At 65.8% G+C, this 51,201-nt stretch carries 51 protein-coding genes; 31 read left to right on the forward strand and 20 right to left on the reverse strand.

What is annotated here, in order from left to right; genetic code table 11:
• On the forward strand, window positions 1–139 hold a 139-nt coding region (locus tag OVY29_RS22090; RefSeq protein ID WP_313912317.1), incomplete at its 5' end, for a TorF family putative porin.
• 164 nt (window positions 140–303) lie between these two features.
• Window positions 304–1,779, forward strand: coding sequence for a cell envelope integrity protein CreD (creD, locus tag OVY29_RS22095; protein ID WP_081933050.1), 1,476 nt, complete (start codon window positions 304–306; stop codon window positions 1,777–1,779).
• Window positions 1,780–1,912: 133 nt separating this feature from the next.
• Here creD and OVY29_RS22100 read toward each other — a convergent pair whose 3' ends face one another.
• The 4 genes from OVY29_RS22100 to OVY29_RS22115 form a co-directional block, all read right to left on the reverse strand.
• Window positions 1,913–3,061: an alpha-hydroxy acid oxidase gene (locus tag OVY29_RS22100; protein WP_037554852.1), complete on the reverse strand. Its 1,149-nt coding sequence runs from the start codon at window positions 3,059–3,061 to the stop codon at window positions 1,913–1,915.
• Between the two features lie 143 nt (window positions 3,062–3,204).
• Window positions 3,205–4,470, reverse strand: coding sequence for an FAD-dependent oxidoreductase (locus tag OVY29_RS22105; RefSeq protein ID WP_037554851.1), 1,266 nt, complete (start codon window positions 4,468–4,470; stop codon window positions 3,205–3,207).
• Entirely contained in the window at window positions 4,460–6,124 is a 1,665-nt protein-coding gene (locus OVY29_RS22110; protein ID WP_037554850.1) for an amidohydrolase, read from the reverse strand. The genes OVY29_RS22105 and OVY29_RS22110 overlap by 11 nt, the downstream gene beginning before the upstream one ends.
• Window positions 6,121–6,999, reverse strand: coding sequence for an NAD(P)-dependent oxidoreductase (locus OVY29_RS22115; RefSeq protein WP_037554849.1), 879 nt, complete (start codon window positions 6,997–6,999; stop codon window positions 6,121–6,123). Before OVY29_RS22115 ends, OVY29_RS22110 begins: the two co-directional genes overlap by 4 nt.
• Window positions 7,000–7,055: 56 nt before the next feature.
• Between OVY29_RS22115 and OVY29_RS22120 the strand changes: the two genes are divergently transcribed.
• Genes OVY29_RS22120 through OVY29_RS22130 form a run of 3 tightly spaced genes read left to right on the forward strand, consistent with a single transcriptional unit; the run spans window position 7,056 to window position 9,171 of the window.
• Entirely contained in the window at window positions 7,056–8,306 is a 1,251-nt protein-coding gene (locus tag OVY29_RS22120; protein WP_037554848.1) for a threonine ammonia-lyase, read from the forward strand.
• Entirely contained in the window at window positions 8,303–8,692 is a 390-nt protein-coding gene (locus tag OVY29_RS22125; RefSeq protein ID WP_037554847.1) for an acyl-CoA thioesterase, read from the forward strand. Before OVY29_RS22120 ends, OVY29_RS22125 begins: the two co-directional genes overlap by 4 nt.
• Window positions 8,689–9,171 carry a GNAT family N-acetyltransferase gene (locus tag OVY29_RS22130; protein WP_037554846.1) on the forward strand — a complete coding sequence of 161 codons (483 nt, stop codon included), beginning with the start codon at window positions 8,689–8,691 and terminating at the stop codon, window positions 9,169–9,171. Before OVY29_RS22125 ends, OVY29_RS22130 begins: the two co-directional genes overlap by 4 nt.
• On the opposite strand, the gene OVY29_RS22135 is transcribed toward OVY29_RS22130, so the two are convergent.
• The 4 genes from OVY29_RS22135 to OVY29_RS22150 form a co-directional block, all read right to left on the reverse strand.
• Window positions 9,172–9,639 carry a MarR family winged helix-turn-helix transcriptional regulator gene (locus OVY29_RS22135; RefSeq protein WP_313912292.1) on the reverse strand — a complete coding sequence of 156 codons (468 nt, stop codon included), beginning with the start codon at window positions 9,637–9,639 and terminating at the stop codon, window positions 9,172–9,174.
• Window positions 9,623–10,942 carry a S41 family peptidase gene (locus OVY29_RS22140; protein WP_313912293.1) on the reverse strand — a complete coding sequence of 440 codons (1,320 nt, stop codon included), beginning with the start codon at window positions 10,940–10,942 and terminating at the stop codon, window positions 9,623–9,625. Before OVY29_RS22140 ends, OVY29_RS22135 begins: the two co-directional genes overlap by 17 nt.
• A gap of 268 nt (window positions 10,943–11,210) precedes the next feature.
• Window positions 11,211–11,906, reverse strand: a complete 696-nt coding sequence (locus OVY29_RS22145; RefSeq protein ID WP_313912294.1) for a class I SAM-dependent methyltransferase — start codon at window positions 11,904–11,906, stop codon at window positions 11,211–11,213.
• A complete protein-coding gene (locus tag OVY29_RS22150; protein WP_313912295.1) occupies window positions 11,899–12,363 on the reverse strand; it encodes an Rrf2 family transcriptional regulator in 465 nt (154 codons plus the stop codon). The genes OVY29_RS22145 and OVY29_RS22150 overlap by 8 nt, the downstream gene beginning before the upstream one ends.
• A gap of 252 nt (window positions 12,364–12,615) precedes the next feature.
• Here OVY29_RS22150 and OVY29_RS22155 point away from each other — a divergent pair, with 252 nt between their 5' ends.
• The gene (locus tag OVY29_RS22155) at window positions 12,616–13,134 is read left to right on the forward strand and encodes a GNAT family N-acetyltransferase (RefSeq protein ID WP_313912296.1); all 519 of its coding nucleotides are present in this window, start codon (window positions 12,616–12,618) and stop codon (window positions 13,132–13,134) included.
• A 142-nt stretch (window positions 13,135–13,276) separates the two neighbouring features.
• Here OVY29_RS22155 and OVY29_RS22160 read toward each other — a convergent pair whose 3' ends face one another.
• From OVY29_RS22160 to OVY29_RS22175, 4 genes are all read right to left on the reverse strand, one after another.
• Window positions 13,277–14,026, reverse strand: coding sequence for an esterase/lipase family protein (locus OVY29_RS22160; protein WP_037554842.1), 750 nt, complete (start codon window positions 14,024–14,026; stop codon window positions 13,277–13,279).
• A 43-nt stretch (window positions 14,027–14,069) separates the two neighbouring features.
• The gene (locus tag OVY29_RS22165) at window positions 14,070–15,260 is read right to left on the reverse strand and encodes a PQQ-dependent sugar dehydrogenase (RefSeq protein WP_313912297.1); all 1,191 of its coding nucleotides are present in this window, start codon (window positions 15,258–15,260) and stop codon (window positions 14,070–14,072) included.
• Between the two features lie 169 nt (window positions 15,261–15,429).
• The gene (locus OVY29_RS22170; protein ID WP_313912298.1) at window positions 15,430–16,065 is read right to left on the reverse strand and encodes a sigma-70 family RNA polymerase sigma factor; all 636 of its coding nucleotides are present in this window, start codon (window positions 16,063–16,065) and stop codon (window positions 15,430–15,432) included.
• Entirely contained in the window at window positions 16,065–16,295 is a 231-nt protein-coding gene (locus OVY29_RS22175; protein ID WP_037554839.1) for a NepR family anti-sigma factor, read from the reverse strand. Before OVY29_RS22175 ends, OVY29_RS22170 begins: the two co-directional genes overlap by 1 nt.
• A 172-nt stretch (window positions 16,296–16,467) precedes the next feature.
• On the opposite strand from OVY29_RS22175, the gene OVY29_RS22180 reads away from it, so the two are divergent.
• Window positions 16,468–16,872 (forward strand): BLUF domain-containing protein, encoded by a 405-nt coding sequence (locus OVY29_RS22180; RefSeq protein WP_052182162.1) that lies wholly within the window; start codon window positions 16,468–16,470, stop codon window positions 16,870–16,872.
• Between the two features lie 141 nt (window positions 16,873–17,013).
• Window positions 17,014–17,568, forward strand: a complete 555-nt coding sequence (locus tag OVY29_RS22185; RefSeq protein WP_313912299.1) for a sigma-70 family RNA polymerase sigma factor — start codon at window positions 17,014–17,016, stop codon at window positions 17,566–17,568.
• Window positions 17,569–17,703: 135 nt separating this feature from the next.
• On the opposite strand, the gene OVY29_RS22190 is transcribed toward OVY29_RS22185, so the two are convergent.
• The gene (locus tag OVY29_RS22190) at window positions 17,704–18,498 is read right to left on the reverse strand and encodes a response regulator (RefSeq protein ID WP_037554837.1); all 795 of its coding nucleotides are present in this window, start codon (window positions 18,496–18,498) and stop codon (window positions 17,704–17,706) included.
• Window positions 18,499–18,708: 210 nt separating this feature from the next.
• Between OVY29_RS22190 and OVY29_RS22195 the strand changes: the two genes are divergently transcribed.
• The 7 genes from OVY29_RS22195 (at window position 18,709) to OVY29_RS22225 (ending at window position 28,144) form a co-directional block, all read left to right on the forward strand.
• Complete coding sequence (locus OVY29_RS22195; protein WP_037554836.1) at window positions 18,709–20,250, forward strand: sensor histidine kinase; 1,542 nt, start codon at window positions 18,709–18,711, stop codon at window positions 20,248–20,250.
• Between the two features lie 53 nt (window positions 20,251–20,303).
• Complete coding sequence (locus OVY29_RS22200; RefSeq protein ID WP_313912300.1) at window positions 20,304–21,554, forward strand: putative DNA modification/repair radical SAM protein; 1,251 nt, start codon at window positions 20,304–20,306, stop codon at window positions 21,552–21,554.
• On the forward strand, window positions 21,551–22,978 hold the full coding sequence (locus OVY29_RS22205; protein ID WP_313912301.1) for a UdgX family uracil-DNA binding protein: 1,428 nt from the start codon (window positions 21,551–21,553) through the stop codon (window positions 22,976–22,978). Before OVY29_RS22200 ends, OVY29_RS22205 begins: the two co-directional genes overlap by 4 nt.
• A complete protein-coding gene (locus OVY29_RS22210) occupies window positions 22,978–23,991 on the forward strand; it encodes a ligase-associated DNA damage response exonuclease (RefSeq protein WP_037554833.1) in 1,014 nt (337 codons plus the stop codon). Before OVY29_RS22205 ends, OVY29_RS22210 begins: the two co-directional genes overlap by 1 nt.
• Complete coding sequence (locus OVY29_RS22215; RefSeq protein ID WP_313912302.1) at window positions 23,988–25,640, forward strand: cisplatin damage response ATP-dependent DNA ligase; 1,653 nt, start codon at window positions 23,988–23,990, stop codon at window positions 25,638–25,640. Before OVY29_RS22210 ends, OVY29_RS22215 begins: the two co-directional genes overlap by 4 nt.
• Before the next feature lie 254 nt (window positions 25,641–25,894).
• Window positions 25,895–26,509 carry a superoxide dismutase gene (locus tag OVY29_RS22220; protein ID WP_313912303.1) on the forward strand — a complete coding sequence of 205 codons (615 nt, stop codon included), beginning with the start codon at window positions 25,895–25,897 and terminating at the stop codon, window positions 26,507–26,509.
• A gap of 255 nt (window positions 26,510–26,764) precedes the next feature.
• Entirely contained in the window at window positions 26,765–28,144 is a 1,380-nt protein-coding gene (locus tag OVY29_RS22225; protein ID WP_313912304.1) for an L-serine ammonia-lyase, read from the forward strand.
• A 365-nt stretch (window positions 28,145–28,509) separates the two neighbouring features.
• On the opposite strand, the gene OVY29_RS22230 is transcribed toward OVY29_RS22225, so the two are convergent.
• Window positions 28,510–28,722 (reverse strand): hypothetical protein, encoded by a 213-nt coding sequence (locus OVY29_RS22230; RefSeq protein ID WP_313912305.1) that lies wholly within the window; start codon window positions 28,720–28,722, stop codon window positions 28,510–28,512.
• 501 nt (window positions 28,723–29,223) lie between these two features.
• On the opposite strand from OVY29_RS22230, the gene OVY29_RS22235 reads away from it, so the two are divergent.
• The 6 genes from OVY29_RS22235 to fghA all read left to right on the forward strand — a co-directional run bounded on the left by OVY29_RS22235 (window position 29,224) and on the right by fghA (window position 33,460).
• The gene (locus tag OVY29_RS22235) at window positions 29,224–30,336 is read left to right on the forward strand and encodes an S-(hydroxymethyl)glutathione dehydrogenase/class III alcohol dehydrogenase (RefSeq protein ID WP_313912306.1); all 1,113 of its coding nucleotides are present in this window, start codon (window positions 29,224–29,226) and stop codon (window positions 30,334–30,336) included.
• A gap of 13 nt (window positions 30,337–30,349) precedes the next feature.
• Window positions 30,350–30,736, forward strand: a complete 387-nt coding sequence (locus tag OVY29_RS22240; protein WP_313912307.1) for a VOC family protein — start codon at window positions 30,350–30,352, stop codon at window positions 30,734–30,736.
• A gap of 1 nt (window position 30,737) precedes the next feature.
• The gene (gene purU / locus OVY29_RS22245) at window positions 30,738–31,610 is read left to right on the forward strand and encodes a formyltetrahydrofolate deformylase (RefSeq protein WP_313912308.1); all 873 of its coding nucleotides are present in this window, start codon (window positions 30,738–30,740) and stop codon (window positions 31,608–31,610) included.
• 102 nt (window positions 31,611–31,712) lie between these two features.
• The gene (locus OVY29_RS22250) at window positions 31,713–32,093 is read left to right on the forward strand and encodes a VOC family protein (RefSeq protein WP_037554825.1); all 381 of its coding nucleotides are present in this window, start codon (window positions 31,713–31,715) and stop codon (window positions 32,091–32,093) included.
• Window positions 32,094–32,111: 18 nt separating this feature from the next.
• On the forward strand, window positions 32,112–32,615 hold the full coding sequence (locus OVY29_RS22255) for a prolyl-tRNA synthetase associated domain-containing protein (protein ID WP_037554824.1): 504 nt from the start codon (window positions 32,112–32,114) through the stop codon (window positions 32,613–32,615).
• Window positions 32,612–33,460 carry an S-formylglutathione hydrolase gene (gene fghA / locus OVY29_RS22260; RefSeq protein WP_037554823.1) on the forward strand — a complete coding sequence of 283 codons (849 nt, stop codon included), beginning with the start codon at window positions 32,612–32,614 and terminating at the stop codon, window positions 33,458–33,460. Before OVY29_RS22255 ends, fghA begins: the two co-directional genes overlap by 4 nt.
• A 171-nt stretch (window positions 33,461–33,631) precedes the next feature.
• On the opposite strand, the gene OVY29_RS22265 is transcribed toward fghA, so the two are convergent.
• The 5 genes from OVY29_RS22265 to OVY29_RS22285 all read right to left on the reverse strand — a co-directional run bounded on the left by OVY29_RS22265 (window position 33,632) and on the right by OVY29_RS22285 (window position 38,601).
• Window positions 33,632–34,618 (reverse strand): quinone oxidoreductase, encoded by a 987-nt coding sequence (locus OVY29_RS22265; protein ID WP_313912309.1) that lies wholly within the window; start codon window positions 34,616–34,618, stop codon window positions 33,632–33,634.
• A 211-nt stretch (window positions 34,619–34,829) separates the two neighbouring features.
• Complete coding sequence (locus OVY29_RS22270) at window positions 34,830–36,620, reverse strand: DEAD/DEAH box helicase (protein WP_313912310.1); 1,791 nt, start codon at window positions 36,618–36,620, stop codon at window positions 34,830–34,832.
• A 148-nt stretch (window positions 36,621–36,768) separates the two neighbouring features.
• Window positions 36,769–37,941 (reverse strand): NAD(P)/FAD-dependent oxidoreductase, encoded by a 1,173-nt coding sequence (locus OVY29_RS22275; protein WP_313912311.1) that lies wholly within the window; start codon window positions 37,939–37,941, stop codon window positions 36,769–36,771.
• Between the two features lie 7 nt (window positions 37,942–37,948).
• A complete protein-coding gene (locus OVY29_RS22280; protein ID WP_037557556.1) occupies window positions 37,949–38,128 on the reverse strand; it encodes a hypothetical protein in 180 nt (59 codons plus the stop codon).
• Window positions 38,125–38,601 (reverse strand): GreA/GreB family elongation factor, encoded by a 477-nt coding sequence (locus OVY29_RS22285; RefSeq protein ID WP_313912312.1) that lies wholly within the window; start codon window positions 38,599–38,601, stop codon window positions 38,125–38,127. The genes OVY29_RS22280 and OVY29_RS22285 overlap by 4 nt, the downstream gene beginning before the upstream one ends.
• A 119-nt stretch (window positions 38,602–38,720) precedes the next feature.
• Between OVY29_RS22285 and OVY29_RS22290 the strand changes: the two genes are divergently transcribed.
• Together OVY29_RS22290 and OVY29_RS22295 are read left to right on the forward strand one after the other, a co-directional pair.
• Window positions 38,721–39,470: a head GIN domain-containing protein gene (locus OVY29_RS22290; protein ID WP_037557554.1), complete on the forward strand. Its 750-nt coding sequence runs from the start codon at window positions 38,721–38,723 to the stop codon at window positions 39,468–39,470.
• A gap of 215 nt (window positions 39,471–39,685) precedes the next feature.
• Window positions 39,686–40,408 (forward strand): head GIN domain-containing protein, encoded by a 723-nt coding sequence (locus OVY29_RS22295; RefSeq protein WP_152567703.1) that lies wholly within the window; start codon window positions 39,686–39,688, stop codon window positions 40,406–40,408.
• Window positions 40,409–40,646: 238 nt separating this feature from the next.
• Here OVY29_RS22295 and OVY29_RS22300 read toward each other — a convergent pair whose 3' ends face one another.
• Window positions 40,647–41,450, reverse strand: a complete 804-nt coding sequence (locus OVY29_RS22300) for an SDR family oxidoreductase (protein WP_313912313.1) — start codon at window positions 41,448–41,450, stop codon at window positions 40,647–40,649.
• Between the two features lie 110 nt (window positions 41,451–41,560).
• On the opposite strand from OVY29_RS22300, the gene OVY29_RS22305 reads away from it, so the two are divergent.
• The 8 genes from OVY29_RS22305 (at window position 41,561) to OVY29_RS22340 (ending at window position 51,193) form a co-directional block, all read left to right on the forward strand.
• On the forward strand, window positions 41,561–42,100 hold the full coding sequence (locus tag OVY29_RS22305; RefSeq protein WP_313912314.1) for a hypothetical protein: 540 nt from the start codon (window positions 41,561–41,563) through the stop codon (window positions 42,098–42,100).
• A gap of 77 nt (window positions 42,101–42,177) precedes the next feature.
• Window positions 42,178–42,444: a hypothetical protein gene (locus OVY29_RS22310; protein WP_037554207.1), complete on the forward strand. Its 267-nt coding sequence runs from the start codon at window positions 42,178–42,180 to the stop codon at window positions 42,442–42,444.
• A gap of 107 nt (window positions 42,445–42,551) precedes the next feature.
• The gene (secA, locus tag OVY29_RS22315) at window positions 42,552–45,287 is read left to right on the forward strand and encodes a preprotein translocase subunit SecA (protein ID WP_037554206.1); all 2,736 of its coding nucleotides are present in this window, start codon (window positions 42,552–42,554) and stop codon (window positions 45,285–45,287) included.
• A 205-nt stretch (window positions 45,288–45,492) separates the two neighbouring features.
• Window positions 45,493–46,932, forward strand: coding sequence for a circularly permuted type 2 ATP-grasp protein (locus OVY29_RS22320; RefSeq protein ID WP_313912315.1), 1,440 nt, complete (start codon window positions 45,493–45,495; stop codon window positions 46,930–46,932).
• Between the two features lie 227 nt (window positions 46,933–47,159).
• Window positions 47,160–48,104, forward strand: coding sequence for an alpha-E domain-containing protein (locus tag OVY29_RS22325; RefSeq protein WP_037554204.1), 945 nt, complete (start codon window positions 47,160–47,162; stop codon window positions 48,102–48,104).
• Window positions 48,105–48,372: 268 nt separating this feature from the next.
• Window positions 48,373–49,176 carry a transglutaminase domain-containing protein gene (locus OVY29_RS22330; RefSeq protein WP_037554203.1) on the forward strand — a complete coding sequence of 268 codons (804 nt, stop codon included), beginning with the start codon at window positions 48,373–48,375 and terminating at the stop codon, window positions 49,174–49,176.
• A gap of 48 nt (window positions 49,177–49,224) precedes the next feature.
• A complete protein-coding gene (locus OVY29_RS22335) occupies window positions 49,225–49,956 on the forward strand; it encodes a peptidase (RefSeq protein ID WP_037554202.1) in 732 nt (243 codons plus the stop codon).
• Between the two features lie 49 nt (window positions 49,957–50,005).
• The gene (locus OVY29_RS22340) at window positions 50,006–51,193 is read left to right on the forward strand and encodes a serine hydrolase domain-containing protein (protein WP_313912316.1); all 1,188 of its coding nucleotides are present in this window, start codon (window positions 50,006–50,008) and stop codon (window positions 51,191–51,193) included.
• The last annotated feature ends 8 nt before the right edge of the window (window positions 51,194–51,201 follow it).

Genomic DNA, 51,201 nt, shown 5'->3' on the forward strand with positions numbered 1-51,201 from the left:
GCTCGGCGCGTCCTTCGCCGCCGGCCCGCTGACCTTCTCGGCGCAATATATCGATACCGATGTTAAAAAGACGGGCGTCAAGGCCGTCGATACGCTTTACGATCCAACCGTGGTCTTTACGCTCGGCGCATCTTTCTGATGCCCTAGCGGGTCGGCGACCACGCGCGAAGGGGACGGCTTCGGGGGAGGCCGTCCCCTTTTTCGTGCGCGAAAGCGCGCGGCGCTTCGCCGCAAGCGGCTTGACGGTGTTCGATGAACCGTGCAAATCCGTCGACGAGTTGAAGAAGACGGAGACGATCGCCCATGCCTCAGACTCCTCAATCCCCCCAGACTGTTTCGGTTCCGCCGGTTCCTCCGGCCCGCGGCGAGCGTAGCCCGGGCGTCAAGCTGGTCATCGCGGTGCTGATCGCGGTCGCGCTGATGGTCCCGCTGCTGATGACCTATGGCCTGCTATGGGATCGCCAGCAGCAGGCCGAAACCGCGCAAGCCTCGATCGGGCAGGGCTGGGGCGGGCAGCAGACGATCGCCGGCCCGGTGATCGTCATTCCCTATCGCGCGGCCGAAACGACGACGGTCAACGAAAATGGCAAGGATGTGACGCGGACGGTCGACACGATCCGCAACCTCTACCTCTCGCCGCAGTCGAACAAGGCCGACGTCGTCATCAAGCCTGAGCGGCGGAAGAAGGCGATTTACGAGACCGTCGTCTATGAAAGCCAGATCGCGGGGAGCGCCGATTTCGTGCTGCCCGCCGATATCGCGCGCTATGGCGTGACGCGTGAGGCGTTGATGCTCGACCGCGCCGAAGTGCGGCTGGGCATCAGCGACGCGCGCGGGCTGGTCGACGGCAACAGTTTGACCGTCGACGGCACCCCGCTCGCGCTCCAGCCGGGAAAAGGGCTGCTCTCGACGGGCAATTCGGGCACTTTCGCTTTCGTCGACTGGAGCGGCGCGGCGCCGATGAAGGTCGATTACCGGATCGGCGTGCGCGGGCTCGGCGATTTCAAACTGATCCCGCGCGGGGTCGACACGCGCTGGACGGTCAAGTCGAGCTGGCCGAACCCGAGCTTCGGCGGCGACTTCCTGCCCGCGAAGCGCGAGGTGACGGCGAGCGGTTTTACCGCGACCTATGCTGTGCCCAATCTCGCGCTCGGACAGGCACAGGTGCTGACCGGCGATCTATCGCCGCCGGTCGCGACGAATTACGGCCCGCGCGAATCCTATAGGGAGCCGGTGCCGGTCGAGGTGACGAGCAACAGCGGCGGCGGAAGCGAGGCATCGGGCGGCACCGCAAAAGCGGTCGCGATCAGCCTGATCGAGCCCGTCGACCTCTACAGCCAGGTCGATCGCAGCATCAAATATGGCTTCCTGTTCATCGGCTTCACCTTCGTCGCCTTCTTGATGTTCGACATCATCGCGGGCGCGCGCGTCGCGCCGGCGGAATATCTGCTGACCGGTATCGCTTTGGTGCTGTTCTTCGTACTGCTGCTGGCGTTCGCCGAGGTGATCGGCTTTACCTTCGCCTATATGGTCGCATCGGCGGCGATCATCGGGCTGCTCGCTTTTTACAGCGCGGCGGTGCTGAAAAGCTGGAAGCGCGCGCGCTTCCTCGCGGCAATGCTGATCGGGCTCTACGCGCTGCTCTATGTCCTCCTGAACCTCGAAGCCTATTCGCTGCTGATCGGTTCGGTGCTGATGTTCTTCGCCCTCGCCGGGGTGATGTATATGACGCGGGGCATCGACTGGAGCGGGATCGGCAAGAAGGAGACGGTGGCATAGCTTCTATCCTCCCTGTCGCGTAGCGATGGGGAGGTGGCAGCCCGCAGGGCTGACGGAGGGGCTGCAACCGTGCGGCCCCTCCACCGCCTTCGGCGGTCCCCCTCCCCACGGCTTCGCCGCAGGGAGGATCATTTTACCGCCACCGCAAATTATGGGGACCGAGATCCGCGAGGGTCCTGGCCCCCATCAATTTCATGCCGCGTTCGATCTCGGCGCGGAGCTGCGCGATCGCGCGCGCGACGCCGTCCTCGCCCGCCGCCGCGAGCGCATAGAGATAGAGGCGGCCGCCCGAGCAGGCCTTGGCGCCGACCGACAGCGCTTTCAGCACATGCGTGCCGCGCGTGATGCCCCCGTCGCAGATCACCTCGACCTTGTCGCCGACCGCGTCGACGATGTCGGCGAGCGCGTCGAAGGGCGCAATGCTGCCGTCGAGCTGTCGCCCGCCGTGGTTCGAGACCATGATCGCACTCGCGCCGATGTCGACCGCGCGCTTGGCATCCTCGACCGCGACGATGCCCTTGAGGCAGAAGGGACCGTCCCACTGTTTGCGGATCGCCTCGGAGCGCTTCCAGTCGACGCTCTGGTCGAGCATCGAGGTGAAATATTCGGCGACCGATTTGGGGACGCTCGATCCTTCGGAGACGTGCGTCGCAAGATTGGGCAGGCTGAACTTTTCGCGGAGGACATAGTTCAGGCCCCAGCCGGGTTTGGCAGCATAGGAGAGCATGTTGCGCGCGGTGAAGCGCGGCGGCGAGGTGAAGCCCGAGCGCAGGCAGCGTTCGCGGTTGCCGCCGACTATGGTATCAACGGTGAGCGCGACGGCGTCGAACTTCGCCTCGCGCGCAGCGTCGAGCATCGCCCGGTTGAGCCCTTCGTCATGATGGACATAGAGCTGGAACAGCTTGGGGGCGCCCGTCAGCGCGCCGGCTTCGGCGAGGCCGATCGTCGCGAGGCTTGAAATGCCCGCGACGGTGCCCGCGTTCGCCGCGGCGCGGAGCACCGCGCGCTCGCCCTGCCAGTGGAAGAGCCGCTGGAGCGCGGTCGGCGACAGGAAGAGCGGCATCGCGATCTCGCGCCCGAACAGCGTCGTCTTCATGTCGACGCTTTCAACGCCGGCGAGCACGCGCGGGATCAGGTCGCAGCCGTCGAACGCTTCGCGATTGCGGCGGCGCGTGACCTCGTCGTCGGCGGCGCCGTCGATATAGTCGAACACCGGCCAAGGCAGGCGCCGCTTCGCGAGCGCGCGGAAATCGTCGATATTGTGGCAGTCGGTCAGGCGCACGCTAAACTTACCTCCCCAAATCGTCATCCCGGCGAAGGGTGTTCAGAGGCACGTGACTATGAAACACGATCTCACCCTCTCGGTTTGCCGCCCCGGCGAGATCCCGACCTTCGCCGGGATGACGAGCAAGAGGGCTGGGCTCATCAGAACACCGTCCGCGCCGCGACCGTGCCCTTGGTCGCAAAGCTGAAGCGCGGTTCGACCGCGAGGTTCGCGTCGAGGATATGCGCGGCGACGCGCTTGCCCACCGCGGGGCCGTTCTTGAAGCCGTGCCCCGATCCGCCGCCGACGAGCCACACGCGTTCCTGCCCCGGGAAGCGGTCGATCAGATAGTCGCCGTTCGAGCTATTCTCATATTGGCAGACCCGCCCGCCGAGCAGCGGGGCGTTGGCGAGCCCGGGGAAGCGCCGCGCGACATAGGCGCGCGCTTCGGCGATGCCGGCGGGGGTGAGCTGGCGTTCGAGCGTGTCGGGGTCGATGACCGGACCGTGCGTGTCGAACGCGATCTTGAACCCCGCGCCTTCGAGGTCGGGGATACCGTAGACGATGCGGCCGTTGTTGAAGTCCGCCCACACCGGAAGTTCCTGCGGGGCAAAACGCGTGTCTCCCTGTGGCGCGCCGAAATGATAGACTTCCTGCCGCGTGGCGACGATCTTGTTCATCAGCTGCTGCGGGAAGAGTTCGGCGATCCACGGACCCGCGCAATAGACGAGATGGTCGGCGGTGCCGCCGTCGGGGAGCGTGTGGCGCTTGATCCGCTTCGAAAAGAGGGGCGCGGGCATGACGACGCGCTCGACCTCGATCTGGGCGTCGGCGATCACCTCCTGCACCCCGCGCGCGGCGATCAGCGCCCCCGCCTCGGTTTCGAGGATGCCGGTTTCGCCCTGATAGAATTGGATCTGGCGATATCTATTCTGAAGCCAGCTGACGTCGCCATGCTCGTGGCCGACGCGGTTCGCCTGCAACCAGGCGAGCGATTGCGCGGTATAGGTCTCGCCCTGCGGTGCGAACCAGAGCACGCCGGTGTTGTGAAAGATCGGCGCGCTCGCGGTGTCGGAAAGCTCCTTCCAATATTTAAGCGAGTCGCGCGCCATCTCCGAATAGAGCGCGTCGGCGCCATAACCCATGCGGATGACGCGGCTCGTCCCGCCCGACGAACTGCGCGCGTTGCCCGCGCCATAGGCGTCGAAGAGGCGCACCGACCTGCCCGCGCGGAGGAGGTGCCACGCGGTCCACGCCCCGAACACGCCCGCGCCGATGATCGCGACGTCGACATGCTGGACCTTGGGCTTTGCCGGTTTGCGCTTTTTCGAGCGGCGTTCCTTGCGCTCGGCCGCCGCCGCGCTCGCCGCGACCGGCAGCGCCGCGAGGCCGGTCAGCAGCGCGCGGCGCGAAGGACTATCGGCCAACGGTCGCGCCCTCCTTCTGCTTGTAATAGCGATAGCCGCCGACCCAGGTTTCGAGTGGTACCATGCGGCGGATCTCGTCGGGGCTGGCGAGCAAAGGGTCGGCGTCGACGATCAGGAAGTCGGCGCGCATCCCGGGCATCAGCGTGCCGATGCGGTCCTCGGCGAAGCCTGCATAAGCCGCGGTGCGCGTGAAGCCGTCGAGTGCGGTCTCGCGGCTGACCGCCTCCTCGGGGCGCCAGCCGCCGAAGGGCTCGCCCTTCGCATCGGTGCGCGAGATGGCGGCGGCGATGCCGGGGAAGGGGTTGGCGCTTTCGACCGGGACGTCGGAGCCGAAGGCGAGGCGGACGCCCGCATTCTGGAGGCTGCGCCACGCATAGGCGCCCTTCAGGCGATCGGGGCCGAGGCGCGCTTCGGCCATCACGCGGTCGCTCGGCTGGTGGATCGGCTGCATCGAGGCGATGACCTTGAGCTCGGCGAAGCGCGCGATGTCGGCGGGGTCGATGACCTGCGCATGTTCGATGCGCCAGCGTCGCTCGCCGGGAAGATCGGCGGTGAGGTCGGCGATCGCGGCGAGCGCCTCGGCATTCGCCGCATCGCCGATCGCGTGGATCGCGACCTGGAACTTGTCCATCGACGCGCGCACCATCTTGTTGCGAAGCTGCGCCGGGGTGAGGAGAGGCAAGCCCTTCTGCCCGGGCGCGTCGGCATAGGGCGCTTTCAGCCACGCGCCGCGCGAGCCCAAGGCACCGTCGAGATAGAGCTTCACCCCGACCATCCGCAGCCGGTCGTCATAGAGCCACGGCGTCGGTTCGGACCCGGCGATGATCGCCATATTGTCGATGTCGCCGCCATAGGAGAGGATACGCACCGCGAGCTGTTTCTTGTCGCCCGCGCGGCGAAACGCCTGCCAGTCCTGAATGGTCGTGCCCATGTCGGCGATCGTCGTGATGCCCTGTTCGAGCAATTTCTGCTGCGCCAGATAGAGCGCGCGGTCGAGGTCGCGCGCGAGCGGTTTGGGCTTGGCGCTGTCGACGAGGCGCATCGCGGCGTCGACGAAGACGCCCGACGGCGTGCCACCCGCCATTTCGATGCGGCCGCCCTCGGGCGACTTGCTCGCGGGGGTGATCTTCGCCGCCGCCATCGCGGCGCTGTTCGCCCAGCCGGCGTGGCCGTCGACGCGTTCGAGCCAGACGGGGCGGTTCGGCACCGCGGCGTCGAGATCGGCGGCGGTCGGGAAGCGGCCAAGGCCCCATTTCTCCTGATTCCAGCCCGACCCGATGATCCACGGCATTTCGGGATTTTCGGCGGCATATTTGCGGATCGCCGCCTGCGCCTCGGCCAGGCTGGTCGTGTCCGAAAGGTCGAGCAGCATCAGCTGGAAACCCAGCCCCATGACATGGCCGTGCGCGTCGATCAGCCCGGGGATGAGGGTCTTGCCCCTGCCGTCCTGCTTGAAATCGGGGCGTTCGGGGCGCTTGTCCTTGCGGTCGAGCAGCTGCTTCACCTTGCCCTCGGTATCGATGACGAGGCCGGTGAAGCGGACGAGCTTGCCGTCCTTGTCGAGCGTAATGCCGTTGACATTGTCGATCAGCGTGTCGGCGTGCGCGGGGGCGGCGAGGGTGAGGGCCAAAGCGGCCAGCAGGAGGCGCTTCATTTCGGCAACCGCGTCACGAGCGAGCTCGTATCCTTTCGGCCGCCGCCGGCCCTTTGTACATCGGCGTAGAATTGGTCGACGAGGCTGGCGACGGGCAGCGTCGCGCCGTTGACGCGCGCTTCGTCGATCGCGAGCCCCAGATCCTTGCGCATCCAGTCGACCGCGAAGCCGAAGTCGAACTCGTCCTTCGCCATCGTGCCCCAGCGGTTGAGCATCTGCCAGCTCGCCGCCGCGCCGCCCGACACCGCCTCGAACACCTTGTCGGTGTCGAGCCGCGATGCCTGCGCGAAGCGCAGCGCTTCGGAAAGGCCCTGGATCACCCCGGCGATCGCGATCTGGTTGACCATCTTCGTCGTCTGCCCCGCGCCGGGGCCGCCGATATGCACCATGCGCGCGGCATAGGCCTGCATCACCGGCGCGGCGGCATCGAACGCGGCCTTGCTGCCGCCGCACATGATCGAGAGCGTACCGTTCTGCGCGCCCGCTTCGCCACCCGAGACGGGAGCGTCGAGGCAGAGCAGGCCGAGCCCGTCGGCCTCGACCGACAGCTGGCGCGCGATGCGCGCCGAAACGGTGGTGTGATCGACGAACAGCGCGCCCTTCTTCATCGCATTGAACGCGCCGTCGCGGCCGAGCGTCACCTGCGCGAGATCGTCGTCGTTGCCGACGCAGGTCAGGACGACATCGGCGTGCTTCGCGGCCTCGGCCGGGGTCGCTGCCGCGGTTCCGCCATGCTGCCCGACCCATGCATCGGCCTTGGCGCGGGTGCGATTATAGACGGTGAGGTTATGGCCCGCCTTGACGAGGTGGCCTGCCATCGGTCCGCCCATGACACCTGTACCGATGAAGCTGATACGCAATTTTCGTTCGCTCATGCGCAGTCCATAGCATTGTTTGCTTCGTGCGCCAGATGGGCTAGGGCGCTTCGCCTATGACCGATCAACTCACCCTGACCCCCGCCGCCGATTTTCCGGCGATCACATTGGACGATGTGCGCGCGGCGGCGGGGCGAATTAACGGTGCGGTCGTGCGGACGCCGACGCTGCATTCGCAGACGCTTTCGGAGCTGGTCGGCGCCGAGGTGTGGCTGAAGTTCGAGAATCTGCAATTCACCGCCGCATACAAGGAGCGCGGCGCATTGAACGCGCTGCTGCTGCTCGACGACGAAGCCAAGGCGCGCGGCGTGATCGCGGCGTCGGCGGGCAATCATGCGCAGGGGCTCGCCTATCATGGCAAGCGGCTCGGCGTGCCGGTCACGATCGTGATGCCGAAGACGACGCCGCAGGTGAAGGTGTCGCAGACCGCGAGCCACGGCGCCGAGATCGTGCTGTTCGGCGAGAAGTTCGACGACGCCTCGGCGCATGCGCGCGTACTCGAGAAAGAGCGCGGACTGACCTTCGTCCATCCGTTCGATCACCCGCATATCGCCGCGGGGCAGGGGACGGTGGCGCTCGAAATGCTCGAGGATGTGCCCGAACTCGACACGATGATCGTGCCGATCGGCGGCGGGGGCCTCCTCACCGGCATGGGCACCGCGGCGCGCGGGATCAAGAACGACATGCGGCTGATCGGCGTGCAGGCCGAGCTTTATCCGTCGATGTATGCCGAACTCAACGGCGTCGACATGGCGTGCGAGGGCGACACGCTCGCCGAAGGCATCGCGGTCAAGGAACCGGGCGTCTATACGCGCAAGATCGTCGCCGAGCTCAACGACGACATCGTGCTCGTCGCCGAGCGCCATCTCGAGCGCGCGGTCAGCCTCCTGCTCCAGATCGAAAAGACCGTCGTCGAGGGCGCGGGCGCCGCGGGGCTCGCAGCGATGCTCGCGCATCCCGAGGAGTTCAAGGGCCGCAAGGTCGGTCTCGTGCTCACCGGTGGCAATATCGACACGCGGCTGCTCGCCAACGTGCTCTTGCGCGACCTCGCGCGGTCGGGCCGCATCGCGCGGCTGCGCATCCGGTTGCAGGACCGGCCGGGCGCGCTGTTCAAGGTGATGAAGCTGTTCGACGAGAAGCAGGTCAACATCATCGAAATCTATCACCAGCGCATCTTCACGACGCTCCCTGCGAAGGGGCTGATCACCGACATCGAGTGCGAGGCGCGCGACCGCGAACATCTCGACAGCCTCGTCGCCTCGCTCCGCGATGCGGGTTATATGGTGACCACCGTCGAACTCGCATGAGGGAGTTCACGCTCGAACTCACGGCAACGCCCGAGAGCATCGACGAGCTCGGCCATGTCAACAATGCCGTCTGGGTCCAGTGGATCCAGCAGGTTGCGACGGGGCATTGGAATGCCGCGGCGCCTGAGGCGCATAAGGACGCCTATATCTGGGTCGTGGTGCGCCACGAGATCGACTATCTGCGCGCGCTCGGCCCCGGCGAGACGGTGACGGCGCGGACCTGGGTCGCCGACAAGCCGCAGGGCGCGAAATTCGACCGCTTCATGGAATTCACGGGGGCCGACGGAAAGGTGCATGTGCGGGCGCGGACGGTGTGGGCGCTGCTCGACAAGGCGAATGGGCGGCCGCTGCGCGTGACCGATGCGATCCTCGCGCCGTTTCAATGATCATCCGGCCCGCCACGCAAGCAGACGCCCCTGCGATCTGGGCGATCCTCGAACCGGTGATCCGCGCCGGCGAGACCTATACGCTGGGTCGCGACATGCGCGAGGCCGACGCGCTCGCCTATTGGTTCGGCACGGACAAGGAGGTGTTTGTCGCCGAGGCCGATGGCGCTATCCTCGGCACCTATTATCTGCGCGCCAATCAGGCGGGGGGCGGCGCGCATGTGTGCAATGCGGGCTATATGACGGGCGCGGCGGCGACGGGGCGCGGGGTGGCGCGGGCGATGTGCCTCGATTCGATCGAACGCGCGAAGGCGCGGGGCTTTCGCGCGATGCAGTTCAATTTCGTCGTGAGCAGCAACGCCCGCGCGGCCCGGCTGTGGCAGTCGCTGGGGTTCGAGGTGGTCGGGCGGCTGCCGGGGGCGTTCGCGCATCCGACCGAGGGTTTCGTCGACGCGCTGGTGATGTTCCGGACGCTGTGACTATTCTCTGAAGCGTTCGCCGAGCGGTTTGGCATCGAGCGCTTTCAGCGCCTTCGATATCGTTCCGTGGACGTCGCCGACCTCTGCGAAGAGCGTGCGATAGACCTTGCTTATCCGCACGCTATAGGCGTCGATGCGAACGAGCTGGTCCCGGCCGGCATCGGTCAGCCGGAATAGCTTGCGCCGCGCGTCGGCGGGGTCGGCGTGCTGGGTGATCAGGCCGAGGCGGAGCAGCGCGGGGCATTTCTGGACAACCAGCTGGTGCGACTGGCCGAGCGCGCGCGCGAGGTCGGCGGCCGAGGCTTCGCCGGCCTTGCTGAGCGCGGTGAGCAGTGAGCAGGACCGCACCGGGACGGTGATGCCCGCCTGGTCGAACAGCGGACGCGTCTGTTCCTCGATCCGGTCGCTCAACGCTTCGCTGAGGCGGCCGAGGAAGGTGATGTCGTCGAGATCAGTCGAGGCGGGCATAGGTTTGGGTCGTTCCGTCGCGGTTGATGCGTTCGAGGGCGGCGACCTTGCCGCCTTTGCGCACGATGCGAAAGCGGAAGTCGCGCACGCCCTCGATCGCGAGCAGGCCGCCGCCGAGCGGTTCAAGGGCCAGGCGGAGGCGCTCGCGCCAAGTGTAGAGCAATTTGCCGCCCACAAGGTCGATCCGCCGTCCTTCGTAGCGGCCGGCGATGGCCTTGAGCGCGGCGGGGGTCGGCTGCGGGCGTTCGGCAAGTTCGGGCGCGAACCAGTCGGCGTCGGCCCGTTTCGCCGGATCGGCCTTGGCTAGATCGGCGAGGGCGATGCGGTGCGCGACGGCGAGCGCGTCGGCGGATGCGACCTGATGATCGGGCGTGACGCCCTGCCCCTCGAAATCGCCGCGGTCGACGGGGTCGCGGATCTGGCCGATCGGGACCTGCACGAAAAAGTCGGTGCCGACGGGCTTGCGGTCGACCGGATGCGCCCCGCCCGCCGTGCGTTCGCCCACCAGCGTCGCGCGGCCGAGTTTCTTGAGCGTGTAGGCGAACCATTCGGCGGCAGAGAAGCTGGTCGAGCCCGTGAGGACATAGACGGGTTTGCCGGTCAAGCGTTTTGCAGGCAGCGCGGGGAGCACCCATTGGCCGCGCTCGACGCGGCGGCCGTCGAGCGTGTAATCATAATCGAACAGCTCCTGATCCTTGTCGCCCGGGAAGAGCTGGCTCGCGAGCAACTGGGCCATCTCCAGATGGCCGCCATTGTTATAGCGCAGGTCGTAAATCACCGCGTCGCCATTCTCGATAAAGCGCATCGCCGCCGCCGCGGCGTCGTAGCCGGGTTCGGGGTCGGCGAAATGCGACAGGTCGACATAGGCGATGTTGCCGTCGAGGTAGCGAAGCCCGGCGAAACCGAAATTCTTTCGAATCTCTTCGCGCCGTTCGGCCTCGCGCAGCGCGGCGGCGCGCACGGGGTCCTGCTTCGCGGCATAGTCCGCGACCCATACGGGATCGACCCCGACCGCGAAATGCAGGTCGCCCGACGCGGCGATCAGATCGTCGGTCAGCTCGCGCGCGAGGGCGGGGCGGTCGCGCGCGGCGTCATAGTCGCCGGCGTCGAGATGGCGGCGCAAGGTTGCGGCGATCGTCCTGGCCTTGTCGGGGTAGACATAGTTCGTCTCCAGCGTCTGGCCGAGTTGCTCGACCACCGCCCGCCGGTCGGCGGCCGAGAGCGGGGCTTCGTCCGTCGCGGCAACGGTCGCCAGCCATGCGGTCGTGGCGGCGAGAAGGAGGGGCCAACGCTTGTCGTTCATCCGAATTCCTGTCTGTCATGCGAATCATACAATATATTGCGCAATATATTGTATATATGGACGGCGCAAGCGGGCCTCGATGATCGAGGCGGCGCGAAGTGCAGGAGCCATTGGTGGAGAACGGGTTTAGGAATAGGCCGTTCGGGGGCGGTGACCGGACCTTTCAGTTCCGTCATCCCGGCGAAGGGTGTTCAGAGTCACGCGCCTCCGGACACCCTTCGCCGGGATGACGATGGAAAGAATGTCGTATTCCGGCCATTACACCCCTTCACGCATATCCCACCCAGCCGCGCCAGGTGAAGGCGGCGTAGAATTGTTCGACCCCGGTGAAGCCCGCGGCATGCAGCACCGCCTCGTCGGCTTCGGGGCTGAGCATCGCGACGTGGGTCGCGACGGCCTCGCGGCCCTTCGCCACCTGATCCGGATCGCCGCCCGAGGCGATGGCAAAGGCGGCGTAGCGGTCGAGCCAGCGGTCGCGTTCGTCGGCGCCCTGCGGGAAGCTGCCGTGCGCGGCGACGAAGGGCGCGCCGGGTTTGAGGCGGGCGCGGATTTCGGCGGCGGTGCGGATGCGTTCTTCGGTATCGAGGAAATGGAGCGTGAGCAGGCAGGTCGCGCCGTCGAAGGGGCCCGCCGGAGCGTCGTCGATATAACCCTCGACGAGCTCGGCGCGGTGTGCGTCTGCGCCCATCACCTTGGCGGCAAGGTCGAGCATCGGCCCCGCGGGATCGACGCCCGTGAAGCGCCAGCCGGGATGCGCCTCGGCCATCGCCTTCATCTCGCTGCCGCCGCCCGCGCCGAGGACGAGGATATGCGCATCGATCGGGACGCGCTCGGCGAGGAGGAGGCCCGTCATGCGGTGGAGGCCGTCGAGACCGGGAACGAAGCGGCGCGGCCCTTCGGTGTAGCGCGCGACCGCCTCGGGGTCATTGAAGCTGTCGAGGAAATGCCGGGCGCCTTCAGCCATGGATATGCTCCTGCGTCGTGGGGGAGAGGGAGCGCGCGGCCATGCGCGCATGGAAATCGGCGGCGAGCTGCGCGAGCGTGACCTCGCCAAAGCGCGCGAGCAGCAGCGCTTCGGCGTCACGGAAGCTGGTGTCGAGCGCCGCGTTGACCGCCTGTTCGACGAGGCAGCCGGGCGCTTCGGTGCGGTTGCCCATCGCCATCAGGCTCGGCCGACCGATCGCGTTATAGACATCGCGCATCGTGATTTCGGCGAGGGGCTTTGCGATCGTCCAGCCGCCGCCATGACCCTTTTCGCTGTGGACGAAACCTGCGTCGCGCAGCCCGCCGAGAGTGCGGCGGATCACCACCGCGTGCGTCTGCATCGCCTTCGCAAGCTGATCCGACGTCATCGGCGTGCCCGTTTCGGCCATATGGAGGAGGACGTGGAGCACGCCCGAGAGTCGGCTGTCGCGTTTCATGTAACTTTAAATAGTGCGTGAAATGCGATCGTCAAGACGCGGGATTGACCGCGGGCGGCGGAGCCGTTAGCCACAGCGCCGATGACCAACGACCGATCCACCCGATTCAAGGCGTATTGGCGCTCCTTTACATAGGAGCGGCATGGCATCACCTGTGACCATCGCCGCCGTGACCGGAAGGCGAATGGTTGTCATCACATCATCAGACCAGAACCCCCGGCCGCGGCGCGCGCTTTTTGAAGAAGACGCGACATGACCGATACTTTGCTTGCCCTGTCGACCGCCCATTGCCGCATCACGCCGCTGCTTGCCGACGATGCCCGCGCGCTCGCCGCGATCACCGACGAGACGGTGACCTCGCGCGTCCATTTCCTGCCCGCGCCCTTCACCGAAACCGATGCCCGCGCGCTGATCGCGGGATCGGGCGGCGGCGACGTGTTCCATGCGGTGCGCGACGAGCACGGCCTCGATCTCAACGGCGTCATCGGCGTCCACCGCCGCGCGCGCGACGAATATGAGATCGGCTACTGGTTCGCGGCGCGCGTGAGGGGCAAGGGGATCGCGACCGAGGCGGTGCGCGCGGTGGTCGAGGCGCTCGCCGCGTCGCTGCCGGGTGCTTCGATCGTCGCCGAATGCCACCCCGACAATGACCGCTCGCGCGCGCTGCTGCGCCGGATCGGTTTCGTGTCGACCGGACGCCCGGGGAAACGTCCGGGGCGGATGCTGATGAGCTGGCGCGCGGCACCGGCTTGGCGCATAGACGTGTGCTGAGCGATCCTCCCTGTCGCGAAGCGAGGGGGAGGTGGCGGCGGCGTAGCCGCTGACGGAGGGTCGATGGCGCCATCGTCGCGGCCCCTCCACCACTCGCTTTCAGCGAGCGGTCCCCCTCCCCATGGCTTCGCCACAGGGAGGATCAGTCTGCCGCTGATACCTCTTCGGTCAGCGCCTTGACGATCGCGGCGACCGAAGTCGGCGCATAGGCGAAACCCATATGGCCGCAGTCGACCTCGACCTGCCGGTCGCTTTCGTGCGGAAGGCCGCGCGCGCTGTTCACCGCGACGACGCCGTCATGCTTCGACCAGAGCGCGAAGGTCGGCATTTCGGGGCGCGGTGCGGGGTGGAAGTCGATTGGCGGATTGTCGACCGGATGGCGCGCGATCAGGTGATAGAGGCGCCACGCCCGGTTGGCGCGGCGGCTGCCCGAAAAGGGCGAACCCAGCGTGACGACGCGCGCGACCTTGTCCGGATGATGCTTCGCATATTCGCGCGCATAGATGCCGCCGAGCGACCATCCCACCAGCGCGGGGGCATAGCCGGTGCGGTCGATGATCCACTGGACGCGGGTGTCGATGCGCTCGATGATGTCGGCGGTCGCGCCGCGGTTGAAGCCGAGGCCCCAGGCGTAGCAGCGGAAACCTGCGCGGCGGAGGTCGGCGCGCAGCGCCTTGGTCGCCCAGTCGCCCGAAAGGAAGCCGGGGAGCACCATCACCGGCGGATGCTCGCTGTCGGGGTTGGGCTCGGGCGGCAGCGGGCGGATGCGGCCGCCGATCGCGCGCGCCAGCGACCCGATCTCGCGCCATAGCAAGGTCAGCGGCGGCGGCGCGTCGGGATCGGGGACGCGCGCGGGCCATTCGGCGCGCCGGGTGAGGAATCCGCGGATCATGGGAGCGATATAGGGATGCTTGCGCCGGGGCGAAAGCCGCGGGCTATTTCTTCGGGACCAGCTTCACCAGCTTGCCGTCCTCGCCGTCGGTGAGCAGCCAGACCGTGCCGTCGTCGCGCACCTCGACCTCGCGTATACGCTGGCCGAAATCCCAGCGGTCGGACTTGTGGAGCTTGTCGCCGTCGATGGCCATGCGGATGAGGCCTTCACCAGAGAGCGCTCCCATCAGCAGGCTGTTCTTCCAGCCCGGGTAAAGATCGCCGCCATAGAAGGCGAGCCCCGCGGGCGAGATCGCCGGGTTCCACCACAATTTCGGCGCCGCGAATTCGGGGCGCGTCACATGGTCGGGAATATCCTTGCCGTCATAATGATCCCCGTTCGAGACGATCGGATAGCCGTAATTGGCCTTCGCCGCGACCAGATTGACCTCGTCGCCGCCCTTCGGCCCCATTTCCTGGTTCCAGAACTTGCCGGTCGCATCGAAGGCGAGGCCAAGGATATTGCGGTGGCCGAGCGACCAGATTTGCGCCGTGACGCCGCCCCCGTCAGGCTTTGAAGCGTCGGCGAAAGGATTGTCGGCGGGAATGCTGCCGTCGGGATTGAGGCGGACGATCTTGCCGAGATTGGCCTTCATATCCTGCGCCGGATCGAACTTCTGACGCTCGCCCGATCCGATGAAGAGATATTTGCCGTCGGGGGAGAAGATGAGGCGGTGCGAATAATGGCCGCGGCCCGTCACCTTGGGATCCTGTTTCCAGATGATCTGCAGTCCTTCGATCCGCGGCGCCGCGCCCTGGACGAGCTTCGCCTTGCCGACGACGGCGCCGGCGGTATTGCCCGTCCCGGCCTCGACCCAGCTCAGATAGATGGTGCCGGTCGCGGCGAAGTCGGGCGCGACGATGACGTCGCCGAAGCCGCCCTGACCGCCGTAAGCGACGGTGGGTACGCCCGCGACATCCTGCGTCGGGCCATTTTCCTGCCACAGCTTCAATTTGCCCGATTTCTCGGTGATCAGCGCAGCGCGGGTGCCGGGGATGAAGGTCATCGCCCAGGGTTCGTTGAAATCGGCGATTTCCTGCACGGTGAACGGCGCGTCGGCGAGTGGCGTCGCGGGATGATCGCCCGACGCGTCGAGCTTGGCGGTGTCGGCTGGCGCCGCTTCGGTCGCGGCGGGCGCCGAGCAGGCGGCGACGGCGAGCGCGATGATCGGGGCACAGAGCGAAAATTTCGGCATGTCAAAGGCTCGCTTGGCTGGGGAAGACAGCTCGTTCTGACGCGGCCGATGCTCGATGTCGAGTACCCTCAATCCGTTTGCCCTGAGCTTGTCGAAGGGTTGTTCCTTTTGACGCCGCAAGAAGGATGGTGCTTCGACAAGCTCAGCACAAACGGCGAGGGACAAGGGGTCAGCGATTCGCCGCCTCGCGTCGCGCGGTGATCGTCTCGACGCTGTCCATAATCGCGTCGACCGCCTCGCTCGACGGCGGCGCGTCGGCGCGCTTTTGCGAGAATTGGCCGCTGTTCATGATTTCCTCAAGCGCGGCGCGCGCGCGCGACACGCGGCTCTTCATCGTTCCGAGCGCGCAGTCGCAGATGCTCGCGGCCTCTTCATAGGACAGACCGCCCGCGCCGACGAGGATCAGCGCCTCGCGCTGGTCCTGCGGCAATTCCATCAGCCCGCGCTGGAGGTCGGCCATTTCGCCGCTGTCTTCCTGGTTCGCGGGGGTCGACATGGTGCGCTCGACCGCGGTCTCGTCATATTCGCCGACGAACTTGTTGCGGCGCATTTGCGACAGGAAGGTGTTGCGCAGGATGACGAAGGTCCACGCCTTGATCGAGGTCCCGCGCTCGAACCGATCGCGCGACGCCCACGCCTTGACCATCGTATCCTGCGTCAGATCGTCGGCGAGGTCCGGGTTGCCCGAAAGGCTGCGGCCATAGGCGCGCAGATGCGGAATGACGCCGGCGAGCAGTGCCTTGAATTCGCTGTCCGACAGGGTGTCGGCCTGCGGCTGCGACGCAGCGGCGGGGGTTCCGGTCATTATTGCTTCGGGCTTTTCTGATCGAGCTGGGACAGAAGGTCGAGCATGTTGTCGGGCAATTGTTCGGAGACGATATTGCCATAAATCATGCGCAACTTGGCGCTCACCGGTTCGGGCGCCTGCCGCCCGGTCAGGGTGCGATGCCACTGGTCGCCGTGCGTTCCGGGGAAGCTCCCCTGCGCGCGGCGCGGCGCGTCGGCGCCGGGCGGGAGAGTGCCCTTTCCGTTCATCCTGTCATTGCCTTGCGTAGCCATGCGAGAGCAACGAGGAAAAGGGCCGCAGGTTCCACGACTTCTGTTTTTTGCGACGAACGCGTTGCCAAGAAACCACACCGGCTCTAAGCGAAGGGATGTGAGGGGTCACGCTTGGCCCGCCCTTGGCCGGTCTTCGGGAGACGACCAGTTGCTTTCCGTTACATATGTGAGTGTCGCCGATCCGTTGATCAGCGACGAGGATATCGTTGCGATTCTCGTTTCGGCGCGTCGCAACAATGCGCGCGACGAGTTGACCGGGGCGCTTGTCTATAACGGCCATAATTTCCTCCAGCTTCTCGAGGGGCCGGACGACCGGGTAGAGGCCTGTCTTGCGGTCATCAGGGACGATCCGCGTCACAGCGGCATGGTCGAAGTGCGGCGCCGCGCCGTCGAGACGCGCGATTTCGGTGAATGGGCGATGCTCTATGACCCGCGTTTCGAATGGCGGGGCGATGGCTTGGCGCGGCTCGCGGCCAACGGTCGGATCGATGCGCAGGACGAGCGGATATTCGCCAATTTCATGGCGCTGGGGCGCCGCCCGCGCGTCGGGTAACCGGGCGGGCGCTTGCAATGCCACCCCAACCCGCTAAGCCGTTCATGATATGACCAGACATCGTCACGCAAAGGTTTTTTTATCAGCGACGTAACGCCTCAACCGCTCGACGATGCCAGCTTCAAGCGTGAATTGGCCGCGATGCTACCGCATCTGCGCGCGTTCGGGCGCAGCTTGTGCGGCAACGCCGACCTCGCCGACGACCTGGTGCAGGAAACGATGCTGAAGGCGTGGAAGGCGCGCGCGCAATATATTCCGGGGCCCGCCAGCATGAAGAGCTGGGCTTTCGTCATCCTGCGCAACTGTTTCCTGTCGCAGATGCGGCGCAAGAAATTCACCGCTGAATATGACGAGATGGCGGCCGAGCGGCTGCTCGTCGCGCCCGACGATCAGGACGACAGCCTGCACCTCGCCGACGTGCAGCGCGCGCTATTGTTGCTGCCCGTCGACCAGCGCGAGGCGCTGGTGCTGATCGGCGCGGGGCAATTATCCTATGAGGAAGGCGCGGCGATCTGCGGTTGCGCGGTCGGCACGATGAAGAGCCGCGTGTCGCGCGGCCGCGCCGCGTTGCAGGCAATCCTCGAAAGCGGCGAAATGCCGCGTCGCAGCGCCGACGAGATACCGTCGAGCGAAGCGTTCCGGTCGATCATGGAGAATGTCGACCATCTGACCGGTGGCGGGCCTTCGCCCGATTGAGACGCTTTTTCGACTGACGTCGGAAACGGCATCGGCCCGCTCCCCCTCCCGGCCTCCCATTTCAGGATACGCTGTTGGGAGGCCGGGAGGGGTGGGAGGCCGGGAGGGGGAGCGGGCCGGTGCCGTCCTTATGCGTTACGCCGCAAGCTGCGGCGTGAAGAGCAGGCTCTGGCTGATCGCGGCGCGCACCGTATTCTCGCGGAACGGCTTCGAGATCAGGAAGGTCGGCTCGACCCGTCCGCCGGTGAGCAGCCTTTCGGGAAAGGCGGTGATGAAGATCGCCGGCACCGGCGCGATCGCGAGAATGTCCTGCACCGCATCGATACCCGACGATCCGTCGGCAAGCTGGATATCGGCGAGGACGAGGCCGGCGTCGGTTTCCTCGAACGCCGCGACCGCGTCCTCATGCGTCGTCGCGATCCCCGCGACGCGGTGGCCGAGGTCGCGGACGATCTGTTCGAGCTCCATCGCGATCAGCGGCTCGTCCTCGATGATCAGCACCGAGGTGGGCGATTCGCGGTCGAGTTCGCCGACCGCGTCGGCGAGCAGCGTCTCGACCGTCGGCTGATCGGTGCCGGTGATCAGCCCGGCCTCCTCGACCGAAAACCCCTCGAGCGCGGTGAGCAGCAATATCTGCCGGCCGAGCGGGGTGAGCTGCACGAGGCGCTGGTGTGCGGCGCGGACCAGCGGATGCTCTTCGTCGTCGCGGCCTTCGCCATCGTCGATATAGGCGCTTTCCCAGATGCGGTGGAAATTGCGGTAGAGGTCGATCCGCGTGCCGTCGCCGCTGTGGAATTCGTGCGGAGCGGCAACGATGACTTCGAGGGTGGTATGGACGAAATTGTCGCCATGCTGCTGGCTGCCCGTCAGCGCGCGCGCGTAGCGGCGCAGATAGGGAAGATGGCCCCGAATTTCCTCACCCAATGTCATCAAAATACCTCCCTCTTGGTGAGCAATCATACGCGTGCCCGCGCGGGTCGGTTCCCTCGACGGATGCCCAAAAAGCGATACGCCGGGCTGCAACTTGTCGCGCGCTAAAGCGTAGATTCAGCCGGGACGCCAGAGAGCCGCGGTGTAAGTGGGCGGAATGCCGCCACTTTCTTGTTGCGCGGCAAGGATGCTTTTGTAGGGACCATATCGATGGCAGAGCGGCGGCCCGGGGAATATAGCGATGGGGCGGCATCGCATGGCGGCGGGGGACGGGAATTGGCGGACGGGGGCAGCGAAGAGGCAAAAAGGGCCGAACGGCTGCGCCTCGAAACGCTTCGCGAATATCGCATCATGGATACGCCGCCCGAAGCGGCGTTCGATCGCGTGACCAAGATGGTCGCCGACCTGTACGGCGTGCCGATCACGCTGGTATCGCTCGTCGACGATTGCCGCCAGTGGTTCAAATCGGCCCACGGGCTCGACGCAACCGAAACGCCACGCGAGATAAGCTTCTGCCAATATGTCGTCGCCGAGGGGCAGCCCGTAGTGGTGACCGACGTGTTGGGCGATCCGCGCTTCCGCGACAATCCGCTCGTCACCGGCGACCTCCATGTCCGCTTCTATGCCGGCGTGCCGCTCCGCGCCTATAATGGCGCGATCCTAGGGACGCTGTGCCTGATCGACCGCGAGGAGCGGGCACCGTTGACCGCCACCGAACTCGAACGGCTGGAGGATTTTGCCGGGATCATCATGGCCGAGGCCGACCTGCGCCGTATCGTCGGCGAACGTGACGAAGCGAAGCGAACGCTCGAGCGCGCGCTCGACTTTTCGGGCATCGCAACCTGGCGCTACGATGCCCGCACCGGCGCGATCCAGTGGAGCGGCGCGGCGGCCGAACTCTGGGGCGCCGACTATGCGACCGCGCTTGGGCATGTCGACGACTTCTTCGACCGCCTCCATCCCGACGATCGCGACGCAGTCCGCGGCGTGCTCGGCGATTCGGTGGCGCATGGCGCGCATTATGCGACCGAATATCGCATCCAGCACCCCGAACGCGGCGTGCGCTGGATCGCGGTCCACGCCGACTGGGATGTCAGGACCGACGACGCGATCCTGACCGGGGTCAGCATCGATATCACCGAACAGAAAAGCCGGCAGGAAAACGCCAATCTGCTGATGCGCGAACTGCACCACCGGATGCGCAACCTGTTCGCGACGGTCGGCGCGATCATCTCGCTCACCCGCCACGCGGCGCGCGATGTCGACGATTATGTCGAGCGGATCAGCAGCCGGCTCGACGCGCTCAACCGCGCGCAGAACGTCCTGCTCGGCGCCAATTTCATGACGGGGTCGATGCACGCGCTGATGCGCGAGGTCGAGGCGGCCTTTCCGCGCATCCGCTGGTCGGGACCCGACCTGCTGCTTCCCGAAAACGCGCTCGTCGCGATGGCGCTTTTTTTCAACGAGCTCGCGACCAATGCCGCGAAGCATGGCGCGCTGACCGGCGCGAATGGTCAGGTCGAGGTGAGCTGGACGCAGGAGGCCGAGGGCAGCGACGATCGCCGGTTCCGCCTGACCTGGGCCGAAAGCGGCGGCGATCGCGCGGTCGTCGCGCCCGACCGCACCAGTTTCGGCACGCTGCTGATGGAGCGCAGCGTCAAGAACAACCTCGGCGGCACGATCGAACGGCACTGGGAACCCGGCGGGCTGGTCGTCGACATCACGCTCCCCGCGCGGTGGCGTGAGGCCTGAGACTTAATCTGGACTATTTGTTCTTACTATGTTCCCATGCTAGCCATGGGGGCATGTCCGCCAAAACGATTCTCGAAAAACTGGCCGTGCTCGCCGATGCGGCGAAATATGACGCGTCGTGCGCCTCGTCGGGGACGGTCAAGCGCGATTCCACCGAGACAAAGGGCATCGGGTCGACCGAGGGCATGGGAATCTGCCACAGCTATGCGCCCGACGGGCGGTGCATCTCGCTGCTCAAGATCCTGCTCACCAATTTCTGCATCTACGACTGCCGCTTCTGCATCAATCGCGCGTCGAGCAATGTCGAGCGCGCGCGCTTCAGCCCGCAGGAGGTCGTGCGGCTGACGCTCGATTTCTACAAGCGTAACTATATCGAGGGGCTGTTCCTCTCCTCGGGCATCATCCGTTCCGAAGATTATACGATGGAGCAGCTGGTCGAGGTTGCGCGCATCCTGCGCGAGGAGCATCGCTTTGCCGGCTATATCCATCTGAAGACGATCGCGGGCGCCGACTCGGGGTTGATCGCGCTCGCGGGGCTTTATGCCGATCGCCTCTCGACCAATGTCGAATTGCCGACCGAAGAAGGGCTGTCGAGTTTCGCGCCCGAGAAGAAGTCATGGGCGATCCGCAAGACGATGGCGGCGGTGCGGGTCGGGGAGGCCGATGCGATCGAGGCGGCGAAAAGCCGGCTGATCGGCAAGGCGAAGCCGCCGCGCTTCGCGCCCGCGGGGCAATCGACGCAGATGATCGTCGGCGCCGACGCCGCGCGCGACGACGATATTTTGAAAACCGCGAGCAATCTTTATTCGGGCTACCAGCTCCGCCGCGTCTATTATTCGGCGTACAGCCCGATCCCCGACGCGAGCCGCGACCTGCCGCCGGTGCGCCCGCCGCTGATGCGCGAGCATCGGTTGTATCAGGCCGACTGGCTGCTGCGCTTCTATGGCTTCGAACGCGCCGAGATCATGGAGGGGGCGACCGGCGGCATGCTCGACCTGAACATAGATCCCAAGCTCGCGTGGGCGCTCCAGCGGCGCGAGGCGTTTCCGGTCGACATCAACCGCGCGCCGCGCGAACTGCTGCTGCGCGTGCCCGGGCTCGGCACGCGCGCGGTCGACCGCATCGTCGCGGCGCGGCGGCTGGGCAAGCTCGGGCTCGGCGATCTCGCCAAGCTCACCGCCTCGGTGAAGAAATTGCTGCCCTTCATCGTCACCCCCGACTGGCGGCCGGGCAAGCTCACCGACAGCGCCGACCTCCGCGCGCGTTTCGCGCCGAGGGCGGAACAATTGGCTTTGGCGCTGTGAGAGAGGTCGTCTTCGCGGCGCCGGGCGATTTCGCCGAATGGCGGAGCGCCGCACGCGGCTTGCTCGCGAACGGCGTAGCGCCCGAGGACGTAAGCTGGTGCGACAGCGCGGCGGGCGCATCGCTGTTCGGCGAGGCGGCCGCTCCGGCGCGCGCCGGCGCGGTGGCGCTGCCGCGCGAACTGCTCGAAATCGCCGAGCGCGTGATCTGCCACCGCGACCCCGAAGTCCCGGCGCGGCTCTACCGCATCATCTGGCGCGCGGCGCGCGACCGCCTGCTTCTGGCGCGGACGACCGACGCGGATGTCGACTGGCTCCGCAAGGCCGACAAGGCGATTCGCCGCGATGTCCACAAAATGCACGCTTTCGTGCGCTTCCGGCGCCTCGGCGAAGAGGCGGGGCGCGAGCGGTTCGCCGCCTGGTTCGAGCCGGCGCACCGTATCGTCCGGCTGACCGCGCCTTTCTTTCAGCGGCGCTTCACCGGGATGGACTGGGTGATCGTCACCCCCGATGCGCGCGCGATCTGGCATGGTGAGACGCTGGTCTACGGCCCCGGCGGCACAAGGGACGAGGTGCCCGCCAGCGATGTCGTCGAGGATCAGTGGCGCACTTACTATGGCGCGATCTTCAACCCCGCACGCGTGAAGGTCGACGCGATGCGCGCCGAGATGCCGAAAAAATACTGGAAGAATTTGCCCGAAGCGCAGGATATCGCGCCGCTGCTCGCGGGCGCCGAGGCGCGGGTGGAACGCATGCGCGAAGCGGCCGTTTCCATGGCGAACCCCCTGACCGACAAATGGCGGACGCGCGTGCCCGACGAACTGGCCCTCGATGATAATGTGACCACGCTGGACGGACTGGCGAAGGCGATCGACCGCTGCACGCGCTGCCCGCTCTATTGCAACGCGACGCAGGGCGTGGCGGGCGAGGGGCCGGAAGCGGCGCGCATCATGCTGGTCGGCGAACAGCCGGGCGACCAGGAGGATTTGCAAGGGCGGCCCTTCGTCGGCCCGGCGGGGCAGGTGCTGGACGAGGCGCTGGAAGAGGCGGGGCTCGACCGCACGCGATTGTTCCTCACCAACGCGGTCAAGCATTTCAAGTTCGAGCCGCGCGGGAAAAGGCGGCTGCACCAGAATCCGACGACCGGCGAAATCGATATCTGCCGCTGGTGGCTCGACAAGGAACGCGCGCTGGTGAAGCCCGACCTGATCGTGACGCTCGGCGCGAGCGCGCTGCGCGGGGTCACCGGCAAGAGCGCGAGCATCAAGTCGATGCGCGGCGCTGCGCACGAACTCGAAGGGGGGACGAAGCTGATCGCGACGATCCATCCCTCCTTCCTGCTCCGGATGCCCGACCGCGCGCGTGCGGCGGAGGAGCGAGAGGCATTCGTCGCCGACCTGATCCGCGCGCGAAAGCTCGCCGCCTGATGGCGAAGGCCAAGACCTGGGTCGAGCCGCACCCGGGCGGCATCTATGTGAAGCCTGCCGATCTGTGGATCGACCCTTCGCGCCCGGTCGAACGCGCCGCGGTGACGCACGGCCATGCCGACCATGCGCGCAGCGGCCATGGCGCGGTGTTCGCGACCCCCGAGACGCTGGCGATCATGGCGCTGCGCTACGGCGTCGATGCCGAGGCGAGCCATAATCAGGCCTTCGTTTACGGCGACGGCTTCGAGCGCGGCGGGGTGCGTTTCAGCTTCCACCCCGCGGGGCATGTGCTCGGCAGCGCGCAGGTCTTGATGGAATATGCGGGCGAGCGGATCGTCGTGACCGGCGACTACAAACGCCGCCCCGACCCGACCTGCGTGCCGTTCGAGGTGGTGCCGTGCGATATCTTCGTCACCGAGGCGACCTTCGGCCTGCCGGTGTTCCGCCACCCGCCCACGTCGGACGAGATCGCCAAGCTGATCGGCGCGGTGCGCGCCGAGCCCGACCGCAGTGTGCTCGTCGGCGCCTACGCGCTCGGCAAGGCGCAGCGCGTGATCGCCGAACTGCGCGGCGCCGGATGGAGCGCGCCGATCTATATCCACGGCGCGCTCGAGAAGATGTGCCAGCTTTATGCGGTGCACGGCGTCGACCTCGGCGAACTGCGGCTGGTTTCGGAAACCGAGAAGGCCGAAATGGCGGGACAGATCGTGCTGGCGCCGCCCTCGGCGCTCAACGATCGCTGGTCGCGGCGGCTGCCCGATCCGGTGACCGCGATGGCATCGGGCTGGATGCGGGTGCGCCAGCGCGCGCGGCAGCGGATGGTCGAACTGCCGCTGGTCATTTCGGACCATGCCGACTGGGACGAGCTGACGACGACGATCGCGGAGGTGAACCCGAAGGAAAGCTGGATCACCCACGGCAGCGAGGACGGCCTGCTGCGCTGGTGCGAGTTGACGCAGCGTAAGGCACGCGCGCTACACCTGGTGGGCCGCGATCTGGAGGAGGAAGCGTGAAGCGCTTCGCAGCCCTGATCGACCGGCTGATCTATACGCGCTCGCGCAATACGAAGCTCGCGCTCATCGTCGATTACCTCCGCCACACCCCCGATCCCGATCGCGGCTGGGCGCTCGCCGCGCTGACCGAGAGCCTCGATTTTCCGGCGGTGAAAGCGGGGACGGTCAGGGCGTTGCTTGCTACGCGGGTCGATGAGGAATTGTTTCGCCTGTCGCGGCATTTCGTCGGCGATACGGCGGAGACGGCGGCGCTGCTGTGGCCTGAGTCTGAAAAGCCCCTCCCCTTCAGGGGAGGGGTTGGGGTGGGGTCTAGCAGCGTAGCGCCGGCTTTCGAAACCCCACCCCCAACCCCTCCCCTGAAGGGAAGGGGCTTAACAGTGTCCGAAGCCGTCGATGCGCTCGCCGCCACGAGCCGCAGCGACGCCCCCGCGGTCGTCGCATCCTTGCTCGACCGGCTCGACGCCGACGGGCGCTACGCCTTGCTCAAGCTCGCGCTCGGCGGGATGCGCGTCGGGGTGTCGGCGCGGCTCGCCAAACAGGCGTTCGCGCAGGCGTTCGACGTGCCCGTCGACGATGTCGAGGAGCTGTGGCACGCGATCCCCCCGCCCTATGCCCCGCTCTTCGCGTGGGGCGAGGGAAGGGCGGAGCGGCCCGACCTGAAAGACGTCGCTTTCTTTCGCCCCTTCATGCTCGCGCATCCCCTGGAAGGGGAAAGCGTCGACCTCGCCGATTATGCGGCCGAGTGGAAATGGGACGGGATCCGCGTCCAGATCGTCCATGGCGGTGGCGAGACGCGCATCTACAGTCGCGGCGGCGAGGAGATCAGCGGCGCCTTCCCCGAACTGGTCGCGGCTTTCGATCAGGACGCGGTGATCGACGGCGAACTGCTCGTGCGCGGCGAGGTGCAGGGGGGTGAGGCGGCGAGCTTCAATGCGCTGCAGCAAAGACTCGGGCGCAAGACGGTGTCGAAGAAGATGCTTGCCGATTATCCGGCTTTCGTGCGGGTATATGACTTGCTCGCGGTCGACGGCAACGACCTGCGCGGCCTGCCATGGACCGAGCGGCGGCGCCAGCTCGAAGCCTTCGTGCCGCGCCTCGTCGACAGCCATTTCGACCTGTCGCAGGTGATCGAAGCGAACGATTTCGACGATCTCGCCGAGCGCCGCGCGGGTGCACGTGATGCCGCGATCGAAGGCGTGATGCTCAAGCGCCGCGATGCGCCCTATGTCGCGGGGCGCCGCGCCGGTCTCTGGTATAAATGGAAGCGCGATCCGCTGATCGCCGACTGCGTGATGATGTATGCGCAGCGCGGCAACGGCCGCCGTGCGAGCTTCTATTCGGACTATACCTTCGGCTGCTGGTCCGACGCGGGCGAACTGCTCCCCGTGGGCAAAGCCTATTCGGGCTTCACCGACGAGGAGCTGAAATGGCTCGACAAGTTCGTGCGCGACAACACGCTGAATCGCTTCGGTCCCGTGCGCGAGGTCGAAAAGTCGCTGGTGCTCGAAGTCGCCTTCGATTCGATCCATGGCAGCAAGCGCCACAAGTCGGGGCTGGCGATGCGCTTCCCGCGCATATCGCGCATCCGCCGTGACAAGCCCGCCGAGGAAGCCGACCGGATCGCGACCTTGCAGGCGATGGTGACTTAAAAGCCCCTCCCCTTCAGGAGTATCAGGTGAAACGTCCGGGGGACGTTTCACCTGATACTGGGTTGGGGTGGGGGCCATCGGCCTTGCGCAAGTCCGATGGCCCCCACCCGCTGCGACTAGGGAACAAGTTCCCAAGTCTCGCTGCCCTCCCCTGAAGGGGAGGGTGTCATAAGGAGAAAATTCCCCGTCACGGGGTTGCAACTCATGGGCAAGATACCGAGTTAGGCCCCCGAACACCAAAAAAGGAGACTGCCATGACGATCGCCCATCCTCCCCTGCCGTACGCCCAGGACGCGCTGGAACCGCATATCTCGGCCGACACGCTGGCGACGCACCATGGCAAGCACCACAAGGCCTATGTCGACAAGACCAACGCCGCGATCGAGGGCACCGACCTTGCGTCGAAGCCGCTCGAAGAAATCGTCCACCACGCCGAAGGATCGGGCAACAAGGGCCTGTTCAACAATGCCGCGCAGGCGTGGAACCACGCTTTCTATTGGGAAAGCCTGAGCCCGACCAAGACCGCGCCCGCCGGCGATCTCGCCGCGGCGATCGACCGCGATTTCGGTTCACTCGACGAGCTCAAGAAGAAGCTCAAGGAAACCGCGGTCAACCATTTCGCGTCGGGCTGGGCCTGGCTCGTTTCGCGCGACGGCACGCTGTCGGTCACCGACACCCACGACGCGGGCACCGAACTCGTCGCGGGCATCAAGCCTTTGCTCGTGATCGACGTGTGGGAGCATGCCTATTACATCGACCGCAAGAATCTGCGCCCGGCCTATGTCGACGCGGTGGTCGACGAACTGCTCAACTGGGATTTCGCGGCGGAGAATTTCGCGCGCGAAGGGACCTGGACCTATCCGGCGTAATTTAATGATCCTCCCTGTGGCGAAGCCATGGGGAGGTGGCACCGCCCTTCGACTGCCTTGCAGGCGCTCAGGATAAACTTCGCCAAAGGCGAAGCGCTGACGGAGGGGCAGCGGCGCAACGTCGCCCGCCCCTCCACCGCCTCCGGCGGTCTCCCTCCACATCGCTTCGCGACAGGGAGGATTTATCGCAGGCCGTAACGAAAATTGGCCCTCCCGGCCCTATCCCGATGATCGCGATGCGCCTATAGCGCCGCCATGACGATCAGCCTGTTCGAACTTTTCAAGATCGGTGTCGGTCCTTCCAGCTCGCATACAGTGGGCCCGATGGTCGCGGCGCGGCGCTTCACCGTCTGGCTCGACGAGGCGGGGCTGCTGACGAAGGCGGCGCATGTCGAGGCCGACCTCTACGGCTCGCTTGCGCTGACGGGCAAGGGCCACGCTGCCGACACGGCAGTCGTCGCGGGGCTTGCTGGCGAAATCCCGGCCTCGACCAGCCTCGCCGCGATCAAGGCGCATTGGGACCGCGCAGAGAGCGAAGGCTTCCTCTACCTGCTCGGGCGCCAGCGCGTGCGCTTCCAGCCCGCGCGCGATCTGCATTTCCAGATGAAGCAGCGCCAGCCGTTCCACAGCAATGCCTTGAGCTTCACCGCGCGCGACGGCGAGGGCGAGATCCTTGCGAAACGCATGTATTTCTCGATCGGCGGAGGCTTTGTCGTCGACGAGGACGAGGCGGGGCGCAACAGCCGCGGCGCCGAGGACGAGATCGAACTGCCCTTCGCCTTCACCTCGGGCGCCGACCTCATGGAAATGGGCGCGGCCTCCGGCAAGAGCTTCGCCGAGATGATGCTCGAAAACGAGCTCGCGCACCGCAGCCTCGACGAGGTTAATTCCGGGCTCGATGCGATCGCCGGAGCAATGGACGCGTCGATCGACGCGGGCTGCTCGAGCACCGGCGTCTTGCCCGGCGGGCTCAAGGTCAAGCGCCGCGCGCCGCAGATCGCCGCCGACATCCGCAGCCGCCACGAACAGAATCTGTCCGACCCGATGGCGATGATGGACTGGATCAACCTGTGGGCGATGGCAGTGAACGAGGAAAATGCCGCGGGCGGCAAGGTCGTCACCGCGCCGACCAACGGCGCCGCGGGGATCATCCCCGCCGTGATCCGATATTACCGGCGCAGCTATCGCGGCGACGCGAAGGGCGTGCGCACCTTCCTGCTCGCCGCGGGCGCGGTCGGCGCATTGTATAAACGCAACGCCAGCATCTCGGGCGCCGAGGTCGGCTGCCAGGGCGAGGTCGGCGTCGCCTGCTCGATGGCGGCGGCGGGGCTGACCGCGGCGCTGGGCGGCACCAACGCGCAGGTCGAGAACGCCGCCGAGATCGGCATGGAACATAATCTCGGCCTCACCTGCGACCCGATCGGCGGATTGGTGCAGATCCCGTGCATCGAGCGCAACGCGATGGGCGCGATCAAGGCGATCGACGCGAGCCGCATCGCGATGATCGGCGACGGCACGCACGTCGTCAGCCTCGACACGGTGATCGCGACGATGCTGCAAACCGGCCGCGACATGCGCGATAAATATAAGGAGACGTCGAAGGGCGGGCTGGCGGTCAGCGTGGTGGAGTGTTGAGGGGTATCTAACTCATCGTCACCCCAGACCTGATCCGAGGTGATGGTCGCGGGCACAATTGCTCAGACGACCACAGTTGGCGATTTTTGCTAGGCTATTGCCGGTCGCCCACAAATGATCGAAAACGGACGATCGGCGTGGCGAGCAATACGCCTAAAGCCGGGTATGACGATATTCGTCTATGATGAAGGGGCAAAAGCTTGTGAAGCATGTTGATTTGAGCACTGAAGCTCGCGAAGGTCTCGAGTCAGCGATGATCGGCAATATCAATCGCGAGGCTAACACAGCTTCGCTAAAAGCACTGGGCGTAAAACCTCCACACTTAATGTAATCGATCAAAGGCAACTAATTTTCATTCGGCCCTATTAGCCGACACTCCGTTGCAAAGCCCCCGGCAATTCCTCGCGCAATTTGTCGATCAGCAACCGCACCTTCGGTAGCAGATGGCGGCGTTGCGGATAGGCGGCCCAGACCGGCTCCTCCTGCGGGCGGAGCGGGTCGAGGAGCGAGACGAGCGCAACTTCGCCTTCATCGTCATCCCGGACTTGATCCGGGATCCACTGCCGCGCCGACGTCATGGACCCCGGGTCAAGTCGAACGAGCCGCGTGTCTCGTTCGAGGGTGACGAAATGGGATGGCGGCAGTAGGGGCTTTCCTACATTATTTTGCAGGCATAGCCTGCCCGCCATGACCACTGCGATCCCGCCCGCCGCTGCCCTGCGCCTCGCTCCCGGCCTGTGCCACCGGGGAAGCGAAACAAGAGGGGTGTGTGGCGTGACCTTTGTGACCTTCCGAACAAAATGACACGCGCGTTCGGACCCCGACTCACCTGGCTCGGTCAAGCTTGGACGTCGCGCGAATCCTCCCTGTCGCGTAGCGATGGGGGAGTCGCAGACGGCGCGCAGCGCCAGCGGGACCGCGCCCGCAGGGCGTGGTGGAGGGGCGACAACGGTCGCGCCAAAGCCCCTCCGTCAGCGCTTCGCGCTGCCACCTCCCCATGGCTGCGCCACAGGGAGGATCGGACTCTTGCATTGCCACCGCATTTGCCTGATTGGAGCCGCCAAGAAGGAGACCGCCCCATGAAGACCCGCGCCGCCGTTGCGTTCGAAGCGAAGAAGCCGCTCGAAATCGTCGAACTCGATCTGGAAGGCCCCAAGGCGGGCGAGGTGCTGGTCGAGATCATGGCGACGGGCATCTGCCACACCGATGCCTATACGCTCGACGGGTTCGACAGCGAGGGCATCTTTCCGAGCGTGCTGGGGCATGAGGGCGCGGGCGTGGTGCGCGAGGTCGGCGCGGGCGTCACCAGCGTGAAGCCCGGCGACCATGTCATCCCGCTCTACACCCCCGAATGCCGCCAGTGCAAAAGCTGCCTGTCGGGCAAGACCAACCTCTGCACCGCGATCCGCGCCACCCAAGGAAAGGGGCTGATGCCCGACGGCACGACGCGCTTCTCGTACAAGGGCCAGCCGATCTTCCACTATATGGGCTGCTCGACCTTCTCGAACTTCACCGTGCTGCCCGAGATCGCAGTCGCGAAGATCCGCGAGGACGCGCCCTTCCAGTCGAGCTGCTACATCGGCTGCGGCGTGACCACCGGGGTCGGCGCGGTGATCAACACCGCGAAGGTGCAGGTCGGCGACAATGTCGTCGTCTTCGGGCTCGGTGGTATCGGGCTCAACGTGATCCAGGGCGCGCGCCTTGCGGGCGCGAACCGGATCATCGGCGTCGACATCAATCCCGCGCGCGAGGAATGGGGCCGCAAGTTCGGCATGACCGAGTTCCTCAATTCGAAGGGCATGAGCCGCGAGGATGTCGTCGCGGCGATCGTCCAGATGACCGACGGCGGCGCCGATTACACCTTCGACGCGACGGGCAATACCGAGGTGATGCGCATTGCCTTGGAAGCCTGTCACCGCGGCTGGGGCACCTCGATCATCATCGGCGTCGCCGAGGCTGGCAAGGAAATCGCGACGCGGCCGTTTCAGTTGGTCACCGGGCGCAACTGGCGCGGCACCGCGTTCGGCGGCGCCAAGGGCCGCACCGACGTGCCCAAGATCGTCGACATGTATATGACCGGCAAGATCGAGATCGACCCGATGATCACCCACGTCATGGGGCTCGAGGAGATCAACAAGGGCTTCGACTTGATGCACGCGGGCGAGAGCATCCGCAGCGTCGTCGTCTACTGAGGGAAAACAGGGCATGTTCAGCCATGTGGCGCTGGGGTCGAACGACATCGCGGCGAGCAAGCGCTTTTACGATGCGGTTCTGGGCGCGTTCGGCGCGACCGAGGGCGTGATCGACGAGCGCGGGCGCCTGATCTACATGCACGCGGGCGGCCGCCTGATCGTGACGCACCCCGTCAATGGTGCGGAGGCGGCATGCGGCAACGGGCATACGCTGGGGTTCCTCGCGCCCTCGACCGATGCGGTCGACGCGTGGTACGCTGCGGGCGTCGCGAACGGCGGGACGACCGCGGAGGACCCGCCGGGCATCCGTCATGCGACCGAGGGGCGTGTCGTTTACCTCGCCTATCTGCGCGATCCCGCCGGCAACAAGCTGTGCGCGACGCACAAGATTTCGGGCTGACATGACCGGGGGAAGCGGGCCCGCCTATGTGCTGACCTTCAGCTGCGTCGACGCGGTCGGGATCGTCGCGGCGGTGACGGGGCTGCTCGCGGAGCGCGACGGTTTCATCCTCGACAGCCAGCAATATGCCGACCTCGATTCGGGGCGCTTTTTCATGCGCGTCGAGTTCCGCGGTGAAGGGCCGCGCTTTCCTGACGGACTGGCGGGCGTGCAGGACGCGTTCGCGCCGATCGTCGCGCGCTTCCAAATGGACGCGCGGATCAGCGACCGCACGGCCAAACCGCGCTTCGTCATCGCGGTGTCGCAGGGCAGCCACTGCCTCAACGACCTCCTCCACCGCTGGTCGACCGGCAACCTCGCGATCGACGTGGTCGGCGTGGTATCGAACCATGAGGCGCAGCGGCGCTTGTCGGAATGGCACGGCGTGCCGTTCCACTATCTGCCGGTCAGCGACGCGAACCGCGCCGAACAGGAGTCGGCGATCCTCGACGTCATGGCGCGCGGCGGAGCCGAATATCTGGTGCTCGCGCGCTATATGCAGGTGCTGTCGCAGGATCTGTCGGCGCAGCTCGCCGGCCGCTGCATCAACATCCACCACAGCTTCCTGCCGGGCTTCAAGGGCGCGAAACCCTATCACCGCGCGCACGAGCGGGGGGTCAAGCTGATCGGCGCGACCGCGCATTTCGTCACGAGCGACCTCGACGAGGGGCCGATCATCGAACAGGCGGTCGAGCGCGTCGATCACCGCGACGGGGTCGAAGAACTGATCCGCATCGGCCGCGATACCGAGGCACAAGTGCTCGCGCGCGCGGTGCGCTGGGTTGCCGAACAGCGGGTGCTGATCGACGGGCGCAAGACGGTGGTGTTCCGCTAGTTCGTCATTTTCGGTGAACAAGGGCCGTTATCGTGGCTGGTCCTGCCCCGGCGGGCAGGGTAGGTATCGAATCGCAACCATAATCAGGAGGAGCGGAAACCCATGTACAGTCACAATATGGTCGGATCGAACGACATCGAGGCGTCGAAGAAATTCTATGACGCGACCTTTCAGGCGATCGGCGGCAAGCCCGCGATCACCGACGACAAGGGACGCCTGATCTATATTCACAACGGCGGGCTGTTCCTCGTCGGCGCCCCCATCGACGGTCAGCCCGCGACCATCGGTAACGGCTGCACGATCGGCTTTGCGATGGACGGCCCCGAGCAGGCCGACGCATGGCACAAGGCGGGCGTCGAAAATGGCGGCACCTCGATCGAAGATCCCCCGGGCATTCGCGAAGGCGGTTTCGGCCAGCTCTATCTCGCTTATCTGCGCGACCCGTCGGGCAACAAGCTCTGCGCGCTCCACCGCGTCGTTTGAGGCGGAAGAGGACGACCGATGCGCGGCGAAGCGGGATTGCTGGCGGACCTTGGCGCGCTCGCCATCCCCTTCGCCGCCTATGAGCATGAAGCGGTGTTCACCGTCGCCGAAAGCGATGCTGTGAACGCCGCCATCCCGGGCGCGCATACCAAGAATCTGTTCCTCAAGGACAATGGCGGCGCCTTCTGGCTCGTCACCGTGCCCGGCGCGGCGCGCGTCGACCTGAAGGCGTTGCCCGCCGCGATCGGCAGCAAGCGGGTGAGCTTCGGCAAGGCCGGGGATATGGAGCGCCTGCTGGGCATTTCGCCCGGATCGGTCACCCCGCTCGCCGCGATCAACGCCGCGCCCGGTAGCATCACCGTCGTGCTGGACGAGGGGCTGGCTGCGGCGGGGACGGTGAACGTCCATCCGCTCCGCAATACCGCGACGCTCGGGCTGCCGGGCGCAACGATCCTCGACCTCTTGCGTCATTGGGGACATCGGCCGCTTGTCGCGTCCATCCCCGTTCAGGACCCCGCATGACCATCGAAACCCTTTCCACCGTTCGCAGCCATGGCGGCACGCAAGGCGTCTACAAGCATGCGAGTACGACCACCGGCACCGACATGACCTTCGCGGTCTTCGTCCCCGACCATGACGGCGGCGCGAAGCTGCCGGTGCTATGGTATCTGTCGGGGCTGACCTGCACCCACGCCAATGTGATGGAGAAGGGCGAATATCGCGCGGCCTGCGCCGAGCATGGCGTGATCTTCATCGCGCCCGATACCAGCCCGCGCGGTGAAGGCGTGCCCGACGATCCCGATGCGGCCTATGATTTCGGACTCGGCGCGGGCTTCTATGTCGACGCGACCGAGGAGCCTTGGGCGAAACATTACCGGATGCGTTCGTACATCGAGGATGAATTGCCGTCGCTGGTGCTGCGCAATTTCGCGAGCGCCGACCTGACGCGGCAGGGCATCACCGGCCATTCGATGGGCGGGCATGGCGCGCTGACCATCGGGCTCCGCAATCAGGATCGCTTCCGTTCAGTCTCGGCCTTTTCGCCGATCGTCGCACCGTCGCAATGCCCTTGGGGCGAAAAAGCGCTCGCCGGTTATCTTGGCGACGACCGCGAGGATTGGCACGCCTATGACGCGTGCGCGCTGCTCGATCAGGGGCTGCGCGTACCCGACCTGCTTGTCGATCAGGGTGAGGCCGACAATTTCCTTGCCGAACAGCTCAGGACCGAGCTGCTAGTGGACGCGTGCGAGCGCAATGGGCAGAAGGCCGAAATCCGGATGCAGCCGGGATATGACCACAGCTATTATTTCATCTCGACCTTCATGGCCGAGCATGTCGCGTGGCACGCGGAGCGATTGAAGGCGTAAAGTTCCCCTCCCTTCAGGGAGGGGATTAGAGCGTGATCGCATTAGACTGAGACAACGGTCTTCCTTGTCTCGTCATCCCGGCGAAGGCCGGGATCTCGCCGGTGCATCAAGACAAGACGATGAGATCCCGGCCTTCGCCGGGATGACGATTTCATTAAGAATGATCGTGCTCTAGCCATGCTCCGGAATCAGCAGCGTCGACCCGGTCGTCCGCCCCGCTTGCAGATCGGCATGCGCCCGCGCCGCATCCTCGAGCGAATAGCGCTGGCCGACGGTAATCTGCACCGCGCCGCTCTCGATCATCTCGAACACCCGGTCGGCGCCCGCAGCGCGTTCGCCGGGCAGGTGGTAATAATCGAACAAGGTGGGGCGCGTCACGAACTGCGACCCATGTTGCGCGAGGACGCCAAGGTTGACGCCGGTCACAGGACCGCCGGCATTGCCATAGCTGACGATCAGCCCGCGGCGTGCAGTGGCCTTGAGCGAGACGTCCCAGGTCGCCATGCCGATGCCGTCGAAGGTGACGGGGACGCCTTGGCCGTCGGTGATTTCGCGGACGTGCGCGGCGACGTCGTCCTGCTTGTAGCGGATGACATGGTCGGCGCCGGCTTCGCGCGCGGCATGCTCCTTGGCTTCGGTGCTGACGGTGCCGATCACGGTCGCGCCGATCGCCTTCAGCCACTGGACGAGGATCAGCCCGACGCCGCCCGCGGCGGCATGGACGAGCACGGTCGCGCCCGCTTCGACGCGCGCGCAGCGTTCGACGAGCATTTCGACCGTGCACGCCTTGAGCAGCGCGGCGGCGGCGGTTTCATCGTCGATGCCGGGCGGTAGCTTGAACAGCGAGGATGCGGGAACAAGCCGCGCCGACGCATAGGCGCTCCGCTGCGGGCCGAAGGTCGCGACGCGGTCGCCGGGCCGGAGGCCGTGGACCTCGGGACCGACGGCGACCACTTCACCCGCAGCTTCGACACCGAGCCCGCCGGGGAGGTCGATCGGGTAGGTGCCGTCGCGGTGATAGGTGTCGAGATAGTTGAGCCCGACCGCGGTTTGCCGGACGAGAACCTGGCCCGGGCCGGGATCGCCGATCGTCACGTCGCGCCAGTCGATGACCTCGGGACCGCCCTGCTTTTCGATAAAGGCCTCGATCGCTTTCATGCCCGCGCTCCTGCTATCCCCGCCCATCTGGTGGGCCGGGCTGGGGAGTGCAAGGGCGGTGCGGCGAAAGCCCCTCCCCTTCAGGGGAGGGGTTTGGGGTGGGGGTTATCGAGGTGGCGCAAGGCCGATGGCCCCCACCCCGTTCGACTAAAGGCCCGGCTACGCCGGACCAAGTCTCACTGCCCCTCCCCTGAAGGGGAGGGGTTTGACTTTACTTCGACGGGCGGCGCGGGCTGCGCTGACCGTAAGGCTTGGGCTTGTAGCGCTCATTCCTGTCGCGCGGACCGGCGTGGGCGCGCGGTGCTGCGTCGCGCGGTCCCCGATGGCCGCCTTTATCGCGGCGCGGCGGATAGGTCGGGCCGTCGGGTGCGGGGGTGATCGACACGCCGCTGTCGTCCTCGCCGTCCTGGTTCGCGGTGCGCACCACGGCTTCGGCGAAGCGGTCGGCTATCGCGCGGGGGATATTGAACATCGTTTCCTTGGGACCGATGCGGATCGCGCCGATCTCGTTCTTGCTCACATGGCCGCGGCGGCAGAGCAAGGGCAGGATCCAGCGCGGATCGGCATTCTGGTGGCGGCCGATGTTGAGGCGGAACCAGACGCTGTCCTCGAAGCCGTCGCGGCGGTCGCCGCCGCTGCCGCGTTCAGGGCGTTCAAAACGCTCGCCGCGTTCGGGGCGCTCGCGGCCGCGCGGGCCGTTGTCGAGCAGATCCTCGGGCGGCGGCATCAGCGCGCGGTGCGCGCGGACGAGCGACGCGGCGATGTCCTCGGGGCTGCGCTCGGCCATCAGCCGCGCGGCGAGTTCCAGATCCTCGGGCTCATGCTCGACGGGTGCGAGCAGCTTTTCGATCAGCCGTTCCTGATCCTTTTGGCGGACGTCGGCGGCGGTCGGCGCGTCCATCCATTCGGCGTTGATCCGCGCGCCGCGCAGCATGCCGTCGACGCGGCGGCGGCGCGGATAGGGGACGATGATGACCGCGGTGCCCTTTTTGCCCGCGCGGCCGGTGCGGCCCGAACGGTGCTGAAGCGTTTCGGCATCGCGCGGAATTTCGACGTGAATGACGAGGCTGAGCGTCGGCAGGTCGATGCCGCGCGCGGCGACATCGGTCGCGACGCAGACTCTGGCCCGGCGGTCGCGCAGTGCCTGCAGCGCGTGGTTGCGCTCGTTCTGGCTATGCTCGCCCGACAGCGCGACGGCGGCGAAGCCGCGCTCGATCAGGCTCGCGTGCAGCCGGCGGACATTGTCGCGCGTCGCGCAGAACAGCATCGCGGTTTCGGCTTCGTGCAGGCGCAGCAGGTTGATCACCGCGCCTTCGATGTCGGCGGGGGCGACGGTCACTGCCTGATAGGCGATGTCGCCATGGCCGCGGTCTTCGCCGACGGTCGAGATGCGCAGCGCATCGCGCTGGTAACGCTTGGCGAGCTGGACGATCGGCTTCGGAAGCGTCGCCGAGAAGAGAAGCGTGCGGCGCGTATCGGGGGTGCCGTCGAGGATTTCCTCGAGATCGTCACGGAACCCCATGTCGAGCATTTCGTCGGCCTCGTCGAGCACCGCGACGCGCAGCGCTTCGAGGTCGAGCGCACCGCGTTCGAGATGGTCGCGCAGGCGCCCGGGGGTGCCGACGACGATATGCACGCCCTGGTTGAGGTTGCGGCGCTCGCGGCTCGCATCCATGCCGCCGACGCAGGTCGCGATGCGCGCGCCGGCCTTGGCATAAAGCCAGCCGAGTTCGCGGCTGACCTGCAGCGCGAGTTCGCGCGTCGGCGCGACGATCAGCGCGAGCGGCGCGGTCGCGAAGGGCAGGCGGCCGTCTTCGAGCAGTTCGTCCGCCATCGCAAGGCCGAAAGCGACGGTCTTGCCCGAGCCGGTCTGCGCCGAAACGAGCAGGTCGCGGCCCTTTGCCGCCTCCTCGCTAACCTGCGCCTGGACGGGAGTAAGCGCTTCATAGCCGCGCGCGGTGAGGGCGTCCGCAAGGACGGGCGAGAGATGTTCGAAAGGCATTTTGTTCTTCTTATCCTGGACGGCAAAGGCGCCGTGGTTTCGTTCTTCGCCGCCCGGGATTCGGCTCGGGTCTATCGCCTGAGTCCGAACAATCGGGTCGTGGATGCTGAAACCGGTTCAGCATGACGAGGAAATATGTGGGTTTTTCCTAAAGGGCCTGACCCGCCGCGTATCCGCTGGCCCAAGCCCATTGAAAATTATAGCCGCCCAGCCACCCGGTGACGTCCACGGCTTCGCCGACCGCATACAGGCCGGGAACGCTTTTGGCCATCATTGTTTGCGACGACAGATTTGCGGTCGAAATTCCCCCGACGGTGACCTCGGCCTTCGCGAAACCCTCGGTGCCGTTGGGGTGGAACGGCCAGCGCTTGAGGCGCGCGCCGGCCTCGGCGAGCTTGCGGTCGGTCAGAGCGCCGAGTTCTCCGGAAAGCGCGAGGCGGTCGGCGAGCGTCTGTGCGAGACGGTCGGGGAGGGGGAGCGTAGAGGCGAGCGTCGCCCGCGGCCGCGCGCGCTTGGCTTCGATGAGCCAGTCGGGGGCAGCATCGGGAAGGAAATCGATCGTCACCGGCTCGCCGTGCCGCCAATAGCTGCTCACTTGAAGGATCGCGGGCCCCGACAGGCCCTTGTGCGTGAAGAGCGCGGCTTCGCGGAAGGCGGCCTTGCCCGCGCGCGCTTCGACCGGGGTCGCGACCCCCGACAGGTCGCGGAACAGCACATCGCCGCCGCCGAGCGTCAGCGGGACGAGCGCGGGGCGCGGCTCGACGACCTTCAGCCCGAACTGGCGCGCGAGGTCATAGGCGAAGCCGCTCGCACCCATTTTCGGGATCGACGGCCCGCCGGTCGCGATAACGAGGTTGGCGGCGGTGAAGGGCTGGTCGCCGAAACTCATGCGAAAACCGCCATCGCCGTGCGTCACCTCGCGCACCGGCTGGCCGCAGCGCACATCGACCCCGCCCTTCGCGCATTCCTCCAGCAGCATCGCGACGACCTGCTTCGCCGAGCCGTCGCAAAAAAGCTGGCCGAGCGTCTTTTCGTGATGCGCGATTCCGTAGGCGTTCACCAGATCGATGAAATCGGCGGCGGTGTAGCGCGCGAGCGCCGACTTGGCGAAATGCGGATTCGCCGAGATATAGCGATCGGGCGCGGTGTGGATGTTGGTGAAATTGCACCGCCCGCCGCCCGAGATCAGGATCTTCTTGCCCACCTGCTCGGCATGATCGAGCAGCAGGACGCGCCGCCCCCTTTGCCCCGCGACCGCGGCGCACATCAGCCCGGCCGCGCCGGCACCCAGCACGATGGCGTCATAATCGGGGGCGGTCATGAACGGCCTAATGCAGCTTCGCGATCGAGAGGCCGTCGGCCTTGGCGCGGACCTTCACCGATTCCTCGCTGCGCGTCAGCGCTTTGGCGATCGCTTTGAGCGCCATGCCCTTTTTCGCGAGCGTGTGGAGCTTGTCGATCTCGGCGGCGGTCCACGGCTGTTTGTGGCGTTCGAACCTGTCTTTCATGCCATCACCTCCGGATCGGCGGCGGCGGCGAGAATCTCGATCGCATCGTCGCGCCCCTGAAATGCGACCATGTCGCCTGCCTCGGCGCCCATCAAGGCGCGGCCGAGCGGCGCGGTGAAGGCGATGCGGCCCGCGGCGGGATCGGCCTCGTCATGGCCGACGATCGTGACCGCGCGTTCGGCGCCGTTCAACGCATAGCGGACGCGGCTGCCGATGCCGACGACATCGTCGCCGGCCGCCGCCTGCACCTCGGCGGTCGCCTGACGCGTATGGAGATAGCGCAGGCGGCGCTGCAATTTCTTGCGTACGTCATCGCCGGTTTCGGCGGCGATCGCGGTTTCGAGACGCGCCACCTCTTCGCCGAGCAGGCGGAGGCCGCGCGGGGTCACGAGGTTGGGGCCGACCGGAATCGGCCATTCGAACTCGGGTTCTTTATGTTCGTCGTCGCTCTCGCGGCGAAAGGCTACACTCATCGTCTCTTTCCTGAAGGATTTGCGCCTCTGGGCCACGAAGGTGGCGACAAGATGGCGGCTCGCACTGGACAGGCCGTGCTCCTGTGTGTTATACAAACAATACACGAAGGAGATTTTCGATGCGTAACTGGACGATGGCGGCGCTGCCGCTGGCTCTCGCGATGACCGTCACGGCGTGCAGCGCCGAGGTGACGAGCGACGGCAAGGACGGGCGGCGCACGGTCGATGCGGGGCCGGTGACGACGCAGAGCTTCGACCTCACGGGCTTCACCGGCGTCAAGGTCGCGGGTCCCGACGATGTCACCATTCGCCGCGGCGACGCCTTTTCGATCAGCGCCAAGGGGCCGAAAGCCATCATCGACGAGCTCGAAATCGAACTCGACGGCGACATGCTGTCGATCGGGCGCAAGAATTCGGATTTCAGCTTCCGCGGCGGTGACAATGATGTCGACATCGCGATCATCATGCCGGCGCTCCGCGAGGTGCGGCTGACCGGGTCTGGCGAGATCGACGCCGATGCGGTCGACGGCGATGCGGTCGAGGCGGTGGTCACCGGTTCGGGCGACCTCAAGGTGGGGACGCTGAACGGCAAGAGCGCGAAGGTCGCCGTGTCGGGTTCGGGCGATATCGAAATCGGCGGCGGAACGATCGGATCGGGCGATTTCGGGGTCACCGGATCGGGCAATATCGCGGCGGGCGGGCTCGCGGCGACGACGCTCGACGTGTCGATCGCCGGATCGGGCGACGTCGACGCCAAAGCGAGCGGCAGCGCCGACATCGCGATCCTCGGATCGGGCGATGCGACGATCGGCGGCGGCGGCAAATGTTCGACGCGCACGATGGGTTCGGGCACCGCGACCTGCAACTAGGGTCAGGACCCATTAATTCCGCGATTTCGACGTCCCTGCGGGATTTGACGGATTTTGCCCATGGCTTCGTCGAAAAGCCTTGAAATATATTCATATTCCTTCGCCTTTTCTCCTCGCCCTGAGCAAAATCGCTTCAAACCTCGAACGTGGAATTAATGGGTCCTGACCCTAGGGCACCTATGGTGCTGCCGGCCCGAAAAGGTTAGGGCAGCAGCATGACCAGCACCCTGTCCTGTATCGCAAGGGGCGCCGCCGTCGCGGTGGCCGCCCTTTCGTTCGCCGGTTCCGCGTCTGCGGCCGAGAAGCGCTTCGGCCTCACCAGTTTCGAGACGATCGAGGTGAATGCCGACGTCGCGGTCGAGGTGGTGACGCGCGCGCCGGTCAGCGCGGTGGCGACGGGGCCGCAGGACGCGCTCGACCGGCTGAGCCTCGAAAGCCGCGACGGCCGGCTGGTGATCAGTCAGCGCCAGTTCGCGGGCGATGAAAAGCGGCGGCGGCCGCATGGGCCGGTGACGGTCCGCGTCAACGCCGCCCATCTGAACAGCGCGACGCTCGCCGGGGCCGGCTCGCTCCGCATCGACCAACTCAAGGGGCAGCGCGCGATGGTCGGCCTACGCGGTCCCGGGCAATTGACCGTCGGCGCGATCGCGGCCGACCGGCTGCAGGTGGCGATGATCGGTAACGGCACGATGACGCTCGGCGGCGCCGCCAAGACCGCGCGGATGACCCTGTCGGGCGCGGGGGCGGTCGATGCCGGCGCGCTGGAGGTCGGCGAGCTGATCAGCGACAGCGAGGGCGCGGGCGATCACATCCTCCACGCGGTCAAGAGCGCCGCGGTCACCGCGCGCGGGATCGGCAAGGTCGTGGTGCTCGGGCGGCCGGTGTGCACGGTGCGCAATGTCGGCAGCGGATCGGTGACCTGCGGGGCGGGGAAATAAGTCATAGCTGAAGAGGGGCAGCGACCGGTAGCTGCCGACGGATGTTGGGAATGCGACCGGTTGCCGCCTTGTAATCCTCCCTGTGGCGAAGCCATGGGGAGGTGGCAGCGCGAAGCGCTGACGGAGGAGCTTTACGCGGCCCCTCCACCACTCGCTACGCGAGCGGTCCCCCTCCCCATCGCTGCGCGACAGGGAGGATTTTGACGTCCGCTCCCCACCCCAAAGCCGCCACCGCGCCTCAATGCCCCGCCGTGCCCAGCCCGTCGATCTTCTTCGACTGGCGCACGATCAATCCCGGGAACCAGCGCGCGATGCGCGACAGCCGCCTGGCCATCTTGCCGACGGGCATATGCACGCGGTCGCCATGCACCGCGTCCCATGCCGCGCGCGCGACATCCTCGACCGGCGAAATCTCGAACCCGCTTGCCGACAGGCGGGTTCGCGCGGGTTCGTTGCTGTCGGCGCTGACCTGATCGAGCAGCGGCGTGTCGATGAAGCCGGGCATCAGCGAGCGCACCTTGATGCCGTGCTTGGCGAATTCGATCTCGAGCGCCTCGGTCAGCCCGCGCACCGCGAATTTGGTCGCCGAATAGACCGCGAGGCCCGCGACGCCATAGAAGCCCGACGCCGATCCGGTGTTGAGGATCGCCGACCCCGGCGTCGCCCTGAGCAGCGGCAGCGCCGCATAGATGCCGTTGACGACCCCGCCGAAATTGATCGCGATCAGGCGGTCGGCTTCGGCCGGATCCATGTCCATATATTGCCCGCCCGACCCGATGCCGGCGTTGTTGAAAAGGACGTCGAGGCGGCCGCCGCTCGCCGTGGCGAATTCGTCGAGCGCGGCCTTCCATTGGTCGCGGTCGCGCACGTCCATGACGTGGCGCGACGACGCGCCTTCGGGAAGCAATGCCGCGGTCTCGTCGATTCCGGCGCGGTTGACGTCGGCGATGCCGACGAACCAGCCTTGCCCCGCGAAATGGCGCGCGACCGCGCGGCCGATGCCCGATCCGCCGCCGGTGATGAAAATCGCCTTCCGTGCCATCCGGCCTCTCCTTACATCGATGTCAATGAGACTTGATGCGAAGTCGGGGCCGCGGTCAAGCGGCAATCGCGGCTTGGCAAGATCGGGCGCCGCTGGCTAAGAGGGCGGGAATGACCCGCGGCCTTCGCTTGATCCTCCTGTCGCTGCTGATGCTGTGCGCGGGCCTCACCACCCCGGCGCGCGCCGAAGTGGTCGTGAGCTTTTACAGCCATGATTTCGGCGATCGCTTTCCGCACGCCTTCATTGTGATGAAGGGAACGCTTGACGCGACGGGCGAGGCGGTCGCCGCCAATTACGGCTTCACCGCGGTTTCGGTCAGCCCCGCGATCCTGTTCGGGTCGGTGAAGGGCAAGGTCGAATCGTCGAAACCCGACTATATCGAAAAGAGCGACCGCCAGTTCGACGTGACGGTCGACGATGCGACCTATGGCCGGATTTTGGCGAAGGTCGCCGAATGGCGCGACCGCGAGCAGCCGAGCTATAGCCTCAACAAGCGCAATTGCGTCCATTTCGTGATGGAGCTGGCCGAGGTCGTGGGCTTGCAGGTCAATCGCAAGAGTAAATTGTTCAAGAAGCCCAAAAGCTTTCTGATCGAAGTCCGCGGCTTGAACCCCGAACTGACCGACCCCGCGGCGGCGGCAGCCCCCTAGACGCGCCGCGGCTTTCACCCTATGTTCAGGGGACGGGGCGCAATATTCCACGCTCCGGACGTATAGAGGGGCGATTCTTGCGGTTGTTTTTGACCCTTTTGGCATTGCTGACCGGCTTGGCGACCGCCGACCGGGCCGCTGCCGCGCCGGCCGTTCCGGCGGCGATGGGGGCGCTGGTCCTGCTTGCCGAAACGACGGGCAAGACCGAAGCGAGCGATACCGAACGCCGCCCGACCACCAACACGGCGCCGCGACGTACGTCGAGCGGCGGCGGCAAGCCGCGCAAGGCGGCGCCGCCGCATCTTCCCGGCCTTCTCACCGGCAGCGACCGCGCGCTCGAATAGGGCGAGCTCGCCTGCGCCTGTTTCAGGGCGCCGCCCATACCGGGCCTCTTTGCACATATGCGCGACCCGATGGTTGCCAACTCAATTGATATTTCAAGGAAAAATAGATGTTTGCTGGCCTTGCCAAGAGCCTGTTCGGCTCGTCCAACGACCGTTACGTCAATTCGATCCGCAAGATCGTCGACAAGATCAATGCTTTCGAGCCCGCAATGCAGGCGCTCGACGATGCGGGGCTGCAGGCGCAGACGCAGGCATTCCGCGACCGGCTGGGCGCCGGCGAGACGCTCGACGACATCCTCCCCGAAGCCTTTGCGACGGTGCGCGAGGCGGCGGTCCGCACGCTTGGCATGCGCCATTTCGATGTGCAGCTGATCGGCGGCGTCGTCCTCCACCGCGGCGAGATCGCCGAAATGGCGACGGGCGAGGGCAAGACGCTGATGGCGACCTTGCCCTGTTACCTGAACGCGCTCGAGGGCAAGGGCGTCCATGTCGTGACCGTCAACGACTATCTCGCGCGCCGCGACGCCGAATGGATGGGCGCCGTTTACGGCTTCCTCGGCCTCACCACCGGGATCATCGTCCCCAACCTCAACGAGACGCAGCGCCGCGACGCTTATAACAGCGACATCACCTATGCGACGAACAACGAGCTCGGCTTCGATTACCTCCGCGACAATATGAAGTTCGACCGCGCGCAGATGGTGCACCGCGAATTCAACTTCGGCATCGTCGACGAGGTCGACTCGATCCTGATCGACGAGGCGCGCACCCCGCTGATCATCTCGGGCCCGACCGACGACAAGTCCGAACTCTATATCCGCGTCAACGAGGTCGTCCTCCAGCTCGGCGAAGAGGATTATGAGAAGGACGAAAAGTCGAAGTCGATCAGCCTGACCGAGGACGGTACCGAGCATGTCGAACGCCTGCTCGAAGCCGCCGGCCTGCTTCAGGGCAACAATCTCTACGACATCGAGAACACGCAGGTCGTCCATCACGTCAACCAGGCGCTGAAGGCGATCCAGATGTTCCGGATCGACACCGACTATATCGTCAAGGACGGCAAGGTCGTGATCATCGACGAGTTCACCGGCCGCATGATGGACGGGCGCCGCTGGTCCGACGGGCTGCACCAGGCGGTCGAGGCGAAGGAAGGCGTGCAGATCGAGCCCGAGAACCAGACGCTCGCGTCGATCACCTTCCAGAATTATTTCCGCATGTATCCGAAGCTTTCGGGCATGACCGGCACCGCGGCGACCGAAGCGGCCGAATTCTTCGACATCTACAAGATGAATGTCGTAAACATTCCAACCAACCGCCCGATCGCGCGCGTGGACGACGAAGACGAGTTTTACAAGAATATCACCGACAAGTTCGGCGCGATCGCCAAGACGATCCGCGAGGCGAACGAGCGCGGCCAGCCGGTGCTCGTCGGCACCGTGTCGATCGAGAAATCGGAGCTGCTCTCTTCCTACCTCGAAAAGGAAGGCGTGCCGCACAGCGTCCTCAACGCGCGCTTCCACGAAAGCGAAGCGCATATCGTAGCGCAGGCGGGCCGCACCGGTGCGGTCACGATCGCGACGAACATGGCGGGCCGCGGCACCGACATCAAACTCGGCGGCAACGAGGAATTCCGCATCGACGACGAGCTCAAGGACCTGCCCGAAGGTCCCGAGCGCGAAGCGGGCATCGCGCGCATCCAGGCCGAAGTCGCGGCCGAGCGCGAAGCCGTGAAGGCCGCGGGCGGGCTGTTCGTGCTCGCGACCGAACGCCACGAAAGCCGCCGCATCGACAACCAGCTGCGCGGCCGCTCGGGACGTCAGGGCGACCCCGGGCTGTCGAAATTCTACCTCTGCCTCGACGACGACCTGCTGCGCATCTTCGGTCCCGACACGCTCTTCTCCAAGATGATGAACAAGAATCTGGAGGATGGCGAGGCGATCGGGTCGAAGTGGCTGTCGAAGGCGATCGAGACCGCGCAGAAGAAGGTCGAGGCGCGCAACTACGATATCCGCAAGCAGGTTGTCGAATATGACAACGTCATGAACGACCAGCGCAAGGTCATCTACGAGCAGCGCGGCGAGATCATCGACAGCGAGACCGTCGACGAGGTGATGACCGCGATGCGCGCCGAGACGGTCAATTCGATCGTCGCCGACGCGTGCCCCCCGGGCAGCTATCCCGAACAATGGGATGTCGAGGCGATGAAGGAGCGAGTCGCGGACATCCTCGACCTCGCCCCGCCGATCGACGACTGGATGCAGGAGGACGCGGTCGACGCCGAAATCTTCGAGGAGCGCATCCAGCAGGCGGCCGACGCGGTCGCGGCCGAGAAGGCGGGCCTCGTCGATGCCGAGACGTGGAAGGGGATCGAAAAGTCGATCCTGCTCCAGACGCTCGACCATCACTGGAAAGAGCATCTTTCGACGCTCGACGCGCTGCGCCAGGTCGTGTTCCTGCGCGCCTATGCGCAGAAGCAGCCGATCAACGAATATAAGCAGGAAGCCTTCGCGCTGTTCGAACGCATGTTGTCGAATATCCGCGAGGATGTGACGCGCACCGTCGCACGCATCGACCTGCGCTTCGAAGAGCCCGAGCCCATGCCGCTCCCCGACCTGCCCGATTTCCTGACGACGCACATCGACCCCTTCACGGGCGAGGATAACAGCGGCGACGTCGATGCGGGTGCGCTCGGCGTGATCGCGAACACGCTGCCGCCGATGCAGGTGCCCAAGCCCGATTTGCCCGAGGGCGAAAATCCCTATGCCGCGCTGGAGATCAGCCGCAACGCGCCGTGCCCTTGCGGTTCGGGCCGCAAGTACAAGCATTGCCACGGGGCGATTTGATCTGCTGTCCGCCGCGCGCTTTCGGGCGCGCGGCAAGCCCTTGATGTTACCGTATCAATCGGCCCCACAAGCCCGCTTGCCAAGGTGCGCGGGCGCGATTAGCATCGCCGACATAAGCTTGACGGCCGCGTAGCCAGACAAGCGACGCAGCAGGCAGGAACGACGGGGCCGCGCACGCCCGAAGCATCGCGGCCGGACCGGTGGCATGTTGCGTGGAAAGGGCTGGCGCATTCATTTTTTCGACGAGATGACCGGACAGGAGGGCGAGGTCCGGGCGCCCTATCGCGAATATTCGGACTGGTTCGGCCGCGAGGATGCGGCGCGCATCCAGCGCAAGGCGAAACAGGCCGAAGCCTTTTTTCGCACCACCGGCATCACCTTCAACGTCTATGGCGAGGATGAGGCCGACGAACGCCTGATCCCCTTCGACGTCGTCCCGCGCATCATCGCGGCGAATGAATGGCGGCGGCTGTCGCGCGGGATCGAGCAGCGCGTGCGCGCGCTCAACGCCTTCCTCCATGACATCTATCACCGGCAGGAGATTTTGCGCGCGGGCCGGGTGCCGGTCGAGTTGATCGCGCGCAACGAGGCGTTTCTGCCGATGATGATGGGCATGGACCCGCCGGGCGGGATCTATACGCATATCAGCGGCATCGACATCGTGCGCACCGGCGCCGACGAATTTTATGTGCTCGAGGACAATGCGCGGACGCCATCGGGCGTGTCCTATATGCTCGAGAACCGCGAGACGATGCTCCAGATGTTCCCCGAACTGTTCGCGAAGATTTCGGTGCGCGAGGTCAGCGATTATCCGCTCAAGCTCCTGAAGTCGCTCGCGGCGTGCGCCCCGCCGGCATGCGGGGGCACGCCGACGGTCGCGGTTCTGACCCCGGGCATCCACAACAGCGCCTATTTCGAGCACAGCTTCCTCGCCGACCAGATGGGCGCCGAACTGGTCGAGGGGCATGATCTGCGCGTCGTCGAGGGCCGCGTCGCGATGCGCACGACGCAGGGCTACACGCCGATCGATGTCCTCTATCGCCGCGTCGACGACGATTTCCTCGATCCGCTCAATTTCCGGTCGGACTCGATGCTCGGCGTGCCGGGCATCTGGGATGTTTACCGCGCGGGAGGGATCACGATCGCCAATGCGCCGGGGACGGGAATCGCCGACGACAAGGCGCTTTATTCGTACATGCCCGACATCATCGAATTTTATACGGGCGAAAAGGCGCTGCTGCCCAATGTGCCGACCTGGCGATGCAGCGAACCCGAGCATCTGAAGGAAGTGCTGGACCGCCTGCCCGAACTGGTCGTGAAGGAGGTGCACGGGTCGGGCGGTTACGGGATGCTCGTCGGCCCCGCGGCGAGCAAGAAGGAGATCGCTGCGTTCCGTGCCAAGCTCGAGGCCAATCCACGTAACTATATAGCGCAGCCGACGCTCTCGCTCTCGACCGTGCCGATCTTTACCAAGGCGGGGCTGGCGCCGCGTCATGTCGACCTGCGTCCCTTCGTGCTGATGTCGCCGCAGGGGATCAGGATCACGCCGGGCGGATTGACGCGCGTCGCGATGAGCAAGGGATCGCTGGTTGTCAATTCGAGCCAGGGCGGTGGGACGAAGGATACGTGGGTGTTGGAGGATTGATGGGGTGGCGGCGATGATGTCTTTTGACTTCAGCCCCTCTCCTTTAGGGGAGGGGCAGCGAGACTTGGCAGCTTGCTGCCAAGTCGCAGCGGGGTGGGGGGTATCGGCCTTACGCCACCTCGCCAGCCCCCACCCCAACCCAGTGTCAAGTCGGTCATGCCCCCGGCATGACCTAAACCGTCCGGGGGACGGTTTACCTGACACTCCTGAAGGGGAGGGGCTTTAGGATGCTGGGAAAAACCGCAGGCTCGCTTTACTGGATGGCACGCTATCTCGAACGCAGCGAGAATAATGCGCGGCTGATCGACGCCGGTTTCCGCATCGCGCTGACACGGTCGAACACCGCCGCGGCCGAATGGCGCTCGGTGCTCGTCACCGCAGGGCAGGATTATTATTTCCGGCAGGCGCATGGCGCGGATTACAGCTCGCAGCGCGTCGTCGATTTCATGCTGCGCGATCCCGCCAACCCGTCGAGCATCATGTCGGTAATCAAGCAGGCGCGCGACAATGCGCGGACCGCGCGCACCTATCTGACGCGCGAGGCGTGGGAGGCGGTCAACACGAGCTGGATGACATTGGGTGCGCTGCTGAGGCGACAGGTGCGCGAGGACGACCTGCCCGACGTGCTCGCGGCGATCCGCCAGCAAAGCGGGCTGGTGCGCGGTGCCTTCGCGGGGACGATGCTGCGCAACGACGGCTATAATTTCGCGCGGGTCGGCACCTTCCTCGAACGCGCCGACAACACCGCGCGCATCCTCGACGTCAAATATTATCTGCTGCTGCCCTCGGTCGCGCATATCGGCAGCTCGATCGACAATGTGCAGTGGGAGACGATCCTGCGATCGGTATCGGCGCACCGCGCCTATCACTGGCTGTACGGAGCCGAGATCAGCGCGCTGAAGATCGCCGAATTTCTGATCCTCTATAAACAGATGCCGCGCAGCCTGTCGTTTTGCTGCGACAAGATGAACGACAATCTCGCGTGGCTTCAGCACGCCTATGGCGAGGAGACCGAGGCGGTGCGGATGGGCGCCTCGATCTGCCGCGACCGGCTGTCGCGACCGATCGCGTCAATATTCGACGGGGGGCTGCACGAGTTCATCACCGATTTCCTACGCGCCAATGCCGCACTCGCGCAGCAGATCGAGCGCGATTACCGGTTCGTGGAGTAAGGGTCCGTAATCAGTTCCAGCGGCGTCGAGGTTTGAAGCAAAATGGCCCAGTGCGAGGAGAGAAGGCGAAGATATATGTCGATATTTCGAGGCTTCTCGACGAAGCAATGGACCATTTTGATCAAATCCCTTCGGGACGTCCAAATGGCTTCCATCTCGGACCGAAAGCCGCTTGGAAAGGCAACCAGCCTTCCCGGCGCGTCTTTCGGCCCGAGCTGTTCGCCATTTGGACGCCTCGACGACGCTGGAACTGAGTACGGACCCTGACATGAGATTGCGCGTCGAACATAGCACCCATTATCAATATGACAGCCCGGTTCGCTATGCGCTGCAACAGGTCAAGCTGACCCCGAAAGAGCGGCCGGGGCAGCAATTGATCCACGGCTGGACGATCGCGATCGAGGGCGGCGGGCACCAGCTTCATTATACCGACCATCATGGCAATGGCGTCGATCTGGTTGCGGTCGACAGCGGTGCGAGCGAACTCGTCATCCGCTGCACGGGCGAAATCGAATTGATCACTTGGGACGGGGTGATCGGCCCGCACCGCGGCGCGATGCCGCTCTGGACCTTTCTCCGCCCGACCCCGCTGACGCGCGCGGGACGTGGGGTGCGCTCGCTGGCCGCCGAACTCGGCCGCGATTTCGCCAACGACATCGAGCGCGCGCACGCGCTGTCGGCGCTGATCCTGGGCAGATTGCCTTACCGGATCGGTGTCACCGATGCCGAGACGAGCGCCGAGCAGGCGCTCGCCGGCGAAGGCGGGGTGTGTCAGGACCATGCGCATATATTCATCGCCGCGATGCGCCATCTCGGGCATCCGGCGCGCTATGTCTCGGGCTATCTGATGATGAACGACCGCACGCATCAGGATGCGACGCACGGCTGGGCCGAGGCGCATTTCGACCATATCGGCTGGATCGGTTTCGACGTGAGCAACGGTCATTCGCCCGACCAGCGTTACATTCGCGTCGCGACGGGGCTCGATTATCGCGATGCCGCCCCGGTTCGCGGCATGCGCTATGGTGCGGCGCAGGAGAATCTGGTTGTCCAAGTGCAGGTCCAGCAATAAGCGGACGGGGATGATTCAGGACTTTCCGGGCGGGGAAAACGGGATACGATGACTTATTGCGTTGGCATGCGTTTGAACAAGGGGCTGGTGTTCATGTCGGACACCCGCACCAACGCGGGCGTCGACGACATCTCGCAGGTCCGCAAGATGCGCAGCTGGACCGTCCCCGGCGAGCGCGTGATCACGCTGATGTCGGCGGGCAACCTCGCGACGACGCAGGCCGTCGTCAGCCTGCTCGACGAGCGCACCAAGGCCCCCGAGGAACGCCACCCGTCGATCTTGGCCGCGCCGTCGATGTTCGCGGTGGCGAATATCGTCGGCGAGACGCTGCGCAGCATCGTGATGCGCCACAATGACGAAGGCCCGGCGGCCGAATCGCTTTTCCGCGCGTCGCTGATCGTCGGCGGGCAGATCAAGGGATCGGACCCGCGGCTGTTCCTCATCTATCCCGAAGGCAATTTCATCGAGGCGGGCGAGGACAATCCTTTCTTCCAGATCGGCGAGACGAAATATGGCCGCCCGATCATTGTGCGCAGCTATGATCCGGCGATGTCGTTCGAGGATGCGGTGAAACTGCTCTGCGTCTCGTTCGATTCGACGATCCGCGCCAATGCGGGGGTCGATTTGCCGATCGACCTCAAGATCCATGAGCGCGACGAGTTCACCACGGTGCGCGAGCGGCGTTTCGAGCGCGACGACGCCTATTTCCAAAGCGTCTCGCACGGCTGGGCCGAGGCGCTGGGAATCGCGCTGGCCGAGCTTCCCGACTTCCATTTCTGATCGGCTTCGGCCACCGTCGCGTCTTTCGGGAAGGACGGAGAGGACGCCGATGTTGCGCCGGATTGTTGCTGCACTTGCCCTGATCGCCAGTCCGGCCGCTGCCGAGGATGCTGCGTTTGATGCCGCGCTCCGCGATTTTCGCGAACTGCATCGCGCCGAGACCCACCGCGCCCGGATTGCGGGGAGCAGTTTCTATTTCCTGCGCGATGGACAGACGATCGCCGCCGATCATCTGGGCGAACAGGATGCCGAGACGCACGTCCCCGTCGATGCCCGGACCATCTATCACTGGGCCTCGGTGACCAAGACGATGACCGGGATCGCGATCATGCAGCTGCGCGACCGCGGGCTGTTGTCGCTCGACGATCCGGTCGTCAAATATGTCCCCGAACTTGCGGCGGTGCATAATGTCTATGGCGACACCGGCGCGATCACGCTCCGCCAGCTGATGAGCCACAGCGCGGGGTTCCGGAGCGGTACCTGGCCGTGGCGCGAGCATGACTGGCAGCCGTTCGAGCCCAGGGGCTGGGCGCAGCTGGTCGCGATGCTTCCCTATACGACGGTCGAGTTCAAACCCGGTTCGCGCTTCGGCTATTCGAATCCCGGTATCGTCTATCTGGGGCAGGTGATCGAACGGCTGTCGGGCGAGGATTATGAAGTCTATATCGACAAGAATATCCTGAAGCCGCTGGGCATGCACGCCAGCTATTTCGACCGCACGCCGCCGCATCTGTTGCCGCACCGGTCGCACAGCTATTATGTCAGGAACGGCAAACGCGTCGCGGCGCCCTTCGACGTCGATACCGGCGTCACCGTGTCGAACGGCGGGCTCAATGCGCCGATGCCCGACATGGCGAAATATGCTGCCTTCCTGCTCGGCGATGCGGCGCGCGCGGCCGACTATGATCGGGTGCTGAAGCGCGCGTCGCTCGAGGAAATGTGGGTGCCGCAGATTTCGGCGGGCGAGGATTTCACGCAGGGCCGAATGGCGACGACGACGATGAGCGGCCTGTCCTTCTTCGTCGACCGCAGCGCCGGGGTGCGCCTTGTCGGCCACAATGGCGACCAGAACGGCTTTCGCGCTTATTTGAGCCTCTGCCCCGATCAGGGAGCGGCGAGCCTGCTCGCCTTCAACACCGAGACGAAGGGCGTCGAGAACAGCCCCGCCAACCGCGATACGGCAGAATCGCGGATCGCGCTCGCCACCGACAGGCTGTGCGCGGCGCTGGCGAAGTAACTTTCTCG

The sequence above is a fragment of the Sphingopyxis sp. SE2 genome, assembly GCF_032227185.1.
GTDB lineage: Bacteria > Pseudomonadota > Alphaproteobacteria > Sphingomonadales > Sphingomonadaceae > Sphingopyxis.

Excerpts from the sequence above, each read along its gene's own strand:
- OVY29_RS22200 (WP_313912300.1), top strand. The coding sequence starts at position 20,304 with ATGTCCGCCAAAACGATTCTCGAAAAACTGGCCGTGCTCGCCGATGCG.
- OVY29_RS22240 (WP_313912307.1), top strand. The coding sequence starts at position 30,350 with ATGTTCAGCCATGTGGCGCTGGGGTCGAACGACATCGCGGCGAGCAAG.
- OVY29_RS22230 (WP_313912305.1), bottom strand. The coding sequence starts at position 28,722 with ATGACGTCGGCGCGGCAGTGGATCCCGGATCAAGTCCGGGATGACGAT.
- OVY29_RS22160 (WP_037554842.1), bottom strand. The coding sequence starts at position 14,026 with ATGATCCGCGGATTCCTCACCCGGCGCGCCGAATGGCCCGCGCGCGTC.
- OVY29_RS22135 (WP_313912292.1), bottom strand. The coding sequence starts at position 9,639 with ATGCCCGCCTCGACTGATCTCGACGACATCACCTTCCTCGGCCGCCTC.
- OVY29_RS22125 (WP_037554847.1), top strand. The coding sequence starts at position 8,303 with ATGAGGGAGTTCACGCTCGAACTCACGGCAACGCCCGAGAGCATCGAC.
- OVY29_RS22185 (WP_313912299.1), top strand. The coding sequence starts at position 17,014 with ATGCTACCGCATCTGCGCGCGTTCGGGCGCAGCTTGTGCGGCAACGCC.
- OVY29_RS22220 (WP_313912303.1), top strand. The coding sequence starts at position 25,895 with ATGACGATCGCCCATCCTCCCCTGCCGTACGCCCAGGACGCGCTGGAA.
- OVY29_RS22325 (WP_037554204.1), top strand. The coding sequence starts at position 47,160 with ATGCTGGGAAAAACCGCAGGCTCGCTTTACTGGATGGCACGCTATCTC.
- purU (WP_313912308.1), top strand. The coding sequence starts at position 30,738 with ATGACCGGGGGAAGCGGGCCCGCCTATGTGCTGACCTTCAGCTGCGTC.
- OVY29_RS22270 (WP_313912310.1), bottom strand. The coding sequence starts at position 36,620 with ATGCCTTTCGAACATCTCTCGCCCGTCCTTGCGGACGCCCTCACCGCG.
- OVY29_RS22225 (WP_313912304.1), top strand. The coding sequence starts at position 26,765 with ATGACGATCAGCCTGTTCGAACTTTTCAAGATCGGTGTCGGTCCTTCC.
- OVY29_RS22150 (WP_313912295.1), bottom strand. The coding sequence starts at position 12,363 with ATGAAACGCGACAGCCGACTCTCGGGCGTGCTCCACGTCCTCCTCCAT.
- OVY29_RS22110 (WP_037554850.1), bottom strand. The coding sequence starts at position 6,124 with ATGAAGCGCCTCCTGCTGGCCGCTTTGGCCCTCACCCTCGCCGCCCCC.
- creD (WP_081933050.1), top strand. The coding sequence starts at position 304 with ATGCCTCAGACTCCTCAATCCCCCCAGACTGTTTCGGTTCCGCCGGTT.
- OVY29_RS22170 (WP_313912298.1), bottom strand. The coding sequence starts at position 16,065 with ATGACCGGAACCCCCGCCGCTGCGTCGCAGCCGCAGGCCGACACCCTG.
- OVY29_RS22275 (WP_313912311.1), bottom strand. The coding sequence starts at position 37,941 with ATGACCGCCCCCGATTATGACGCCATCGTGCTGGGTGCCGGCGCGGCC.
- OVY29_RS22175 (WP_037554839.1), bottom strand. The coding sequence starts at position 16,295 with ATGAACGGAAAGGGCACTCTCCCGCCCGGCGCCGACGCGCCGCGCCGC.
- OVY29_RS22190 (WP_037554837.1), bottom strand. The coding sequence starts at position 18,498 with ATGACATTGGGTGAGGAAATTCGGGGCCATCTTCCCTATCTGCGCCGC.
- OVY29_RS22155 (WP_313912296.1), top strand. The coding sequence starts at position 12,616 with ATGACCGATACTTTGCTTGCCCTGTCGACCGCCCATTGCCGCATCACG.
- OVY29_RS22320 (WP_313912315.1), top strand. The coding sequence starts at position 45,493 with ATGTTGCGTGGAAAGGGCTGGCGCATTCATTTTTTCGACGAGATGACC.
- OVY29_RS22255 (WP_037554824.1), top strand. The coding sequence starts at position 32,112 with ATGCGCGGCGAAGCGGGATTGCTGGCGGACCTTGGCGCGCTCGCCATC.
- OVY29_RS22305 (WP_313912314.1), top strand. The coding sequence starts at position 41,561 with ATGACCCGCGGCCTTCGCTTGATCCTCCTGTCGCTGCTGATGCTGTGC.
- OVY29_RS22195 (WP_037554836.1), top strand. The coding sequence starts at position 18,709 with ATGGCAGAGCGGCGGCCCGGGGAATATAGCGATGGGGCGGCATCGCAT.
- OVY29_RS22340 (WP_313912316.1), top strand. The coding sequence starts at position 50,006 with ATGTTGCGCCGGATTGTTGCTGCACTTGCCCTGATCGCCAGTCCGGCC.
- OVY29_RS22165 (WP_313912297.1), bottom strand. The coding sequence starts at position 15,260 with ATGCCGAAATTTTCGCTCTGTGCCCCGATCATCGCGCTCGCCGTCGCC.
- fghA (WP_037554823.1), top strand. The coding sequence starts at position 32,612 with ATGACCATCGAAACCCTTTCCACCGTTCGCAGCCATGGCGGCACGCAA.
- OVY29_RS22300 (WP_313912313.1), bottom strand. The coding sequence starts at position 41,450 with ATGGCACGGAAGGCGATTTTCATCACCGGCGGCGGATCGGGCATCGGC.
- OVY29_RS22235 (WP_313912306.1), top strand. The coding sequence starts at position 29,224 with ATGAAGACCCGCGCCGCCGTTGCGTTCGAAGCGAAGAAGCCGCTCGAA.
- OVY29_RS22250 (WP_037554825.1), top strand. The coding sequence starts at position 31,713 with ATGTACAGTCACAATATGGTCGGATCGAACGACATCGAGGCGTCGAAG.
- OVY29_RS22330 (WP_037554203.1), top strand. The coding sequence starts at position 48,373 with ATGAGATTGCGCGTCGAACATAGCACCCATTATCAATATGACAGCCCG.
- OVY29_RS22210 (WP_037554833.1), top strand. The coding sequence starts at position 22,978 with ATGGCGAAGGCCAAGACCTGGGTCGAGCCGCACCCGGGCGGCATCTAT.
- OVY29_RS22280 (WP_037557556.1), bottom strand. The coding sequence starts at position 38,128 with ATGAAAGACAGGTTCGAACGCCACAAACAGCCGTGGACCGCCGCCGAG.
- OVY29_RS22295 (WP_152567703.1), top strand. The coding sequence starts at position 39,686 with ATGACCAGCACCCTGTCCTGTATCGCAAGGGGCGCCGCCGTCGCGGTG.
- OVY29_RS22140 (WP_313912293.1), bottom strand. The coding sequence starts at position 10,942 with ATGAACGACAAGCGTTGGCCCCTCCTTCTCGCCGCCACGACCGCATGG.
- OVY29_RS22290 (WP_037557554.1), top strand. The coding sequence starts at position 38,721 with ATGCGTAACTGGACGATGGCGGCGCTGCCGCTGGCTCTCGCGATGACC.
- OVY29_RS22285 (WP_313912312.1), bottom strand. The coding sequence starts at position 38,601 with ATGAGTGTAGCCTTTCGCCGCGAGAGCGACGACGAACATAAAGAACCC.
- OVY29_RS22265 (WP_313912309.1), bottom strand. The coding sequence starts at position 34,618 with ATGAAAGCGATCGAGGCCTTTATCGAAAAGCAGGGCGGTCCCGAGGTC.
- secA (WP_037554206.1), top strand. The coding sequence starts at position 42,552 with ATGTTTGCTGGCCTTGCCAAGAGCCTGTTCGGCTCGTCCAACGACCGT.
- OVY29_RS22130 (WP_037554846.1), top strand. The coding sequence starts at position 8,689 with ATGATCATCCGGCCCGCCACGCAAGCAGACGCCCCTGCGATCTGGGCG.
- OVY29_RS22120 (WP_037554848.1), top strand. The coding sequence starts at position 7,056 with ATGACCGATCAACTCACCCTGACCCCCGCCGCCGATTTTCCGGCGATC.
- OVY29_RS22335 (WP_037554202.1), top strand. The coding sequence starts at position 49,225 with ATGACTTATTGCGTTGGCATGCGTTTGAACAAGGGGCTGGTGTTCATG.
- OVY29_RS22115 (WP_037554849.1), bottom strand. The coding sequence starts at position 6,999 with ATGAGCGAACGAAAATTGCGTATCAGCTTCATCGGTACAGGTGTCATG.
- OVY29_RS22145 (WP_313912294.1), bottom strand. The coding sequence starts at position 11,906 with ATGGCTGAAGGCGCCCGGCATTTCCTCGACAGCTTCAATGACCCCGAG.